Below are 56,042 nucleotides of genomic sequence, written 5' to 3' on the forward strand. Positions count from 1 at the left end.
CCGTGCAGGCCGAGCTCCTTCGCGCGGTGGCGCAGGTCGTCGACAGTCCAGTCGTCGTAGGAGCCGGATTCGCCGCCGCGACGGCCGACGGCGCTGCGTCCCTCCTTGGCAGCCGCGTTCGAGATCCGGGCCGCCTTCTGCTTCGAGTTCCCCTCGTCGCGCAGCTTCTCGTAGAGCTCCGGATCCTTGAGCTCGGGTTGACGGGGCATGTCGTCCTCCTTCGGTCATGATGCGGTCAGTCGTGGCGCCCACGCTACGAACGGGCCCGACGCCGGGACCACGGGGTTGACAAACGGCGCCCGCTCGTTGCCATGCTGCGCGCTCCCCGTCAAGCCACTGGTGCAGCGGTACTCGTGCAGCGACCCTGCCGTCATGGACGAATGCACCGATACAGGCGCCATCGCCGCGGGCCCGCTCGTCATCGTGCTCATGCTCGTGACAGGCCGCCGGCGGCTGATGGACGAGCATCGCAACGGCCCGACTCCCCGCATCCGGGGCTGGGCGACCGCCGCCATCATGTGCGTCGCCGGTGCGTTCGGCATCTGCGCCGTGGTGACGGGATCATGAGTCACTCAGGCACGACCCCGGCCGCGGAGCCATCGCAACAAGACGTCTCGAGGCGGTGGGAGCAGATCCTGCAGGAGCTTCGGGTCACGCAGACCGGCACCCAGATCATCTCCGGGTTCCTGCTCTCCGTCGCCTTTCAGCCGACTTTCGCGAAGCTCCCCGGGCACGCACGTGTCGTCTACCTCGTTCTCGTCGTCCTCGCCTGCCTCGCGACGCTGCTGGGGCTTCTGCCCGTCGTGCAGCATCGCAAGCGCTCGGAGCGCGACCCGGATCGGCGGCTGGTCGCGACCGGTACGCGGATCCTCATCGCCCTGCTGGTGCTCGTCACGCTGCTCGCCGTCGGCGTCGCGGTCTTCGTCTTCGATGTGGTGCTCGGCGCCGGTGCAGCGGTCATCGCGGGCGGCGTCGCCCTGGCGGCCGCCATCGTGATCTGGGCGCTCCCCGTGCATCGGCGCGCCGGAGGTGGTCCGCGCAGGCAGACCAGGGAGGACGAAGGCCGCGACGCCATTGTCAAGGCCCTCGCCGTGACGCCGGCGATCACCGACCCTGGGCCGAGACAGAGAGACGAAGAGATCAGCAGAAGGAGAGACCGATGAGCGAGATCGACGACGAGGGCCTGCTGCCCCCCAACGTGCATCATGCGCGGCCCGAGAAGCCCGAGCAGTCCGACGAGGACGCCGATCGTGAACGCGCCGCAGAGGGTGCCGAGGAGGACGGGATCCGGCGCGAGGCGGATCCGAACGAGGATGCGAGGCGGCACCCTCATGCGGCGAGCGCGAGGCGTCGCGGGCCGGAGGAATCGGACGACCCGTACGCGAAGCCCGGTGAGGATCCGTACGGAAAGGACGCCGCAGCGACGACGGACCGCCCGGAGAGCGACGACGTCCCCGGAAGGGTCGATGGCGAACCGGCCGACTGACGGTTTCGGCGGTTCAGCCTGCCGTCACTGGATCTGACCGCTGTCGTCGATCTGCATCTCGTCGACCTGCGTCGGCTCTGGGATCATCCGGAGTCCTCCGGGAGTGTTCGCCAGCTGGCTGAGCGCTTCGATCCACAGCCTGTTCAACGGCGGGCGGCGGCCGCCGTGGTAGGTGAAGACCATGTTGCACGAGGGGTGGATCCACACCGAGGTGCGACCGTGTCCGATGCTCGGGTCGTCCTTCCAGGTGAAGTAGAACGGCTCTCCGCGGCGGAGCTTGTTGGCGATCACCATCTGCACGTGGGCGAGCGCGCGATCGTCGAGATCCGCGTGCGTCTGGCCCTCGTAACTGAATCTGCCCATCTCTTTCACAGCCTCCTTGCTTCTTTCCGCGCGTTTCCGCTCTGCACATCCCATCATGGCCGGTCCGGCGAGCGGCGGGGAGGCCCTCGACACGCGCCGGCCGAGGATGATACGTCGCCGGCGCCCCGACCGGAACCCCCGCGCGCCCACCGCGCACCGCGCTTACCGTGGCGGCATGCGGAGTCGCACGATCCGCGCCGTGGACGCGGTGGTCTCCGACGTCCGCTGCTGAAGAAGGAGGAGATCATGATTCCCGAGATCCACCTGCTGCCCGAGGTGCACCAGTGGTGGCCTCACCTGTCGGCACGGTCGAAGAAGAGGCTGGAGGAGCAGGACGACGGTGTCGTCCCGGATGACGTCCGCGAGGAGATCGAGCGGATCGTCGGCGAGACCGTGGATCCGTCGGCTCGGCTCAGCGACGGCGACCGCACGTTCATCCGCACGCAGCAGGAGATGGTCGATTAGCGCTCGATGTCGCGTTGCTCCTCGACGTCGCGCTGCTGGGCCATGGCTTCGTGCCGCGCGGCATCACGCGCCTGCGAGGATCGTCGCGGGTAGTCGGGCCGATCGGGCTGCTCCTGCTGATCGGAGAACTCCCCTCCCTCGCGACCGCCGAACGGCCGCCCGTGGTCGGCGAACTCATCGCGCGTGAACACGAGTCGCCACGGGCCGAGGGTGAAACGCGCGCCGGTGCGGAGGACCTCGACGTCCCGGCGTTCCTCCTCGGCCGACTTCTCGACGTTCGCGCTCGTCTCCCCCGGCCCCCGCATCTCCAGCGCGTACTCGTCGTGGGAGTCGTGCCGGATGACGGCGTGCACGGGATCCGTGTCCGGAAGCCGCAGGCCGGCGTGCTGAGCCGAGCCGATGGTGACCCCGTCGTCCGGGATGTCGAACACGAACCTGTTCGTCGCCGAGGCGACCAGCAGTCGGGGGCGTCCGGCGCCCCAGTTCGCGTGGGTCGTGGTCTCGGAGTGTTCTTCCGTCTCGTTCATGACGTCGCTCCTTTCGTGGGTTCCGTCTCGAGGGTGCCGGCGCTCAGAGGTGGCGCCCGCCCGTGACGGGGATGATGCCGCCGGAGACGTAGGACGCGTCTTCGGAGGCGAGGAAGACATACGCACCCGCGAGTTCCGCCGGCTGGCCCGCCCGGCCGAGCGGGGTGTCCTCCCCGAAGGTCGGCAGCTTGTCCGGCCAGCCCGTCGCGGGGATCAGCGGCGTCCAGATCGGTCCCGGCGCCACGCCGTTGACCCTGATCCCGTGCGGCCCCTGCTCCTCGGCGAGCATCTGCACGAAGGCGACCAGTGCCGCCTTCGTCAACGCGTAGTCGAACAGCCCCGGCGACGGGTCGTAGCCCTGGATCGAGGTGGTCGCGATGATCGAAGACCCCGGCCGGAGATGCGGCAGCGCCGCCTGCGCGAGCCAGAACGGCGCGTACAGGTTGGTGTGCATGACCTTGTCGAACTCCTCCGTCGGGATCTCGTCGAGCTCCCCCCTGCTGCGCTGGTATCCGGCATTGAGCACGAGGATGTCGAGGCCGTCGAGGCTCTCCGCGGCATCCGCCACCAGATCCGCGCACACCTGCTCGTCGGTCAGATCCCCGGGAAGGAGCGCCGCCTCTCGGCCGGCCTTGCGGATCCACTCCGCGGTCTCCTCAGCGTCCGCCTGCTCCTCGGGCAGATAGCTGAGCGCGACATCCGCGCCTTCGCGAGCGAACGCGATGGCGACGGCCCGGCCGATCCCGGAATCGCCGCCGGTGATCAGAGCATGCCGGCCGGGCAGACGTCCGGAGCCGCGATAGCTCTCCTCCCCGTGATCGGGGCGGGGTTCCGTCTCCCCCAGCAGACCGGGCTGGTCGTTGCGCGGATCCGGCGGATCCGACAGGGGAGGGTACTTCGTGCGTGGGTCCCTCATGCTGTAGCTCATGTCCGGAACGGTAGACAGAGCGACGGGATACGCGGAGGGGGTTGACGTTCGCGCCTGCGGTGTCTACAGGTCACCCGTCCCCACCCTCCGGACGGATCCTGTACGTCTGCCGGGGGCGCGATGCGCGCCCCGTTGATAGACCTCCGTCGCGCGGGCTGTCAAGAGCAGTGACGTCGACCGAGGCAGGGCTCATCCTCGACCGTGGACGAAGGGGAGTGAGATGTCGATGATGACACCGACGCGCTTCGAGATGCGCCGACTCACGGAGAACGAATGGCTGATCCTGGACGACAGCTTCGACCGCACCGACGCGCGACACACGATCGCCTGTGTCAGCCGCGTCTCGGTCGACCAGGTCGAAGTGGTCTGGCTGCGACCCGTGACCACGAGGACCCGTTACGGCTCCGTCGCCGACGTGCTGGATGCCGTGCGGAGTGCCCCCTCGCAACGGCCGCTCACCGGCGGGCCGGTGTGAGACGGGGCTCCTGCCACCCCGAACCCCTCGCCGTCAAGCCCCTGTGCAGCAGCTCACGTCACTGCCTACGTTGGTTCAGCGGTCGCACCTGCGGCACGCGTGGAAGGAGTCCGTCATGAACATCCTCTTCATCATCATCATCATCGTGGCCATCATCCTGGCCATCACGGGTGGTCTCGTGCAGTCCCTGAACTTCCTGCTCTGGGTCGGTCTGGTACTGCTCGTGCTCGCCGTGATCGCCTGGCTGCTCCGGTCCGTCACAGGCCGCCGGGCACCCTGATCAGTCGAACGCGGAGGCGCGGTAAGCCGCCATGGACGCCACACTCGACAAGAACGCGCTGAAGCACCTGCTCGGCCTGATCGACGAGGATCCGGAGCAGAAGGACTGAAGAGGGGGAGAGCTGCGACACCGGCTCTCCCCCTCTTCAGGCGGGCAGGATGGTTGCATGAGCATCCCCGTCGACAACGTCGCAGTTCCGGATCGGGTGCGCGAACTGGCCGGATCCGCCGCCCTCACCCCGGTATGGGAGAACGGGATCGGCGGGCTCACGTTCCGCACCGACGACGAACGGTTCCTCAAGTGGGGCCCGCGACACCTGGAGGCGTCGATGCGCGCCGAAGCGGAGCGGTTGCGCTGGGCGAGGGCGTGGGCACTCGTGCCGCACGTCCTGGACCAGGGCGAGGACGGCACGCACGAATGGCTCGTGACGTCATCGCTCCCCGGCCGCAGCGCCGTGGATCCGTACTGGATCGAGCGTCCCGAGATCGCCGTTCGCGCGGTCGGATCGGCGCTGCGGCGGCTGCACGACGAGCTGCCCGTCGCCGATTGCCCGTGGAGCTGGAGCATCGTCGACCGCATCGCGAACGCCTCCGAACGCGGAATCCACGTGCCGGAACACCTGCACGAGAGCCCACCGATCGACCGGCTCGTCGTCTGCCACGGCGACGCGTGCGTGCCGAACACCCTGCTCGACGACGCCGGTCGCGGCATCGCGCACGTCGACCTCGGGGCCCTCGGCGCCGCCGACCGCTGGGCCGACATCGCGGTGGCCTCGATGAGCACGGCGTGGAACTACGGCCCGGGATATGAGGATCTGCTCATCGAGGCGTACGGTGTGGATCCGGATCGCGAACGGCTCGCCTACTACCGCGACCTCTGGGACGCGACCTGAGCCATCCGCAGCGAAGGGCCCTGGCAGGAGTCCTGGACGGCGGGGAGTCTGAGAGCACGCACCGACATCGGAGAGGCGATCATGAGCGGGACCAGGATGCGCAGCCGGATGCGCTCCGCCGGCACCCTCGCGGTGCTCGCGATCGCGTTGACGGCCTGCGCGCCGACGACCGCCCCCACCGAGCCCACCGCCGCTGCGGCCCCGACGTCCTCCTCGCCACCCGCGCCGTCCGCTCTCGTCACGGGGCTGGCGGCGCCATGGTCGGTCATTCCGATCGGATCCGGGGCGCTCATCTCGCAGCGGGGCGACGGACGCGTGCTGCAGTGGACCCCGGCCCCGGGCTTGCACGAGGCCGGCACGGTTCCTGACGTGGTCTCCGGCGGCGAGGCGGGCCTGAACGGGCTCGCGATCCACAAGGACGGCAGCACGCGGTGGCTCTACGCGTATCACGCGACAGCCGCGGACAACCGGGTGGTGCGGCTGCGGCTCACCGGAGATGCGGGAGCGCTGCGGTTCGATCCGGCGACGGCGGAAGTCGTGTTCGCCGGCATCCCCCGCGCCGGGAACCACGACGGCGGGCGGATCGCGTTCGGTCCGGACGGGATGCTCTACGTCGGAACGGGTGACGCCGGGCAGCGCGATCGCGCCCGCGACCGGGACTACCTCGGCGGCAAGATCCTGCGACTCACGCCCGACGGCCGGCCGGCACCCGGCAACCCCTTCGGCACCGCGGTGTACAGCCTCGGGCATCGCAACGTGCAGGGACTGGCATGGGACAGCGCGGGCACGCTGTGGGCGAGCGAGTTCGGCCAGGACACCTGGGACGAGCTGAACCGCATCAAGCCCGGCGGTGACTACGGCTGGCCCGACCACGAGGGCGGCGCCGGCGCCGCCGATGCGATCGACCCGGTCGTGACCTGGCGCCCGTCGGAGGCGAGCCCGAGCGGCATCGCGATCGTCGACGATGTCGTCTACGTCGCGGGGCTGCGCGGGGAACGGCTCTGGACGTTCGACACGACATCGCCGGATCCGCAGCCGCAGGCCCTGTACGCCGGCGACTTCGGCCGCCTTCGAGATGTCGTGGCGGCCCCGAACGGCACCCTCTGGGTGCTCACGAACAACACCGACGGACGCGGCTCACCCCGCGACGGCGACGACCGCCTGCTGCAGGTGCCGGCGAAACGGTGACCTGCGGGAGATCACCCCGCGCTGCGCCCCGCGTACTCCGCCTCGGTGACGTGCTCCTTCCAGACCGTTGTCGTGGCGGGATCGTCTCCGGCCTCGAGCATCGCAAGGTGCTCCATGAAGCAGTCCGCCGCGGCGCCATGCCAGTGGTCCTGGTCGGGCGGCGTGTAGAGCGTCTGCCCCGGACGCAGCTCGACGATGTTCCCTTCGCGATCGCCTACGAGGGCGACGCCGCTGGTCACCCGGAGATACTGCCCGCGGGCGTGCGAGTGCCATGCGGTGCGCGCACCCGGGGCGAAGCGCACCAGGGCGACCGTCATGCGCTGGTCTGCTTCGTGGGGCGCGGCGATGCGGTCCAGCCACACGTCGCCGTGGAACTGCTCGGGCGGGTTCTTGACCGTCGCCGCGGCGGGTTCGATGTTCATCTCGGTATCCTTCGCTGTCTCTTTCGAGTCGTCCCCCTGAGCACGACCTATTGMYCGTGCTCAGGGGGACGACTCGGATCTTGTGGCTCTCAGTCGGTTGTCAGCAGCACCTTGGTCGCGCGGCGCTCGTCCATCGCGCGGTAGCCCTCGGCCGCGTCTTCGATCGACAGCGTCAGATCGAAGACCGCGCCGGGGTCGATGCGCCGCTGGAAGATCAGATCGACGAGCTCCGGAAGGAAGCGGCGCACCGGCGCCGGCCCGCCGTGCAGGTGCACGCTGGAGAAGAAGACCTCTGCACCGTCCAGCGCGACGTCGTGGGACACCCCCACGAACCCGATGTGCCCGCCGGGGCGCGTGGCGCGGATCGCCTGCTCCATCGACTCCTGAGTGCCGACGGCCTCGATCGTGGAGTGCGCGCCGAGGCCGCTCGTGAGCTCCTTGATCCGGGCGACGCCCTCGTCGCCGCGCTCTTCGACGATGTCGGTGGCGCCGAAGCGGCGGGCGAGCACCTGCCGGTCGGCGTGGCGGGACATCGCGATGATCCGCTCCGCACCGAGCTGCTTCGCGGCCAGCACGCCGAGCAGGCCGACCGCGCCGTCGCCGACCACGGCGACCGTCTTGCCCGGCCCCGCCTCGGCGGCGACCGCGGCGAACCAGCCTGTGCCGAGCACGTCCGAGGCGGCGAGCAGCGACGGGATGAGGTCGGCGGAGGGCTCCCCGGGCGTCACGACCAGCGTGCCGTCGGCGAGCGGGATGCGGGCGTACTGCGCCTGGGTGCCGACCGAGCCCATCATCACCTGGTGCACGCAGCGGGACTGGTAGCCGGCCGCGCAGATCTCGCAGGTGTTGTCGCTGGCGACGAAGGATCCGACGACGTAGTCACCGCTCCGGATGCGGGTGACTTCTCCGCCGACGGACTCGACGACCCCGATGTACTCGTGGCCCATCCGCTGCCCGCCCGCGCGGATCGGCTCGGCGCCGCGGTACGGCCACAGGTCGGATCCGCAGATGCAGGTCGCGGTGACGCGGATGATCGCGTCGGTCGGCTCGAGGATGACGGGCATCTCGAGCTCTTCGGTCCGGACATCGCCCGGGGCGTGCATGACGACTCCACGCATGATGTTCTCCTTCAGATGGTGGTGATGACCGCGGAGACACCGGTCGTGTCGCCGCGACGGGGACGGAGGGATGCGGCGAGCGCCGCGGAAAGCAGAAGCACGGCGGCGCTGGTCAGGAAGGTGGCGACGTGGCCGAGATGATCGAAGATCACGCCGCCGACAGTGGATCCGAGCGCGATCGACAGCTGGATCACGGCCACCTGGAGCCCACCCCCGGCCTCGGGATCCTCGGTCATGGTGCGCGCGACCCAACTGGCCCAGCCCACGGGAGCCGAGGTGCCGAGCATCCCCCACAGCGCCAGCAGCACGGCCACCGGGGCGAGCCAGGATCCGGTCAGCACAAGCGCGGTCGCGATGAGGGCCATGAGCATCGGGATCACGACGAGTGCGGCGTGCAGCCCGTGCCGGAGCACCCGGTCGATCGCGATGGTGCCGAGCAGACCGCCGATGCCGACCGCGAGCAGGACGATGGCGACCGCGGTCGCGTCGAGGCGGGTGACGCGCTCGAGGAACGGCCGGACGTATGTGAACAGCAGGAACTGCCCGGCGAAGAACGCGCCGCAGGCGGCCATGCCCCGCGCTACGGTACGGGAGCGCAGCGCAGCGAACACGTGCGCGGCGGATCGCGGCGGTGCCGGCATGGAGGGCAGACTGATCCACTGCCAGGTGAGCGCCAGCAGCGAGACCGGGACGAGGCACCAGAACGCCCCCTGCCAGCCGATCGCGGCGCCCAGGAAGCTGCCGATCGGTGCGGCGACGACGGCCGCGAGGGCGTTCCCGCCGTTGAAGATCGCGAGCGCCCGCGGCACGTGGTGGTCGGGCACGAGCCGCATCGCGGCGGAGATCGACATCGACCAGAACCCGCCGATCACGACGCCGATCAGCCCCCGGCCGACCATGTAGACGAGATAGGTGGGCGCTACGGCGATGAGTGCGCTGGACACGGTCATCACGGCGGTGAGCAGGAGGAGCAGCGTCTTGCGGTTCATCCGGCCGGCGACTCGCGAGATCGACAGACTGGTGATCACGGCGAACAGGCCCGAGATCGCGATCCCCTGTCCGGCCGCTCCCTCCGTGACCTGCAGGCCGGCCGCGATCGGGGTGAGCAGGCTCACGGGCATGAACTCAGCCGCGATCAGCGCGAAGACGCAGAGGGTCATCGCGAGGATGCCGCCCCAGTGCGCCGTCCGGGTGTTGTCGGGATTGCTCATGGGTTCTACTGTGCTCCCGTGAGTGCCCGCGCGGGAGTCCCTGTCGAGGGGTGTACCGGCAGGGCATCCCTCACGAACGCCGATCGGCTTACTCTGCTGTGCATGGACAACAGAGCCGAGGTGCGCGAGTTCCTGATGACCCGGCGCGCCCAGGTCTCACCGGAGGCGGCGGGGCTGCCCGCCGGGGCGAACCGCCGTGTCGTGGGTCTGCGCCGCAGTGAGGTGGCCGCGCTCGCCGGGGTCAGCGTGGAGTACTACGCGAAGCTCGAACGCGGTGCGATCGCCGGAGCCTCGGCCGCCGTGCTCGACGCCCTCGCCGACGCGCTGCAACTCGACGACGCGGAACGCGCGCACCTGCTCGATCTCGCCCGCGCCGCCGACGGTATCCCGACGAGCGGCCGCGCACGGCACCGTGGGAGCGGTCGCCCGGTGCCGCTGCGGCCGAGCCTGCAATGGGCGCTGTCCTCGATCACCGACGGGGTGGCGTTCGTCCGCGATCCGCGGCAGAACCTGCTCGCCACCAATGCCCTGGGGCGGGCCTTCTACTCACCCGTGATCGGCGACGGCGGGCGCACGCCGAACCTCGCCCGCTTCCAGTTCCTGGATCCGGCCTCCCGCGACTTCTACCCGGACTGGGATCTGTTCGCCCACATGTGCGTCGGTGTGATGCGCGCGGAGGCCGGACGGGATCCGCACGACACCGCGCTGCAGGAGCTCGTCGGCGAACTGTCCACGCGCAGCGAGGTGTTCCGCCGCCTCTGGGCCGCCCACGACGTGCGCCGCCACGGTGCCGGCACGAAGCGCTTCCACCACCCGATCGTGGGCGAGCTGACTCTCGCCTACGAGGAGCTCGCGATCACGGCGGAGCCGGGCAGTGTGCTTCTCGTCTACACGGCCGAGCCCGCGTCACCGTCCGCCGAACGCCTCGCCCTGCTCGCCTCCTGGGCGGCGACGCACGACGCGGAGCACCCCGCAGCCACTGCCGACGCGGAGGGGTGACCTCGCCCATCCGCGTCGTGCGTGACGGATCACACGCGGCAGAGGATCTCGCCGTGCAGTACCGACAGCCAGCCGTCCTCGCTCGCCGCCCACTCCCGCCAGCCGTCGCTGACGCCGCGCAGATCTTCCGGCGTCGCCGCCGAGGACTCGACGAGCTGGCGTGCGATCGCGGAGTCGAGGATCCGGTCGGCCCACATCCCGCCCCACCAGGCGCGGTCCTCCGGCGTCGCGTAGCACCAGGTGCTCGAGGTGGCCACGACGTCGGTGATCCCCGCGGCGTGCGCCCACGCCAGCAGCCGGCGACCGGCATCCGGCTCTCCCCCGTTCGCCTGCGCCGCGGTCCGGTACAGGTCGAGCCAGGTGTCCAGCGCCGGCACTGCGGGCCACCAGTTGAACCCGCCGTAGTCGCTGTCGCGCACGGCGATGATCCCGCCCGGCTTCGTCACCCGGGCGAGCTCCCGCAGGGCCTGCACCGGATCCGCCACGTGCTGCAGCACCTGGTGCGCGTGCGTCACGTCGAAGCTGTCATCGGGGAAGTCCAGGGCGTGCACGTCGGCGACGCGGAAGTCGATGTTGGTCACACCGCGGTCGGCCGCCGTGGTGCGGCTGAGCTCGAGCTCCTCCGCGCCGATCTCCGTCGCCACGACCTCGGCGACCCGGCCCGCGAGATCCGCGGTGATCGTCCCCGGTCCCGCTCCGACGTCGAGCAGCCGGTCGGTCGGGCGCAGGTGCGGCAGCAGGTATGCCGCCGAATTCTCCGCCGTGCGCCAGCGATGCGATCGCAGCACCGAATCGTGGTGTCCGTGTGTGTAGGCGGCCATCGTGTCTCCTCGCTGTTCCGAGTCGTCCCCCTGAGCACGGTCTGTGGCTCGCCCTCAGGGGGACGACTCATCACCCAGGGTTCCGGTTCGGCGCACGGCGCGGAAGACCGTAGTCTTCCTAGGAGCGCCGCACCCTCGCTGCCCCTTGGGAGCACTCGGCGGCGCCGAGGATCCTGTCTTTCTGAGCTGTGCGGAGGCTGCGGATGTCGAACCCTCTCGGTGACTTCCTCCGTGCCCGGCGCACCGACGCGCGGCTGCAGACCGAGGCGTCGAGGTCGGGGGCGCGGCGTCGCACCTCGGGCCTGCGCCGCGAAGAGGTCGCGACCGCCGCAGGCATCAGCGCCGACTACTACACGCGGCTCGAACAAGGACGCGAGACCCACCCCAGCGACGCCGTGCTGGACGCGCTCGCCCGGGCACTGCGGCTGGACCCGGACGCCGCCGATCACCTGCACCGGCTGCGCGACGCCCACCCCGGCATGCTTCGCCCCGAGACTGTGGAAACGCCCGCCCTCGACGACGCCCTGGTCGCCCGGATGACGATGCTGGTCGACGCCGTGCGCCCCAACCCGGCGTACGTGCTGGACCGGCTCAGCACGGTCGTGGCGGCCAACCCCGAGGGGCTCGCACTCCACGAGGGGCTCGCCGATCTCCCGCCCGCTCAGCGCAACACATGCCGTTCGCTCCTGCTCGACCCGCGCGCGACGTCGACGTTCGTCGAGTGGGAGGAGCTCGCTCGCGGCGCGGTCGCGCACCTGCGCGCCGCGAACGTCGACGACCTGCGGGATCCGCAGCTCGTCGCTCTCGTCGAAGAGCTGAGTGCGCAGAGCCCGCTGTTCCGGACCTGGTGGGGCGGCCATCTCGTGCAGCGCCGGCGGGGGGCCGTCACGCATGTCCGCTCCGCGGACGGCACCGTCGCCGCGCGCCGCTATGAGGTGCTGCATCTGCCCGAGGACGGGATGCGGATGACGCTCTGGCTGCCCGCGCTCTGACGCCATCCGCCGTGCCCCGCTCACCCTGGGGTCGTTGAGCGAGCGAAGCGAGACGAAACGTGGTGCGCTCGCGGATCACGTCCGTCGGCGCACCGCGTTTCGTCTCAGTCGCCTTCGCGTCTTCGCTCAACGACCCCGGAGAACGGGAACCTGATCCGGGGCAGGATCCGAGACGTCCGGATCCGGAGCCTCAGCCGCCGCGGATGACGCCGTATCCGACGCGCGGCGCAGCCGACCCGGCCACCAGATCCGGTCGCCCATAAGGGCGAAGATCGCGGGCACGATCACCGTGCGCACCACGAGCGTGTCCACGATCACGCCGACGCCGACGATCAGGCCGAGCTGGCCGAGGGTCACGAGCGGCAGCACCCCGAGGGCGGCGAACACCGCCGCCAGCACGATGCCCGCACTGGTGATCACGCCGCCGGTGTGCGCGATCGCCTCGACCATGCCCTGACGGGTGCCGCGCTCTGCGGCCTCGGCGCGTGCGCGGTGCACGAGGAAGATCGTGTAATCGATGCCGAGGGCGACCAGGAACAGGAACGCGAGCAGCGGCACCTGCAGATCGAGCGCGTGCTGGCCGAACAGCGCCCGGCTCAGCCACGCGCCGGCGCCGATCGCGGCGAGCGCGCTGGCGAGGTTCACGATCAGCAGCAGCACCGGTGCGACGATCGAACGCAGCAGGATCAGCAGCACGAGGAAGCTGACCAGGACCACGAGGGGCGCGATGAGCAGCAGATCCTGCTGGTTGCCGGCGCGGGCGTCGAGGTCGGTCGCGACCGCCCCGCCGACGAGGGCGTGCGCATCCGGGACGGCGTGCACGGCGTCGCGCAGCGCGGTGATCTGGCTCAGGCTCCGCTCCGTGCTCGGCGCGTACTCGCTGGTCACCATGATCTTCGTGAGGTCGCCGTCCGCCGTGGTGCCGATCGGCTGCACGCGCACGACCCCCTGGACGTCCTTCGCCGCGGCGATGACGTCCTGAGCCTGCGCCGCGTCGGTCACGACGAGGATCGGCTGCGCGTCACCCGCCGGGAAGTGCGCGGAGAACACTTCGAGCCCCGCCGCCGACTCCGACGGCACCCGGAACTTCTCCACCTGGTCGAGCCCGACCGAGGTGCCGAACAGGCCCGCCGCCATCACCACCAGCAGCGCGCCACCCGCGAGCAGCGCGACGACCGGGCGCTTCACGACACCGCCGGCGATTCCGCGCCAGACCCGTCCCTGCCGTCGCTGTTCGCCGGGGCGCGGTATGAACGGCCAGAACACCTTCGGCCCGCACACCGCGAGCAGAGGCGGCAGCAGGAACAGCACCGACCCGAGCGCGATCAGCAGCCCGATCGCCGAGGAGATCCCGAGCCCGTGCGTGCCCGGGATGACCGCCAGCACGAGCGTGAGCAGGGCGAGCACCACCGTGACGTTCGAGGCGACGATCGCGGGCATGGTCTTCCGCCAGGCCGTGCCGAGGGCACGACGATGATCGGGCTCGGCCTGCAGCTCCTCGCGATAGCGCGAGATCAGCAGCAGCGCGTAGTTCGTGCCGGCGCCGAAGACCAGCACGCTGATGATGCCCGCGTCGAACTGCAAGCCCCACGCGGATCCGGCCGCCGCGGTCATCCGGCCCGCGAGTCCGTCCGCGAGCGCCACGACCACCAGCGGGATCAGCCACAGGATCGGCGAACGGTAGGTCACGACGAGCAGGATCGCGACGATGAGGATCGTGACGATCAGCAGAGTGAAGTCCGCGCCCTCGAACGCGGAGGCGATGTCCGCGCCGAACGCGGGACCGCCGGTGACCTGCAGCGTCAGCCCGTCCGGTGCGTGCGCGGCGACGTCGGATCGCAGCGCGGAGATCGCCTTCGCATTCTCGGCGTTCGCCTCCGACGCCGTGATCGGAGTGATGATCACCGCGGCCTTCCTGTCCTCGCTGATCACGGGCCCCGACGGATCCGCCGTCGCGCGGGCACCGAGCACGGGGACCAGATCCTTCAGCGCCGCCAGGTCCGCCTCGGACAGCGCCGCACCGTCACCCCGCGACGCCACGACGAGCACCGACTGCCAGTCCGCGTGGGGGAAGGTCTTCAAGAGCTCGGAGACCCGGGTCGACTCTGATGCAGCCGGAGCCTGTGCATTGCCGCCCGGCGCCTTGGCCGAGCCGAAGGCGCCGAACAGCAGCACCATGAGGAGAAGGACGAGTCCGAGCGAGACCCACGCACCACGGCGCGAAGTCAGGGCATCGGAGAGGCACGAGCGCGCAACGGAATCTGCCATGCCTCCAGTCCACCGGCGCGGACTCCGTACGCCATCGTGCACAAGGTTGATCGAAAGATCGATCAAAGGGACGAGACCGGATCCGCCAGGGTCGTTGCGCGAGGACGGCGAGGATGACCGAGACCGCTGGTCGTTGAGCGAGGACGGCGGAGCCGACCGAGACGAAACGCGGCACTCGTCGAAGCAGGTCCGCAGGAATGCCGCGTTTCGTCTCGCGCCTCGCGGAGACCCACACTGAGCGAGCGAAGCGAGTCGAAGTGTCGGTGCTCGCTCAACGACCCCAGGGTTGACGAACGCGACCTCCCGGAGGAGACCGCGTTCGTGGTGCCGGGCGCTCCGAGCTCTCGGAGCGCCCGGGGCGCAGGGACCGTCAGTACCGCAGGCCGTGCCCGAACCGGAACGTCGGGTTCTCCGTGTCGAATGCCACATCCGTGCGACTGGCGGCGACGGCGGCGTCCGAGCGGGGCAGATCGAAGGGCAGCGCGCCCTGCGGGCCGCGCTCGCCGAACAGCACCCGCAGCACGGCCTCGTCCGAGGCCCCGTAGTCCGCGAGCACCGCGCGCGCACACTCCTCCAGGCCGCCGAGCACGGCCGGACGGTCGAGGTAGATGTCGATCACCGTGGGCACCGACTCGGCGATCGCGGTCAGGCGCGCGTGCTCGTCGGCCGGGAACTCGAGGGATCCGGAGTGGAACAGGTCGCTGAACCCGCCGCGGTCGCGGTCCTCGAAGGGGGCCTTGATGCGCAGGATCGCGACGTCGGCCTCCTCCGGGCTCGCGACGACGGACGCATACGCGGCGAGCGCCTCGGCGGCCACGCCCTCGGCGTAGACCTTCACTCCGCGCGCGAGCGGGAGGATCGGGGATCCGCCGTCGACCGCCGTGTTCGTGAGCAGCGTGAGCGAGTCGCTCTGCGCGTCCAGACCCTCGGCGACGAAGTCGGGCCGGCCGACGATCGAGGCCGCCGTCTCCTCATCGACGAAAGGGTTCTCGAACAGGCCGAGCCGGAACTTCTCGCGCAGCAGTCGCCGCACGGAAACATCCAGACGATCCTCGGAGACCTCGCCGCGCTCGACGAGCCCGAGCAGTTCCTCGGTGCACAGCTCGCCGCCGAACTGGTCGATGCCCGCGTCGAGGGCCTTGACCATGCGCTGCGGCCGGGTGAGGTGCTCGACGCCCCAGGCGCGGGCGGGCATGTCGGCGCCGAACACGACGACGTCGGTGAGCAGGCCCCAGTCGGTGCAGACGATGCCCTCGAAGCCCAGCTCGTCGCGCAGCAGATCGGTGAGCACGCCTTTGTTGAAGCCGAACCCGACCTCTTCCCAGTCGGTGCCGACGGGCTGGCCGTAGTACGGCATCATCTGGGTCGCTCCGGCACCGATCGCCGCGATGAACGGGCGCAGATGGTAGTCCCGCGCGTCGCCCGGGTAGACCTGCTCCTTGCCCCACGCGAAGTGCGGGTCCTCGCCGTCGAGCTGCGGACCGCCGCCCGGGAAGTGCTTGACCATGGTCGCGACCGAGTCCGGGCCGAGCTCGGAGCCCTGGAAGCCGCGGATGTAGCCGACCACGAGGCGCGAGGTGAGATCCGCGTCCTCGCCGAACGTGCCCGCGATCCGCGACCAGCGCGGCTCGGTGGCCAGATCGATCTGCGGATGCAGCGCGACGCGCAGGCCCACCGCGAGGTACTCCTGCCGCGCGATGTCGGCGAAGCGCTCGAGGCGCTCCGGGGAGGCGAGGGCCGCGAAGCCCAGCGTCTCCGGCCACTGCGAGAACGGACCCGCCATGAGCGAGGTGAGCGGGTTGTCGCTGAACGAGTGCCTCGGATCCGTGGAGAGCGTGATCGGGATCCCCAGCGGGGTGTCCAGGGCCATCCGCTGCAGGGCGTTGTGCCAGGCGGCGAACTCGCGGCCGCCGGGAGCGGCGCCGAGCAGGTTGAAGTGGCTCATCCGGCGCTTGCGCACCATGGACGAGATCGAGGGGAGTCCGAAGGTCGGGTTACTCTCGTCGAGCTCGGCGAAGGCCGCCATGGTGTGGAACAGCATGCCCACCTTGTCGGCGAGCTCCATCCGGCCCAGCAGATCCTCGACGCGCTCGTCGATCGGCAGGGAGGCGTCGCGGTAGGGCAGCACGACCTCGTTCACAGTGTCCGTCATCTCATGTTCTCCTCTACTTGACCGACTTGATGAACCAGACGCTGACCGCGCCGAGCACGCTCAGCACGATCGCGATCGGGAAGAGCGCTCCGTACCCGAATGCGAGCACGATCGCGCCGGCGACGCCGGGGGCGAAGGTCTGCGGCAGAGTCGCCGCGATGTTCACGACGCCCAGGTCCTTGGCGAAGTTCTTGGCGGACGGCAGGACCTGGCTCATCAGGGCGGTGTCGACGGCCTGGAACATGCCGAATCCGAAGCCGCTGATCACGGTCATGATCATCCACGACGTGTAGGACGGGGCGATCATCGGGAACACCAGCGCGACCGCCATGAGCAGGGAGGATCCGAAGACGAACGGCTTGCGCCGGCCGACCCGGTCGGAGAGCGGGCCCGACACCACCGTCGCGATGAGGATGCCCACGAGGCTGAGGATGCCGAGCAGCGGGATCACCGAGAAGGGGTCCTTCACGCCGAGGTAGTTCTTCAGGATGAGCAGCTGGAACCCGGTGACGGCGAAGTATCCGGTGTAGAGGAGCAGGCGGCCCGTGAACGCCCAGAAGAAGTCCGGGTGCTTGATCGGGCTGACCCAGAACGTGCGCAGGAACTCGCCGAAGCTGAACTGCTCGTTCTTGAAGTTGAGGCTGGGGTGGTCCGGGTTCGCGACGACGAACCCGAGCAGCACGACGACCGCGAAGACGGCGAAGATGATGTAGCCGAGCGTGATCGAGTGCGCGAGCTGGGATCCGATGATCTGACCGCCGAGCGCGCCGAACATGAGACCGATGCCGGAGAGCGCGGCGAACGTGCCGCGGCGGGCGACCGGGACGCGGTCCGGCAGGATCGCCGAGAGCGGGCCCTGCGCGAAGTTGTAGGCGACCTGGATCAGCGTCCACGCGATGATAATGCCCACGAGGTTGTTCATGAACCCGAGTGCGATGAGCGCGATACCGCCCACGATCGCGCCCGCGATGATCCACGGCGCGCGGCGGCCGAACCTGGAACGGGTGCGGTCGGAGAGCTGTCCGGCGGCCGGCTGAGCGATCATCGCGCCGAGGGCGCCGATCGTCGACACGATCGCGATGTTCGCGACCTGGGTCTTCTCGTCGGGGAACATCGCGATCAGCTGCGCCTGCAGCAGGATCCCCGGCACCGCGCCCCAGATCACGAAGATCGCGAAGTTCGCGGGGATGATCCAGGCGAGCAGCCGTCGCACGCCCTTGATCGGCGCGGGAGGGTCGTCCTCGCCGGACGCGGTCGCCACGAACGTGGTCTCGGTGATGGGCGGGCGCAGCTCTTCGGGCGTGTCGGATGATGTCGACGTCATTGTCAGTCCTTGGGGGCGAGCGGTGGGATCGGGTCGGGCCGACGAAGGCGCTCGACGCGTCCTCGGAGCCGGTTGATCGAAGCTAGCATGAATACCGGCACAAGTGTAGGTTTTTGTTCCGCAGGCATCTCAGGCGCCTTCGGCTGCGGATCCAGCCGCGGATCCGGTGTCAGCGCAACCCCCGCCGATGCCCGCCGACGCATACGATGGGACACCGATGACGACCGAACGCGGATACACCACGGGCCGCGCCCGGCGGGAGCGGATCATCGCGGCCGCGACCGCGCTGTTCGGACGCGTCGGCTTCAACAGCGCCACGATGCTCGAGATCGCGCAGGTCTGCGAGATCTCCCGCGCGGGTCTGGCCCATCACTTCCCCACCAAGGAATCGCTCATGGAGGCGGTGCTGGAGACCAGGGATCTGGAGGATCGCGAACGGTTCCGGCGCAATGGCTCGCAGGGCCAGGACGGCATCGGGATCCTGCGCGGCATGGTGGACCTCGCCCGGCACAACACCGAGGTGGGTGGGATCATCGCCCTGTACGCCGTGCTCTCCGCCGAGGCCGCCGACCCCGCGCACCCCGCGCACGACTATTTCGTGCGGCGCTACCAGCGGATCAGGTCCGGCACGGCCAAGGCCCTGCGCGACGCCCGCGCGGCGGGCCACCTCGCCCCGCACGTCGACGAGGACCGCGCCGCGGCGGAACTCACCGCCCTCATGGACGGCCTGCAGCTGCAGTGGCTGCTCGACCCCGGTTCGGTCGACATGGCCGAGGCCCTGCGCCGCCGCATCGAGGAGCTGCTCGTGGTGCCCCTCGGGGACGAGGCCGGCCCGCGGAGGCCCTGACTCAGGACGGTCCGAGGATCAGGCGCCACGTCCCGCCGGCGACGGCGACCGTGATCGCGATCGCCGGGATGAGGGCGCCCAGCGCGACCAGCACGGTGTCGGCGCGGGTCCACGGCGCCGCACGCGCCCACGTGCGCGGCGGCAGATCGTGCGCGCCGAAGCCCCGCGCCTCCATCGCCGTGGCGAGTGAGGATCCGCGCCGCACCGCCAGCACGAAAAGCGCGAACGCCATGCCGATCCCCCGTCGGATCCGGCCCTGATCCGCGACGCCGCGTGCCCGCCGGGCCAGCGCGAGCGAACGCCAGTCCTCGGCGAGCAGGCCGAGCATGCGCATGCCGGCCAGCGCGCCGATCACGAAGCGGGCCGGCAGCCGCAGGCGTTGCGCGAGGCCGTCCGCCAGGTCCGTCGGATCCACCGTCGCGAACAAGGCCACCGCGGGGAGCCCGATCGCGAGCACCCGCAGGCCCGTCGCCAGGGCGAGTGTGAGCGACCCCTCGGTGACGTGCACCACGAACCAGTCGAACAGCACGGCTCCGCTCGCCTGGCCGTACAGCGCGATGGTCACGGCGCTGAGCGGCGCCGCGATCCAGAGCACCGCGGTGCGCAGCCAGAACTCGCGCGCGCTGAGACCGCACCAGAGCAGCAGCGGGATCGAGAGCACCAGAGCGGTGAGCGCGGAGAGGGCGTCGACCGAGAGGATCAGCGGCAGCGTGATCAGCAGCGCGGCGGCGAGCTTCGCCAGCGCGCTGCGCGGCGCGATCGGTCCGGGGCGGACCGCACGGATGTCGGACAGGGCCAGCGTCATGCGCCGACCTCCAGCCGCCGCGCACCCAGAGCCCGCAGCACGTCCTCGTCGTGCGAGATCGCGATCACCGCGGTGCCCGCGTCGCGCACCTCGGCAATGATCGCGACCAGCTCCGCCCAGGTGCGGGCGTCCTGCCCGAACGTGGGCTCGTCGAGCACCAGCACACGGGGCCTGGTGGCGAGGGCCGCAGCGACCGTCAGCCGGCGCTTCTCACCGCCGGAGAGCGTGTACGGGTTCGCCGCCGCGAGCGCGTCCAGGCGGAGCCTTCCCAGAAGCTCGGTCACGCGGGCCTCGATCTCGGCATCGGGCAGGCGCAGCGCGCGGGGCCCGATCGAGAGCTCGTCGCGCACCGTGCTCGCCAGCAGCTGATGCTCGGGGCTCTGCAGCACGGTGCCGATGCGCGTGAGCAGTTCCCGCGACGACCACGAGAACGGATCCGTCCCCGAGGCGTCCGCGTGCAGGGCCGCAGTGGCGCGCACCCGTCCGCGCTGGGGCGGGATGAGACCGGCGAGGGTGAGCCCGAGCGTGGACTTGCCTGCGCCGTTCGGACCCGTGATCCCGAGCACCTCGCCGGCGCGGACCACGAGGTCGAACGGTCCGGCGACCGGGATCCCCTTCGTGCGGCCGACCACGAGACCGTCGGCGCGGAGCAGTTCCTCGCCGCCGTCGCCGCCCGCGCCGCGCTCGCCGGCCGCGCGACCCGGACCACGGCATGGCAGTCCGGAGACGGGTCCGGTGGGCGCCTCCGGTGACGGCGACGGCGCGCGGACCAGCGCTCTGGCCCGCGCCGCGACGTCGATGCCCGGCACCCACACGCCCATCGCGGCGAGCTCGTCGGCACGCTCCTCCAGCACGGCGCGCGGGTCGCCGTCGGCGATCACGACCGTCGTGTCGTCTGTCGTGCCGAGCACGATCACGCGATCGACGAGGTCGATCCACACGTCGATGCGATGCTCGATCACCACCAGGGTCGCCCCGGTGGCGTCCAGCGCCGAGCCGACCGCGCGACGCACCTCGGCGACGCCGGCGGGATCCAGGTTCGCCGTCGGCTCATCGAGCAGGATCGCCCCCGGACGCATCGCGAGCACGCCGGCGAGCGCGAGCCGCTGCTTCTGCCCGCCGGACAGCGCCGAGGTCGGCCGATCGAGGGGCAGGTCCAGCCCAACGGCGGCGAGGGCTGCGTCCACACGCAGCCAGATCTCCGCCCGCGGAACTCCGAGGTTCTCGCACCCGAAGGCGACGTCGTCGCCCGCGCGAGCCAGGATCGTCTGCGTGTCCGGATCCTGAAGCACCATTCCCACCCTGCCGCGGGCGCGGTCCGCCGGGACCCCGTCGACGAGCAGCGCTCCCTCGGCCTCGCCCTCGTCGGCGCCGCCGAGCACGCCGCCGAGGCCCTGCAGGAGGGTCGACTTGCCCGATCCGGAAGCGCCGAGCAGCAGCACGCGCTCCCCCGGCTCGATCTGGACGGAGGCGTGACGGATCGCCCAGCGACGCCGGGTGGCGTAGCGCCAGCCCCAGCCGTGCGCTTCGAGCCGCGCGGGCGTTCCTGGCCGTGCCGCGCTCACACCCGCGCAGCCGCGGAACGCCCGGAGGCGAAGCGGCTGAGGGCGCCCGTCGCGGCGAGGCCCCGCGTGATGAGCCACCCGCCGAGGCCCGCGACGATCAGGCCCGACACCGTGGCGGAGATCAGCGCGACCGTGATGAACAGGGTCCCGGATCCGGGGTACCACAGGATCAGGTCGTTGATGCCGCAGGCGAGACCGGCGGCGGCTCCCGCGAGCAGCGCGACGGGCAGCCGCCACGAGGCGTACAGGAAGACCAGGAACACGAGTTCGGCGCCGAGGCCCTGCACGAGCCCCGACACGATCGTCAGCGGGCCCCACTGGTTGCCGACGAGCGACTCGATCACCGCGGCGACGAGCTCGGTGTACAGCGCCGCACCGGGCTTGCGGATGATGAGACCGCCGAGCACTCCGGCGAGCAGCCACGGACCTGCGAGCAGCTCCTGCAGGCCGGGAAGCAGCGGGGTGAGCAGGGCGCTCGGCCCCACGTGGACGATGTCCCACAGCAGGAAGACGCCGGCACATGCGACGGCGATCACGCTGGCGACGACGATGTCGACGACGCGCCAGCGCCAGAGTCCCGGACGGCCGGGGCCCCGGCTCTGCGTGCTGTCTGCGTTCGTCTCGGACGCGCGGACGGATGTGTGCATCATGGAAACTCCTCCCTGCGCCGGCATGATCCGGATCAGGTTCGACGGTCGAAGCGCGATTCGCTCCCTCTCAGCCCGGCTCGCCGGACTCCCGTGGTGATCCGCCCATTCTAGCGCCGTGAGGAACCGGCGGCGACCGCCTCGTCGTGGTGCGACGCAGCCCATCCCCTGCGCTGTCGCCGGATGCCCTCGGTTCCCGCGGAGGGTCATCCTGCGGCGGTCTCGAGCGGGCGGATCGCCCTGACCGCGTCGTGATCGCCCCGGCCTCCCGGACCGCCCGAACGCGCAGGATAAACGCGCAGGATACCCGCTGTTGACAGGGGCGCCCGATACGGTAGGGGGGTGAACAATGACGACGGTCCGGGGGCCGCCCAGGTCGATCCGGAGATCGTCGACGCCGACGCACTCGATGCAGAGGGCACCGAAACGGAGATCGACGAGACCGCGGTCGAGCCGGCTGGACTGTTCTCGACGACGCCGGAGCGGAGCGGATCCGCGTCGCTGTTCCCCGCGCAGGACGTCCCTCCCGCCGCACCGCTGTTCCCCGCACCCGAGTCGACCCCCTCCGCATCGCTGTTCGGAGGAGCGACGGATGCGGCCCCATCCAGGTCGGCTGCGACCTCCGAGTCGGCGGTCGCCGAGAAGGATCCGGCCATCGAGATCGCACCGCCCGCCCTGTCGGCACCGACCGCACCGTCGGAGTCGGCGCCCGTCGCGCTGCCGGAGGATCCGATCGTCGAGCCGACGCCCCTCGTCCCCGCCATCGGCGCAGGTCGGACCGCCGTTACCGAACCAGCCTCCGTGCCACAGGCAGCCGCGGGCACTGATGCCGACCGGAGCCCCGTCGCCCCCGTGCGACCGCTGCCCTCCGCAGGGCTCGTCCGCGGCCCCGACCGTACCCCGACCGCCGCTCTCACCTGGGTGGACGTGGCCCGGGTGGGCGCCGGTACGGCCGCCGCGACGGCTCCCTCCCGGTCATTGCTCGACGACGCCCCGCACCGAACCCTCGTCCGGCCCGGCGTGCTGCTGCCGTTCGTCGGAGTGCTCGCCGTGATCGTGGCGTACGGCGCCACGACCGCGCTCTGGCCGCTGAACGCCGTGCAGCCCGTCGCCTCCGCGGTCGAGTTCCAGCCGGCCGCCGCCCCTGCGGCGGCTGCGGCCTGGCCTGCCACGGGCAGCGCCGCCGTGGGCGTCGAGGGCATCGGCACGATCGCCTCGGCCGAGCAGCAGGTGCCGATGGCCAGCATCACGAAGCTGGTGACCGTGCTCGTCTCGCTCGACAAGCTTCCGCTCAAGCCCGGCGAGCAGGGTCCGTCGTTCGCATTCACCCAGGCCGACAGCGACGACTACCTGAGCTACCTGAGGCAGGATCAGTCCGCGCTCGACGTGCCTGTGGACGGATCCCTCACCCAGTACCAGCTCTACGAGGGGATCCTGCTCGGCTCCGCGAACAACTACGCCGACCGGCTCGCCCGCGAGGTCTGGGGTACGGAGGAGAACTACGCCGCCGCCGCCAACCAATGGCTGAGCCAGCACGACCTCGGCGACATCACGGTCGTCACGCCCTCCGGTTTCGACTTCGGCAACGTCGCAACCCCGCGCGCGCTCATCCAGCTCGGCCAGATCGCCGAGAAGAACCCGGTGATCGCCGGGATCGTGAAGCAGAAGAGCGTCGAACTGCCCGGCGCGGGCAGCGTGAAGAACACCAACGGCCTCATCGACGACGCCGGCATCGTCGGCATCAAGACCGGGACGATCGGCGACGGGGACGACACCCGCTACAACCTGCTCTCGGCCAAGGACGTCTCCGACAGCGACATCATCGTGCGAATCTACGTCGCCGCCCTCGGGCAGGACAGCGATCAGGGCCGGGTCGATGCCTCACGAGCCCTGTACGCCGGCATCGAGGCGGCGCTGAAGGACCAGCCGCAGACCGTCGGCAAGGGTGCGACGCTGGGCACCGTCGACACGGCGTGGGGCGAGACCACCCAGGTCGTCGCGGCCGAAGACGGCCGGGTCGTGCTGTGGAACGGCGCCTCGGCCACCTCGACCACCAAGTTCTCGCTCGGTGACCAGTGGAAGGCCGGCGAGAAGGCGGGAACGCTCAGCCTGAAGGGTCCCCTGGATTCCGCCTCGGTGCCGTTGGAACTGCGCACCGCCCTGCACGGCCCCAGCCTCTGGTGGCGCCTCACCCATCCCCTCGAGCTGCTCGGACTCACGAAGTAGGGATCCCGGATCCGACCGGCAACGGTCGTCGGGCGAGTACGACCCTGTCGCAGCCGGTCGGTCCGGGTCGCGTTGGATCCGCTCAGGTCGCACTGGATCCGCTCAGGTCGCACTTTCTGCTCTGAAACCGGCCTTGGCAGAGCAGAAAGTGCGACCTGAACACACGGGGGCACGGCCCCGCCGCTGCGACGGCTGAGACTACGGCCGCGCCCCGCCGCGACCCCGAATCCGCCCTCGACTGCGACTTCGACTGCAACTTCGGCTGCGACTTCGACTGCGACTTCGGCAGCACCCGTCCGGGCCGCTGACCCCGGCCCCGACGCCAACCCCGGTGCACGGCGCACAATGTACGGCGCAATCCGGCAACGCGAAAGCGCCGCCGCCCAGCGAACAGGACGACGGCGCTCTCATCGAGGGGGACGGGTCAGGCTCTGTCGTCGCCGAACTCGATCGACGGGCCGTCCGGCCGCTCGGCCGATTCGATGACCCGCTCGGCCACCGCGACAGGAGCGGTCCCCGCCCCGGCGACGACGGCCCCGCCGGCCTCGGCCCCTTCGACAAGCTCAGGGACCGACGCGACGGATCCGTCCGTCGGCACCGTGACGGTTCCGGTGACGAGAGCCTCGTCCGCATCGGTGTCGCTCGCGGCCTGCTCGAACTGCGACTGGTACAGCCGCCAGTACGCGCCCTCGGCCGCGATGAGCTCCTCGTGCGTGCCCTTCTCCACGATGTCGCCGTGCTCCATCACCAGGATGAGGTCGGCGTCGCGGATCGTGGACAGACGGTGCGCGATCACGAACGACGTGCGCCCATGCCGCAGCGCCGCCATCGCGTGCTGCAGCAGCAGCTCGGTGCGGGTGTCGACGGCCGACGTGGCCTCGTCCAGGATGAGGATCGACGGCTGTGCGACGAACGCGCGCGCGATCGTGATCAGCTGACGCTCACCGGCCGAGACGTTCGAGGCGTCCTCGTCGAGCTTCGTCTCATAACCCTCGGGGAGGGCGTGCACGAAGCGGTCGACATATGTCGCCTTGGCGGCGTCGATGACCTCGTCATCGGTCGCGGTCGAGCGTCCGTAGCGGATGTTCTCCCGGATCGTGCCCGCGAACAGCCACGGATCCTGCAGCACCATGCCGGTGCGGGAGCGCAGGTCGGAACGCTCCATCTGGGCGATGTCCTGCCCATCGAGCAGGATCCGACCGCCGCTCAGCTCGTAGAACCGCATGATGAGGTTCACCAGTGTGGTCTTGCCCGCGCCGGTCGGGCCGACGATCGCGACCGTCTGACCCGGCTCCACCTGGAACGACAGATCCGTGATGAGCGGGCGATCCTCGGTGTACGAGAACGCGACGTGCTCGAACTCGATGACGCCCTTGCCGTCGGTGACGGTCGGTGCGTCCTCGGTGTCGGGATCCTGCTCCTCCGCATCCAGCAGCTCGAACACGCGCTCGGCCGAGGCCGTGCCGGACTGCACGACCGCCGCCATGCCGCCCAGCTCGCTGAGCGGCTGGGTGAACTGCTGCGAGTACTGGATGAACGCCTGCACGTCGCCGAGCCGCAGTTGGCCGCTGGCGACCATGAGGCCGCCGAGCACGGCGAGGCCGACGTAGGTCAGGCTGCCGATGAAGGTCATGGCCGGCATCATCAGCCCGGACAGGAACTGGGCCTTGAACGCGGCCTGGTAGAGCTCCTCGTTCTCGACCTGGAACTTGTCCAGCGCGTCCTTCTCGCGGCCGAACACCTTGACCAGCGCGTGGCCGGAGAAGGCCTCCTCGACGCGCGCGTTCAGACGGCCGACCTTCTTCCACTGGATCCCGAACGCCTTCTGCGAACGCGGTCCGATGACGCCGAAGATCACGGCCATGAGCGGCAGCGCCACGAGGGCGACGAGGGCCAGCTGCCAGGAGATCGAGAACATCATGATCAGGACGCCGACCACGGTGAGCACCGACGTGAGCGCGCCGGACAGCGATTGCTGCATGGTCTGCGTGATGTTGTCGATGTCGTTCGTGACGCGGGAGATCAGCTCTCCGCGCTGCACCTTGTCGAAGTACGACAGCGGCAGGCGGTTGATCTTCGCCTCGACATCCTCACGCAGGCGCCACATCGTGCGCACCATGATGACGTTGATGACGTACCCCTGGATCCAGCTCAGCAGAGCGGATCCGACGTAGATCGCGAGCACCGCGGTGATCACCCAGCGCAACTGCTCGAAGTCGATCCCGTCGCCGACCTTGAACGGCCCGAACGCGGCCACCATGTCCGCGAACTGGTTCTGCTTCGCGGCGCGCAGCTGCTCGACCACCTGCGCCTGGGACATGCCCTCCGGGAAGCCGGGGAAGCCGTTCTGCGGTTTGGCGAGCTGCAGAGAGGTGAAGCCCTCGTAGATGATGTTGGTCGCGTTGCCGAGCACCTTCGGTGCGGCCACGGCGAGCACGACGCCGAGCGCTCCGAAGATCGAGACCAGCACGAACCATACGGCGCTGGGCTTGAGCAGCCCGATCATCCGCTTGAAGCTCGGGCCGAACTGGTTCGCCTTGCCCGGGGCGGGCCCGTCGAACATCCCGCCGCCCTGCTGGCGCGCCTTCTCGGCCTGCTCGGCCTCCAGCTTCTCGGCGTCGGTCATCTCGACGGTCGCCGTCGATCCGCCGGCGTACTTCGCCCGGCGTTGCGCCATGCGCTCGGCGCGTGCGGCCTTCTTGTCCACGCCCTCGGTCCCTGAGCTTGTCGAAGGGCTCATGCGTCCACCCCCAGCTGCGACTCGACGATCTCTCTATAGGTGTCGCTCGTCTCGAGCAGTTGCTCGTGCGTGCCCGCGGCCACCATCGTCCCGCCCTCCAGCACGACGATGCGGTCGGCATCGGTGATGGTCGAGACGCGCTGCGCGACCACGATCTTGGTCACGTGCGGCAGCTCGCGCCACAGCGCCTGGCGCAGCCGGGCGTCGGTGGTCAGGTCGAGCGCCGAGAACGAGTCGTCGAAGACGAGGATCTCGGGCTGGTGGATGATCGCGCGAGCGATCGCGAGCCGCTGGCGCTGACCGCCGGACACGTTCGTTCCGCCCTGGGCGATGGTCGAGTCCAGCCCGTCGGGCATCTCCGAGACGAAGTCCTTCGCCTGCGCGATCTCGAGCGCGGCCCACAGTTCCTCGTCGGTCGCCTCCTCACGCCCGTAGCGCAGGTTGGACGCGATCGTCCCGCTGAACAGGAACGGGCGCTGCGGCACGAGTCCGATGCTCTTCCACAACGCGTCGACATCGGCCTTGCGCACGTCGGTGCCGCCGACGACGGCGGCGCCCCCCGTGACGTCGAACAGTCGAGGGATCAGCGAGATCAGCGTGGTCTTGCCCGCGCCGGTGGATCCGACGATCGCGACGGTCTCACCGGGCTCCGCCGCGAAGCTGATCCCGTGCAGCACCGGCGACTCGGCGCCCGGGTACGTGAAGGAGACGTCGTCGAAGGCAACGGATCCCGGCACCGGGAACGACGTCACGCCGTTCTCCGGTCGCGTCATGCTCTGCTCGGCGTCGAGCACCTCGCCGACGCGCTCTGCGGACACCGCGGCGCGCGGGATCATCATCGCCATGAAGCTGGACATGATGATGCCGAACATGATCTGGCCGACGTACTGCATGAAAGCGAACAACGTGCCGACCTCGACCGTGCCGTTGTTCACCTCGACGCCGCCGAACCAGATCACGCCCACGATCGTCACGTTCATGATCAGCATGAACAGCGGGAAGAGCAGCACGAACAGCGAGCCGACGTTGCGGCCGACGACCATGATGTCGGTGTTGGCGCCGCGGAAGCGCTCCTCCTCGATGCGCTCGCGCACGAACGCGCGCACGACGCGCACGCCGGTGAGCTGCTCACGCATGATCCGGTTGACGTTGTCGAGCTTGCCCTGGTAGCTGCGGAACAGCGGGACCATGCGGCCGATGATGATGCCGGCCACGATCAGCAGGGCGGGCACGGAGATGGCGATGACCCAGCTCAGCTGGAGGCTGGTCTGCAGGGCGTAGATGATGCCGCCGATCGCGAGCAACGGCGCGGTCACGAACATCGTCGAGCCCATCATCGCCAGCATCTGCACCTGCTGCACGTCGTTCGTGTTGCGGGTGATCAGCGATCCGGCGCCGAACTGCGAGACCTCGCGCTCGGAGAAGCCGCTGACGCGGGCGAACACGTCGGCGCGGAGGTCGCGACCCATGCTCATCGCCGCGCGCGCGGCGAAGTAGGTCGCGATCACGGAGGCGATGATCTGCCCGAGCGAGACGGCGAGCATGAACCCGCCGTGCGACCAGATGTAGGCGGTGTCGGCGTTGGCGACGCCCTTGTCGATGATGTCGGCGTTGAGGCGCGGCAGGGACAGCGAGGCATACGCACTCGCGAACTGGAACACCAGCACACCGAGCAGCAGCCACTTGTAGCGCTTGAGATAGCGGAAGAGGATCTTTCCGAGCACGGGCGGACTTTCCTTGTGGGAGCGGACTTCCCCAGGGGAAGCGGAATGAGTCGAGAAACGACCACGAAACACCCTGCCACGCGGCACGGACATTCACATCCCCCTTGAGGAGGATCGACTCAGATCTTCGCTGAGGGCGAAACGAATCCCTGCTCGCGTGGAGATTTCCGGATCCGGTTAAGAAACCCGGGCGCCCGGAGAAGCGCGCGTCAGCTCCAGAGCGGGACCGGGGGAACGTAGCCCCGCGCCTCGGCACCGGCATCGGGGGCGAGGTCGGTGAGGGTCTGCGGATCCCAGTGCGGATTGCGGTCCTTGTCGACCAGCTGAGCGCGGATCCCCTCGACGAGGTCGGGGTGGTGGTGCACGAACCACAGCACCCGTCGGTACTCCCCCGCCAGCGCGTCGCGCACGGAGTCCATCACGCGGGCCTCGCGCACGGCGTCCAGCGTCACGACGAGCGCGGTCGGCGCGAGGGACTCGAGCAGGTCTGCGGTGTCGGCGGGGGTGGGGCCTTCGCCCGGGACGGCCGTGTCGACCTGCCCGGCATCCGCGAGCGCCCGGAGGCGCCTGATGATCTCCGGCACCGTGTCGGCGGAGAACGCCTCGTCGATCCATGCCTGCTGCGCGGACAGCGGTGACGGATCCGGCGTCTCGTCGAACAGCATCACGATCTCGCTCGGCCCGGTCGGATCCGCCCGGTGTGCGAGCGCGTCGCGCAGCGCGTCCAGCCGCTCGGACGGGACCCAGAAGTCGGCGAACCCCGCGTAGAGCGCATCGGAGCCGTTCATCGTCCCCGCCGTGAGGGCCAGGAACTCGCCGAGCCGGCCAGGGGCGCGGCCGAGCAGCCAGGTGCCGCCGACGTCGGGCGTGAAGCCGATCTTCACCTCGGGCATCGCGAGCTGCGAGCGCTCGGTGACCACGCGGATCGCCGCATGCCCTGCGACGCCGATGCCGCCGCCCATCGTGATGCCGTCGGCGATCGCAACGACGGGCTTCGGGTATTCGGCGATCGCGGCGTTCATCGCGTACTCCTCGCGGAAGAACTCCACCGTGTCCGCGCTGCGTCCCGCGGTGATCTGGCGGTGCAGCTCGCGCACATCGCCGCCCGCGCACAGGCCACGCTCCCCTGCTCCGTCGATGTAGACGATCTCGATGTCGCTGTCGTCGCGCCAGGCATCGAGCGCTGCGTGCACCGCGCGGATCATCCCGACGTTGAGGGCGTTGAGCGCGCGCGGCCGGTTCAGCGTGATCCAGCCCAGCGCTCCCTCTGTGCGCACGAGCACCTCGGCGTCTGCGGCGGCGGATCCCTGGGCGTCTTCGACGGTGCTCACGGATGCCACGTTACCGCGCACGGCGCTCCGTCCGAGGTGCCGACGACCGGGTGGAGGGAGCACGAGCGTGCCTCCGCATCGCGGGCGCGGCGGCCCCCGCATTGGGCGGAATGCCCCGGATCAACCTGCGTTTTCCCTCCCCATCCGGCAGGATAGAGGGGTACTGCTGTATCTATGAGAGGCCGCGGATGACCGACGGACAAGTGCTCGAGTTCTCGCATGCGACGAAGCGCTTCGGCGTTCTCACCGCTGTCGACGACCTCTCCGCCCGTATCGAGCCCGGCGCGGTGACCGCGTTCCTCGGGCCCAACGGCGCCGGCAAGACGACCTCACTGCGGATGATGATCGGGCAGATCCGTCCGACCACGGGCACCGCCACCATCGGCGGCGTCGCCCATTCCGAGCTGCGCCACCCGCTGCGCACGATCGGATCTGTGCTCGAGGAGGCGGTCTACCGCCCCCGCCGCACCGCGCCGCGCCAGCTGACGATTGCGGCGAAGGCGAACGGCATCCCCCTCTCCCGCGTGCAGGAAGTGCTCGAGCTGGTGGGCCTGCAGAACGAGACCGAGACCCGGATCGGCGCCTATTCGCTCGGCATGCGTCAGCGGCTCAGCGTGGCCGGGGCCCTTCTCGGCGACCCCGGCGCCCTCGTACTCGACGAGCCCGCGAACGGCCTGGATCCCGAGGGCATCCGCTGGATGCGCCTGCTCATGCGCCAGCTCGCCGACGAGGGCCGGACGGTTCTCGTCTCCTCGCACGTGCTGAGCGAGATCGAGCAGATCGCCGACAACGTGCTGGTGCTGTCCAAGGGCCGCCTGGTCTACGCCGACAGCATCGGCAAGCTCTCGGACCCGACCACGGGATCCGTCGTCGTCGACGCCGACGACCGTGCGGCGCTCGCCGCCTCCCTGCAGAACGCCGGGCTGAGTTTCGACGTGCTGCGTTCGGGCCTGACCGTGCACAACACCGACGCCGCCGCCGTCGGCGCGGTCGCCGCGTCCGCCGGCCTCGCGCTCACCACGCTGCTGCAGCGCGGACCGAGCCTCGAGGAGGTCTTCCTCGACCTCGTGCACGGCCGTCGCGACTCCGCAACCGGCGCGATGCCGGTCGTCGGCGCACCGGAGGCGGCGACCGAGGCGCCCGTCACGGCCGATTCCGGTTCCACGGCGGATGCCTCCGACGAGAGCGCCGAAGAGCCGGCGACTGCCGACGGCATCCCGTCCGCAGGACTGTTCGGCGCGGCCGCGGCCGTGCCGGTCGTGGCCGCTGCGAGCGCCGGTGTCGCCGGCCTGTTCGACGCCGCGGGCGCGGCCGCCCCGGCGGAAGGCGCTGCCGCGGTTCCGACCACGCGCCGCGAGGCTGCCGAATTCGCCGCGGCGCAGTCGGCAGCCGACGAGAACGAGAACGCTGGAGGATCCGAGGACGAAGGATCCGAGGACGAGGGATCCGAGACGGCCGGCACGGACACCGAGGGCGCCGAGTCCGAGAGCGCCGAGACTGCGATCGACGGCGGCGAGGGTGTGCCCGAGGACGAGGCTCCCGCGACCGACGAGAACGATGCGGAGAGCGCGGACGAGGCTTCCGACTCCGACTCCGAGGAGAACGGGTCCCCGGAGGACGGTTCCGACGAAGGCGCTTCCGACGAAGGCGCTTCCACCCAGGACGGATCGGACCAGGACGGATCGGACCAGGCCGGATCGGACCAGGGCGAGGAGGAGGCCGACGCCTCCGGCACCGACGCCTCCGGCGAGAACGGATCCGCCGAGGGCGACACCGACACGGATGTCCAGGCGGACGAGGGCGAGCAGGACCAGTCCGAGTCGGAGTCGACCGAGGATGCGGAAGCGGAGACCGGCGTCGAGGACCAGGCAGAGCGCACCGACGAGGATTCCGCGTCGTCCGAGGACGCCCACGACGACACCGCCATCGCGGCGGGCGTCGCGCTGACCGCCCCGATCGACGCCGACTACACGCCGGGCGACGCGGCCCAGGACAGCGCGGACGAGGCGCGGCAGGACGAGGACTCCGACGAGCACGAAGCCCCTCTCACCCACGCCGCCGACGCCGGCGAGGAAGGATCCGCAGCACTCGGATCCTTCGAGACCGCCGCGCTGACCATCCCGGACGCCGCGCCGGTGTCCTTCGACGACCTGATCACCGGCGTGCCGTCGGCCCCGCAGACCTCCGACGTCGAGACCGCCGAGGGCGAGGACCACTCCGAGAGCCAGGAGCCGGACGCGGACGACCGCGACGACCGCATCGACGACGCCCCCACGGCGGCGACGACCGTGATCACGACACCCTCCGCCGACGACGAGTTCGCCACGCCGGAGCCCAGCACGGAGACCACCGAGATCGCCGGGATCGAGATCTTCGCGGCGCTCGCCGAGGGGCGCACACAGGAGATCCAGGTCATCCTCGACGAGTCGCCCGACGATGACGACGACCTCGAGGACGTGACGCAGGGCGAGATCGACCAGCACGAGGATCCGCGCGCCGCGGCCGTCAGCGCGTCCCTCGCCGCCGCGGCCCGCGCGTTCTTCACGGACGACGCTCCCTCCTACACGCCCGGTCCGGCCGGCGACGAGGAGTCCGCTGAGCAGTCCGCTGCGCACGACGAGTCGGCGCCGCAGGACGACCAGCAGCGCGACGGGTCACAGCACGAGCAGAGCCAGGACGAGCAGAACCACGACGAGCAGAACCACGATGGGGAGCGCCACGACGGCGACCACCACGGGCACTGACCGGGGCCGAAGCAGGAACGGAGCGGCGATCGTCTGAGAAGACGGTCGCCGCTCCGTCGTTCCCCCAACCTGCGAGTCGGGTGGATCAGGCGGGGCGGATCGCAGGCTTGCGCTTGCGCCTGGGCTTGCCCGCGGGCTCCACGACCGGGATCGCCCCGGTCGCGGCGATGTCGGTGACCTCCGCGAGCTCGGAGGTCGCATCGAGCCGCAGCGCCTGCGCGAGCGCCAGACCGTGCCGGGTCGTGAGGACGAGCCGCTGGAACTCGGCGCCCTCGAGGTCGATCACGACGCTGGGCTTGTGCCGCCGGATGAGCACGAAGTCATCGCCGTTCGCCGACTTCCAGGTGCCGGCGGCGAGCACGAGCGGCACATGCGTGCCGGGGCTGCCGACGCCGCGCAACCATGTCCAGGCGTCATCCGTGAGCTGCACCTTGACGATCGACTCGCGGGCGATGTGCAGGTTGTCGCGGCGGAACGAGACGGCGCGCTCGAGCGGAGAGAGCTCCACCTCGAGGCGGGTCCGATCCAGCAGCAGCGTCACCATTCCCCCAGTCTGCCAGCGCCGACCCGGATCCGCCCGCGAGGCACCTCACAGGACGGCAACGATCCCACTGGCGGTGATCCACAATCCGCGGTCCGGCGATGACGGCGCTCTCGTCCACTCGGTCCTGCTCACTGGTCGCGAATTGCGGCTTTCGCTCGCTCAAAGTCGCAATTCGCGACCAGTGAGCGGAGATGCCGGACGGGATCCGCGTCCGTGGGGTCAGGCCGTGGCCCGGGCCGCGGCCTGAGCGGCCGCGGGAAGCGCCGCCTCGATCGCTGCGAGTTCCGCCTCGCCGTGCGCGGCCGTGAGGAACCAGGCCTCGAACACGCTCGGCGGCAGCGCCACGCCCTGCTCGCGCATGGCGTGGAAGAACGGCGCGTACCGGAAGACCTGCTGCGCCTGCGCTTCGGTGTAGTCGCGCGGGGCCTCGGCCGCGAAGGCCACGCCGAACAGGTTGCCTGCGCGCGGCACGGCGTGCTCCACGCCCGCGTCGGTGAGCGCGCTGTCGAGCGCGGCGGACAGCCGGGCTGCGGCGGCGTCGATCCGCGCGTACACGTCCGGGGTCGCGAGGCGCAGGGTGGCCAGGCCCGCGGCGACCGAGAGCGGGTTCCCGCTCAGCGTGCCCGCCTGATACACCGGCCCGGTCGGCGCCAGCCGGTCCATGACCTCGGCACGCCCGCCGAGCGCCGCGAGCGGCATGCCCCCGCCCACGACCTTGCCGAAAGTGATGATGTCGGGCAGGTACTCCTCGCCCGCCGCCTGCTGCAGGCCCCAGAAGCCGGCCGCGTGCACGCGGAAGCCGGTGAGCACCTCGTCCAGGATCATGAGAGCGCCGTGCGCATGCGCGGTCTCGGCGATGAGCCGGTTGAATCCGGCCTGCGGCGCCACCACGCCCATGTTCGCCGCGGAGGCCTCCACGATCACAGCCGCGATCCGGTCGCCGTGCTCGGCGAACACGGCGGCGAGCGCCTCCGGGGAGTTGTAGTCGATGACGAGCGTCTGCGCGGCGATCGGGGCGGGGACACCCGCGGATCCGGGCAGGGCGAGGGTCGCGACACCGGATCCAGCCGCGGCCAGCAGCCCGTCCGAGTGCCCGTGGTAGTGCCCGGCGAACTTGACGAGCAGATCGCGGCCGGTCACGCCGCGGGCCAGCCGGATCGCGGTCATGGTCGCCTCGGTGCCCGTGGAGACCAGCCGCACCCGCTCGACGGGGCGCACGTCGCCGTGCCGCACGCGGTCGGCGATGAGCGCGGCGAGCTCGACCTCGCCCTCGGTCGGGGCGCCGAACGACAGCCCGCGGGTGGCCGACTCCTGCACGGCCGCGACGATCTCGGGGTGCGCGTGCCCCAGCAGCGCCGGGCCCCAGGACGCGACGAGGTCGAGGTAGGTCGTGCCGGCCGCGTCAGTGACCGTCGCGCCGGACGCGCTCGCCAGGAACCGCGGCGTGCCGCCGACCGACCCGTAGGCGCGCACCGGGGAGTTCACCCCTCCGGGGATCACGGCACGGGCGGCATCGAACAGGACGTCATTGCGGTCGGTCATGGATCCATTCTCCCGGAGGATCCTGTGCCCGGATGTCGGCGGGTCCTCCTCGTTTCAAAGCGCGCAAATGGCTCTATCCGAAGCCGAAATGGAGCCATTTGCGCGCTTCGAAAGCACCTGGGCCCGGTTCAGCCGCGGGCGAGCCAGCGGGCGGCCTCGGTCGCCCAGTAGGTCAGCACGACGTCGGCGCCGGCACGGCGGATGGACAGCAGCGACTCCAGGATCGTGCGCTCGCGATCGAGCCAGCCGTTCTGCGCCGCGGCCTCGATCATCGCGTACTCGCCCGAAACCTGGTACGCCCACACCGGCACGCGCACGGCGTCGCGCACCTCGCGCAGCACGTCGAGGAACGCCATCGCGGGCTTCACCATGACGATGTCCGCACCCTCGGCCTCGTCCAGCAGCGCCTCGCGCACGCCCTCGCGGCGGTTGCCCGGATCCAGCTGATACGTGCGGCGGTCGCCCTGCAGCTGGGAGTCGACGGCCTCGCGGAACGGTCCGTAGAACGCGCTCGCGTACTTCGCCGCGTAGCCGAGCAGCAGCACGTTCTGGAAGCCCTCGGCGTCCAGAACGTGGCGCACCGCGGCGGTCTGTCCGTCCATCATGCCGCTCAGCCCGAGCAGCTGCGATCCGGCGCGGGCCTGGGCGAGCGCCATCGCCACGTACCGCTCCAGCGTCGCGTCGTTGTCGACGGAGCCGTCGGCGGCGAGCACGCCGCAGTGACCGTGGTCGGTGAACTCGTCCAGGCACAGGTCGGTCTGCACGACGAGGGCGTCGCCGACCTCCGCCGCCAGCGCGGCGGTGGCGACATTGAGGATCCCGTCCGGATCATCGGCACCGGATCCTGTGGCGTCGCGCACGGCGGGCACGCCGAACAGCATGATCCCGGTCACGCCCGCCTCGGCCGCCTCGACGGCGGCGCGACGGAGGGAGTCGAGCGAGTGCTGCACGACGCCGGGCATGGATCCGATCGGGGACGGATCCGTCAGTCCCTCGCGCACGAAGGCCGGGAGCACCAGGTGCCGAGGAAGCAGATCCGTCTCGCGCGCCAGGGAGCGCACCGGGGCGGACTGCCGCAGCCGGCGTGGGCGGACATCGGGGAAGCCGGCCGATGCGCCCAGCCCGGCGGCGGCGGCATCAGAGCGAAGTCCGCCGGTCACGGGGCGAACTCGTCGGCCGCGTGCGGGAGGGTGAACTGGGCGACCGCGTCGATGAGCGCGTCGACCGTCTGCGTGTCGGCGACCACCGTGATCGGCAGGCCCGCCCTCTTGGCGTCCTTCGCGGTACGGGGCCCGATCGCGGCGAGCAACGTGGAATCCGGGATGTCCGGGAACTGCTCGCGCACCTGCTCGGCGACGGATCCGCTCGTGACCAGGATCGCGTTGATCCGGCCGTTCTGCACGTCGCGCATGATGCGCTCCGTGACCGGAACGCCGACGGTGCGGTAGGCGACGACGCTGGACACGTGATGGCCCGCCTTGATCAGCGATTTGGTGAGCAGGGGCTTGGCGATCTCACTGCGCAGCGTCAGGATCCGCTTCGGTTCCGGCTCGAGCGCGATGAGCTGGGCCGCCATTCCCTCGGCGGAGTTGTCGTCCTCCGGCACGAGGTCGACGTGATAGCCGACGGCGGCGAGCGCCGTGGCCGTGGTCTCACCCACGGCGGCGATCTTCGTGGAGACGGGGATCTCGGCGCGGTGCGCGAAGAGCACGTCGACCGTGGTCGCGCTCGTGATGGTGAGCCAGTCGAACTCGCCGTTCGCGAGCTTCGCGAGCGCGTCATCGAGAGCGGCCTGGTCGTTCGTCGGCGCGAAGTTGATCAGGGGCGCCACGACGGGGACCGCTCCCTGCGCGCGCAGAGTGGCGGCGACGCCGTCGCCCCAGGGGCCTCCGCGCGGCACGAGCACACGCCAACCCGTCAACGGCTTGGCCTCTTGCTTCGATTCAGTCATCATCATCGGATTCAGGGGCGCGGAATGAGGTCAGCCGCCCCACGTTCGAGCAGCCGACGGGCAACAGACAACCCGATCGCGCGCGATGCGCTGATCGGGTCCGCACCATCGGCAGAGTCCGCACCGTTGCCACTGCCGTTGGGACGAATATACTCCTCGCCCGGTGCCGCAGCCTTCACGGAGTCTGGATGCAGCGGCTCCGTGACGTCGATCCCGATCCGCCAGCCGTCGTGCGGCGCGTAGACCACGGCTCGCACGCGCAGGTCGCCGTCCACGATCTCCGCGTGCGCGGCCATCGGCGCCTGGCAGCCGGAATCCAGCCCCTCCAGCACTGCTCGTTCCGCGGTGACGGCGATGCGGGTGGCCTCGTCGTCAAGGGCGGCGAGCGCGGCCAGAAGCTCTGCCGGAGCGTCGACGGTGGTCTCCACGGCGAGCGCTCCCTGGCCGGGCGCCGTCGGCCACTCGGCGAGACCGAGCGGCTCGGCCTTCAGCTCGCCGAGGGGATCCCCGTCGAGCCTGCTGAGTCCCGCGGAGGCGAGGATCACGGCGTCGAGCTCGCCCGACGCCACGCGCTGCAGCCGGGAGTCGACGTTGCCGCGCAGATCGGCCGTGTGCAGGCGCGGGTTGCGCACGTGCACCTGCGCGATTCGGCGCGGAGATCCGGTGCCGATCGTGGATCCGCCCTTCAGCTCGTGAAGGGGCGTGCCGTCGCGGGTGACGGCCACGTCGCGGGCGTCGGCGCGAGCCGGGATCGCGGCGATGACGAGTCCGTCCGGCACCTGCGTGGGCAGGTCCTTCAGGGAGTGCACGAGGATGTCGCACTCGCCGCGCAGCAGCGCATCGCGCAGGGCCGTGGCGAACACGCCCTGCCCGCCGATCTCGCTGAGGGACGCCCGGTTGGTGTCGCCCTCGCTCGTGATCGGGACGAGTTCGACCCGACGGCCCGAGACCGCCTCGAGCGCCTTGGCGACGTGCCCCGACTGGGCCTGCGCGAGGGCGCTGCGGCGCGTGCCGAGGCGGATGACGCCCGCGCTCCCTGAACCCGTCGAAGGGGTCACTGCAGCACCTCGGGGATCTCCTCGAGGCGCAGGCGGCGCCCGGTGTAGAAGGGCACCTCCTCCTTCACGTAGCGGCGCGCATCGGTGTAGCGCAGGTCGCGCATGAGGTCGACGAGCTCCGTCGGGTCGTCGGCCTCGAGCGGCAGCAGCCACTCGTAGTCGCCGAGCGCGAAGGCCGCGACAGTGTTGGCGATGACCCTGCGGAAGGCCGCGCCCTTGCGCCCGTGCTCGGCGAGCATGCGGCGGCGCTCGTCCTCCTCGATCAGGTACCACTCGGGCGTGCGCACGAACGGGTACAGGCAGAGCCAGTCCTTCGGCTCGACGCCACGGAGGAAGCCGGGAACGTGCGCGCGGTTGAACTCGGCGTCGCGGTGCACGCCCATCACGTTCCACGTCGGCAGCAGGGTGCGCAGCAGTTCGGTGCGCCGGAGGCGCCGGAGGGCCTTCTGCAGTTCCTCGGGGTTCGGTCCGTGCAGCCACACCATGAGGTCGGCGTCGGCCTTCAGGCCGGAGACGTCGTAGAAGCCGCGGACGGAGATCCCGCCGTCCTCGATGTGCCGGACGATGTCCTCCAGCTCGGTGGCGTCGGACTCGACCACGGGAGCGGAGGGGTCGCGGCGCCACACGGCCCACAGGGTGAAACCCTGGGGCGAGGCGTCGGAGTCGGCGGCGAGCACGGGCGTTTCTGCAGCTTCAGCCATGGATCCAGTCTGCCCCCTCCAGCTATGTGGCGGAGAATCCGAGTCGTCCCCCTGAGGGCGACCTATAGACCGCGCTCAGGGGGACGACTCGGAGAAAGTCAGCGTGCGATGCTGCGGGCGACGGCCCAGACGATGCCGCCGACGACCGCAGCCACGCCGACAGCCGCGGCCATGGCGCCGACCGGGTTGCGCCGCGCGAACGCGCGCAGCTTCACCTTGCCCTCGACGGTCGCCTTCTCGAGACGACGGGGCACGTTGCCCTTCTCCTCGATCGCGAGCAGCGCCGCCTTCAGCTCGGCACGGGCCGAGGCGACGGGATCGACGATCCCTGCGGGCACGGCCGTGCGCGGGATGTTCACCGGGTCAACGGCCATTGCCGGCCTCCTTCACGATGCGGACGTCGGTGGCGACGGCCTGTGCGGGATTCTCCCGGCGCAGGACCTTGCGGAACTTCACGATTCCGAGCAGCGCGAACACGACCACGGCGAGCAGCAGGATCCCGAACGTGATGATCGCGGAGAGCCAGACCGGGAACCACGATGAGAGGCCGGCGATCGCGAACACGAGGATGACCGGCACGGTCCAGAACAGGAAGAACAGTGCGACCAGGAACCAGACACTGCCGATCCCTGCGTCCTTGGCGGTGCGGGAGATCCAGGTCTTGGCCGCGTCGATCTCGGCCTTGACGAGATTGCTGACGAGGTCGGGAAGGTCGCCGAGCAGCGTCAGCAGGCTGTCGTCGGCGCGATCCCGGAAGTTGCCGGCCATGTCAGGCGTCCGTGGTCGGCTTCTTCGGCGCAGCCTTCGCGCCCGAAGACGTGCGGGGCTTCGTCTTGCTCTCCGCCGCGGCGGCGCTCTGTTCCGCAGCTGCCACGGTCTCCTCCGCCGCCTGCTTGACCTCCGCAGCGACGGTCTTGCCGCTCGCGATGGTCGAGTCCACGCGCTGACCCGGCGTTCCGTCGGACGTGGCGGCCTTGACGATCTTCACGGCGCCGGTCCACAGAGCCTGCGGCACGGCGGCCGCCTGCGTCTTCGCGAAGTCCTGCACCTTGTGCACCTGCGCCTGCACGGGGTCGAGGTGCCAGACCTTGAGCCACTGCTTCTTGATCTGCTCGTAGCGCTCGCGCCCCGCGCGAGTGCCCAGCACGTATCCGACGCCGAGTCCGACGACAAGTCCGATCTTCCCCTTCATGGGGTCTCCTCACGATTGCGGTCTCTGCGGATCTCCAGCGTAACCCTGTATTCCGTTTTCGGCATCTATCGGGCGGAGGGGGTTGACTTCGCTCGGTCCACGTGCGGCGTCCTCCCGCAGCCGACCTGCGGACCACGGCCGCTTCCGCCGGGGTCAGCCCCAGAGGAGGGCGTGACGGATCCGCTCCGCCTCCTCCTTCGCGTGCGGGACGACCTGCGCGAGACCGGTGCCGCTGAGCCACGCCCCGGTCGCGCCGACGCCCGGCACCGCGGAGATCACGGCCGCCGCCTCGGTGCGGCGCTCGGCCGCTCCCCGCACGGCCGAGGGCTGCGCCTGCACGAAACGCGCGCGGTGGCTGCCCCGCAGCTGCGCGGCGCTCAGCTCGACGCCGAGCAGGGCCGAGGCCTCGGCGAGCGCGAGGGACGCGGCGGCCTCGTCGTCGAGGGCGGCGGTCGCCGGCTCTTCGCCCGCGGAGCCGAACGACACCCGGACGACCTGCCTGTTGCCGGCCCGCTCGCGCAACCAGGCCCACTTCGCGGTGCTGTGCGTCAGGGCCTTCGCTGTATGCGACCCGGGAACGGTGAGCACTCCGGATCCGCGCGGGGCGACGGCGAGTTCGGGGGCGTCGAGGACCAGCGTGACGATCTCGATGCGCGGGCATGCTCCGCCAGCGACCGCGGCCAGCTCCGGCACGTGTGGCGCGAGAAGCCGGCGTGCCGTGGGCTCGTCGGCGGCGACGATCACCGCGTCGAAGCGGGCAAGGCCGTCGGCGGGCTCGGTGCCGAGGCCGTCCGCGACGACACCGTCCTGCTCCTGCTCCTGCTCCTGCTCGGCGAGGCGCACGGTCCAGCCGAGGTCATCACGCTCGAGCGCCTCGACCTGAGCGCCCGTGCGCACCTCGGATCCGAGCAGTTCGATACGCGCGATCAGCGCGTCCACGAAGCCCGACATGCCGCCTGTGAGACCCTGCACCGCCGCACCGGGTGCCTTGCCCGATCCGCCGGTGATCTCAGCGACCGCGCCGGAGAGCGAGCCGGCGCGGGTGAGGGCCGCGTTCAGAGACGGGGCTGCCACGTCGACGTCGATGTCGTCGGGGTGCGCGGAGTACACGCCGGTGCTGACCGGGGCCACGAGGCGGTCGAGCACCCTGGCGCCCATGCGCTTGCGCACGAGACGACCCAGACTGTGGTCGTGGCCGATCGTGAGCGGCGGCAGCAGACGGTCGAGCCAGGCTCGCCAGGTGCCGCTCCACCCGATCACCCGGCGCACGTCCTCGGCGAAGGGATTCGCGGGGATCCCGAGCAGCCCGCCTCGGGGCAGCGGCGCGGCGCCGCCGGGGATGCCCGCGACCCAGGCGCCGCCGGGCTCCGGCGACACCACCCGATCGTCGAGTCCGAATTCGGCGAGCAGTGCACGCACGTGACCGCCGCGCACGGCGAAGCTCTCGGCGCCGGCGTCGAACACGATCCCGTCGGCCTCGCCGGCCCGCACGGCGCCGCCGGCCCGATCCTGCGCTTCGAACACCGTCGCGTGCGCGCCGATCGCGGCGATCGACTCCGCCGCGACAAGGCCCGCCACTCCGCCGCCGATCACGGCGACCCGCAGGCGCGCGGCCTTCTCGGCGAGCTCAGGAGCGTGCGGTTCGACGGCGGGCGAAGACCCCGGATCCGGTGCGGTCATCGCCCGGCGACCGCCGACTCGACCCGCACCTCGTGCACCAGCTCGACGATCCGGGTGAGCACGGAGGGATCCGTCTCGGGCGGCACCCCGTGGCCGAGGTTCAGGATGTGCGCGCGGGCGGCGGTGCCGCGGCGCAGCACGTCGCGGACGTGCGCCTTGAGCACGGGCCAGGGCGCGGTGAGCAGCGCCGGGTCGATGTTGCCCTGCACGGTCACGTCGTCGCCGAGCACGGCCACGGCCTCGTCCAGCGGCAGGCGCCAGTCGACCCCGACCGCGTCGGCGCGGCCGTCCAGGCGCATGTCGGCGAGGAACGGCCCCGTGCCGACGCCGAAGTGGATGACCGGAGCGTCGATGCCGTCGACCGCGGCGGCCGAGTGCGGCGCGACGAAAGCGCGGTAGTCGGCGGGGCTGAGGGAGCCTGCCCAGGAATCGAAGAGCTGCACGGCGCTCGCTCCGGCCGCGTGCTGCGCGTCGAGGAAGGTCCGCGAGATCTGTGCGAGCCAGCCCGCGAGCCGGTTCCACGAGTCAGGATCCGTGTGCATCATCGCCCGTGCGCGCAGGTGCTCCTTCGACGGCCCGCCCTCGACGAGGTAGGCGGCGAGGGTGAAGGGCGCTCCGGCGAACCCGATCAGCGGCGTGGTGTCGCCGAGTTCGGCCACCACGAGCCGCACCGCCTCGGCGATCTGCGTCGTGTCGAGCGACGCGGGGTCGATCGCCGTGATCCGGTCGACGTCAGCCGCGGTGCGCACCGGCGCCGCGAAAACCGGCCCGCGGCCCGGCTCGATCTCGACCTCGACGCCGGCGAGCCGCAGGGGCACCACGATGTCGCTGAAGAAGATGCCCGCGTCCACGTTGTGCCGGCGCACCGGCTGCAGCGTGATCTCCGCTGCGAGGTCCGGCGTGAGGCAGGCGTCGAGCATCCGGGTGCCGACCCGCAGATCGCGGTACTCGGGCAGCGAACGGCCTGCCTGGCGCATGAACCACACCGGGGTGGTCTCGGGACGGTCTCCGGCGAGGGCGCGCAGCAGGGGTGCGTCGTTGAGGGGCATGGATCCATTCTCCCCCGCCGCTGCTTTGCGGCTCATGAGGATCCGGACGTCGCCCGCACGGATTCCGGCCTCGCGGCGAACGCGACGGCGGTCGGCGGGTGGCGGGTGGCGGGCGCACTGGCGAACGCGGCGGCGGTCGGCGGACGCACTGACGTCATCACCGCGCTTGGCGCGCCGCAGGGCCAGGCAGCAGAATGCTGGACAGGGATCCGCCGTCCCCGGTCGCGATGCCGCGCACCGCGCACCACGCGAAAGAGCAGGCCATTGGACGCAGCGACCCCGCCCGTGACATCGGCTCCCGGCGGCCACGGCTTCCCCGGCCTCCGCTTCGGCGCCCCCGGCCCGCGCTCGGGCGATCACGGCTTCCCCGCTCCGCGCTTCGGCAGCGGATCAGGCCTGGCGACAGCGCCCAGCTCGGCGGCCGGCCCCGCCACGCGCCCTCCGATGTCCCGCCTCCGGCGTGGCTGGCTGTGGGCCGTCGCCGTCGTCGTGGCGATCGCAGTCACCGTCGGGGGTGCAACGGTCACCGGAGTCGCCGTCCTCGCAGCGATCCCGCAGGAGTCCCCATACGGTTCGGCCGCCACCGGGGACAGTTCGTCGACGAGCGCCGACGCCTGGGACGACAACGTGACGATGCGGCTGAGCGCCGCGATGCAGGAGAACGACCGCGCGGCGTTCGTCGCGGCGGGCGACGGGCTCGTCGCGAAGCATCTGGCGGCGATCTGGGATGAGACCAAGAAGCTGGGCTGGACCATCGGGGTGGCCGAGGCGACGGACGCGACCGGATCCGTGCAGCTCGCGTTCAACATGCAGCTCGGCGGCTTCCACGCGATCGCCGCCGACAACGGCACCGGCTTCGGCGGGGAGCTGCTCGCGACCTTCGTGTACGACGCGACGATCAGGGGGACGGGGTCGGACTCGAAGCTGACGGCGCTGCGCGCGGTGTCGGAAATGCCCTGGGACCGAGAGGAGCAGATCGCGGTCGCGCGCGGAGAGCGGGTCGCTCTGTTCGCAGACGCCGACGAGGCCGCCCTCGCGACGGACCGCATCCCCGAGGCCGAGGCCGCGGCAGAGGACGTGCTCGCCCGTCCCGAGTGGGCCGGGTCCACGGCGCGGCTCGACGGCTTCGTGAGCTATGTGACCGAGAACGACGACGACTTCCGTGCGGCGTACGGTCCGAACATCGCCGACGGCGTCGCGGGGTTCTGCCGGTTCGACTACCGGCCGAGCCGATGGACGGCAGAAGACGTACCCGGCCTCGCCAGCGGCCCCTACCCCGGCGGCGGGCTCGCGGCCGTCGGCCCGGACGGTCTGCTCGACGAGGACGGGTACGTCTTCGCGCACGAGTTCGCGCACTACATGCAGAACACCTATGCGCCGGCCCCCTACGCCGCTGACGGCACAAAGGCCGACGATCGCGCCTTCTCCGAGGGCTATGCAGAGGCCGTCGCGGCCGAGTACGCCGACGCCTCCGACGAGTTGTTCACGACCCGCGAGGTGCGGCGGACGGTGCTCGATGGAGACGTAGCGGCCGCAGTCTCCGCCGCGGCGTTCGACGACTCCGCCCGAGTGGACACGGCCTACCTCACGGCCGGGTCGTACTTCTACTTCCTCGACCAGCAGCACGCCGACTACCGCGCCCTGCTGACGACGGACGGCACGACTCCGTTCGTCAAGGAGATCGACACGGTCATGCCGCCGGGGCTCCGCATCGAGGACTGGCGGGCCTGGATGGCCGAACAGTAGCGGCGATCGCGGCCACAGCCGGATCCGCGTCCGCCGGGTTCGGGATCCGCATGTCGCCCTGCGGCGCCTTCCAGGATCTGCAAAGCACCGGGAGCGTAAACTCTCAGGGTGCTGCTCTGCGTCACGGCCAATCACAAGACGGCCCCCTTCGACCTCCTCGAACGACTCAGTCGCACCCCGGATGACCTGGCTGGATCCCTCTCCGAAGGATCCAAGGGCGCCGTCGTGCTCGCGACCTGCAACCGCTTCGAGGCCTATGTCGACGTCGACGGCACGGCGGACGAGACCGACGTCGCGCGGATCCTGAGCACCGTCTCGGAGCGCAGCGGGATCCCCGCCGACACGCTCACCGCGTCATCGTCGGTGCATTCCGGCGCTCGCGTCGTGGAGCACCTCTTCTCCGTCGCCTCGGGGCTGGAGTCCGTGGTCTCGGGCGAGGGCGAGATCGCCGGCCAGGTGCGCCGTGCGCTGACCTCGGCGCGCAAGCACGGCACCACGTCCCCCGAGCTGGAGCGGCTGTTCCAGCGCGCCAGCGAGGCGCAGCGCAAGGTCAAGAACGACACCGCCCTGGGACGCGCCGGCCGCTCGCTCGTGCGCCTCGCCCTCGAGCTGGCCGACAGCCGCATCGCCGACTGGAGCGCCGCCCGCGTGCTGCTCGTGGGCACCGGGGCGTACGCCGCCGTGACCCTGGCGACGCTGCGCGAACGCGGCGCTCAGGACATCAGCGTGCACTCGCCGTCCGGCCGCGGGGCCGCGTTCGCCGTGAAGCACAGCATCCGCGCCCTGCCCAAGGCCGAGTACGCCCGCGCCGCCGCGCACGCCACGATCGTGATCACCTGCACCAGCGCCGAGCTTCCGGTGCTGGATGCCGCGATCCTGCGCGCGGGGCGGGGTCCGGCGCTGACGGTGCTGCCCTCGCCCGACGAGGCCACGGTCGACTGCCCGATCCCGGGACACGGGCCCTCGGCCGGTTCCGCACCGACGCAGCTGATCGTCGATCTGGGCATGCCGCGCAACGTCGCTCCCGACGTCGCCGACGTCGAGGGCGTCGCGCTGCTGGACCTCGAGACCATCCGCCTGCACGCACCGCTCGAGGAGTTGCAGGCCACCGACGCCGCGCGCTCGATCGTGCGCGCGGCCGCGGCGACGTTCCACGAGGTGGGCGCCCGCGAGAGCGTCACCCCGGCCGTCGTGGCCCTGCGCGGACACATCTTCGAGCTGCTCGAGGCGGAGATCGAGCGCGCCCGGCGTCGCGGCGACGACGGCGGCCAGGTCGAGCAGGCCATGCGCCACCTCGCCGGGGTGCTGCTGCACACCCCCACCAGCCGCGCGCACGAGCTCGCCGCACAGGGACGCGGATCCGAGTTCATCGCCGCGGTCGAGACGCTGTACGGGCTGAGCGCCGAGGTTGAGGCGCGGCAGGACGACGCCGCCACTGCCTGAACCGACCGAGATGTTGTCTCTCGTGACCGCCGGGCCTGGGGGCGAACACCCGACCGCGGCGATCGCCCCGGTCGTCAAAGAAGGAATCCGTTGCTCCCGGCCCCTTCGGAGCGGCGTGTTCCTTCTGCGACGCGACGTAGGCCCACGACGAAACGGGCCGGCGTGGCTAGCCTGAGACGGTGAGCAACGTGACAGACGAGGGTCCCTTCTTCCACGGCACCAAGGCGGATCTGCAGCCCGGCGAGCTCCTCACGGCGGGGTTCCGGTCGAACTACCGGCCCGAGATCGTGATGAACCACATCTACTTCACCGTGCTGCGCGACGGGGCAGGCCTCGCCGCAGAGCTCGCCGCCGGCGACGGCGCACCCCGGGTGTACCAGGTCGAGCCGACCGGGGAGTTCGAGGACGACCCGAACGTCACCGACAAGAAGTTCCCAGGCAACCCGACGCGCTCCTACCGCAGCACGGATCCGCTCCGCGTGGTCGCCGAGGTCGACGACTGGACCCGCCTGACGCCCGAGGCGCTGCAGGACTGGCGCGACCGCCTGGCATCGCTTCTCGCCGACGAGCGCGGCGAGATCATCAACTAGCCGAAACGATCAGCACACGCGACAGGCGCTCTCCGTCGGAGCGTCGCGATGACGGGTGCTCAGAGACCGGCGGCTTTCAGGGCGGCCGCGACGTGCAGCGCCGTCGTCGGGAACACCGGCACCGGTGCGTCCTCCTGCCTGATGAGGAGCTCGATCTCGGTGCAGCCGAGGACGATGCCCTCGGCCCCCGCGGCGACCAGCTTCGCGATGACGTCGCGATACTTCTGCCGTGACTCCTCGGTGACGATGCCTTGCACGAGTTCGTCGTAGATGACGCCGTGCACGATCGCCCGATCCTCCGTGTCCGGGATCAACGTGGTGATCCCGTGCACGGCGAGGCGGTCGCGATAGAAGGCCTGCTCCATCGTGAAGGCGGTTCCGAGCAAGCCGACCGTCCGCAACTGCGCGTCGCGGATCGCTTCCGCCGTCGTGTCCGCGATGTGCAGGAAAGGAACGCTGATCGCGTCGGTGATCCGATCGGCGACCAGGTGCATCGTGTTCGTGCACAGGACGACGAGCCCCGCACCGGCGGCCTCGAGACCTTTCGCATGGGCGGCCAGAACGTCGCCCGCCGCCTCCCAGTCTCCGGTTGCCTGCATCGCTTCGATCTCTGCGAAGTCGAGCGAGTCGAGCAGGATGGGAGCGGAGTGGAAGCCGCCGAGCTCTGCGCGGACCTTTTCATTGGCGAGCCGATACCAGTCCAGCGATGATTCCCAGCTCATGCCTCCGAGGACGCCGATCGTCTGCATGCCTTCACGCTACTGCCGGATCCGAGGACGCGTCGCCACCCGCTCAGTCCACGGATCCGGCGCCGAAGTGCGCGGCGAGCGCGGCGAGCAGCTGGGTCCAGCCGGGCTCGAGCCCCGCGACCGCGGCGACCGCACCGGGCTGGACTGCGGTCGCCTCGATGTGCAGCTCAACCGTCGTCGCGGCGTCATCGCCGCTGAAGGAGACCGTGTGCACGGCGTCGAACATCGGCGCACCCGTCTCGTCGACCGGCGCGAGCGCGAAAACGAGCGATCGTCCCGGATCGGTCTCGAGCACGCTTCCTTCCGAGCGATAGATCGCGCCTCCCGGCTCGCCGAGCGTGAAGCGGATCGGCGCACCCGGTTCCGGAGCGATCGCGAGCTCACGGACGTCGAAAAGCGGCGGCGCCCACCACCGTGCGGCGATCTGCGGGTCGGTCCAAGCGCGCCACACCGCGTCGACAGGCCCATGAATCGCGGCGCGCAACGTCACGCTCCGGTCCTGTCCAGGATCCGCCTGCGTCTGCACGATCGCCTGATCGTAAGCCTGCAGCGCGTCATCGTCGGGGCCGGTCTGCGCCCATCCCCCGAGATGTGCGGCGAGCATCGCGAAGGAGCTCCGGTTCAGGCTCGCCACCCGGCGGCGGCCGAGTCGGTGGATCGTGATCAGGCCGGCCGCCTCGAGCGCCTGGAGGTGCTTCGTGGTCTGCGGCTGGAGCGCGCCGATGGCCTCGGCCACGCCGCCGACCGTGGCGGGGCTCGCGGCGAGGACTTCCAGGATGCGGTACCGGGTCGGCTCGCCCATCGCGGCGAAGGCGCGCTGGGGATCGGACCCGCCGCCAGGACCGCGATCGGGAGCTGCGTGCGGGGTGAGCGGCGTGGCCGACCCCGCGGATCCGGCGGTCATACCGCGGCGACGAGCGCGGCGAGGTTGTCCAGCTCGTTCGCCCGACCGGCGAGCAGGCGCTGCGTCCACACCTCGTCGTGCAAGGGCTCCACGTGCATGACGATGCGGGTACCGCCGTCCTCTGCCGGGTGCAGCTCGACCTCGGTGAGCTGCTCGTACTCGTCCTGGCCGGGCACGAAGTCGATGATCGAGGCGTAGGCGAGCCGCGTCGGCTCCTCGATCTCGGTGAAGCGCTTGCGCGACGCCGTGGACAGCGGCATCCCGTTCTGCTCCATGAAGGCCACCTGCTCCGGCGCGACGGCCGTCATCGTGTACTCGAGCGCGCCGCCGGGGCGCAGGTCGAGGGCGGTCACGTCGGTGCGGAAGCCGTCCGGCGCCCACCAGCGCGAGATCCCCTCGGGGGTGGTCCAGAGCTCCCAGACACGCTGCGGAGAGGCGGAGACGCTGCGTTCGATGATCTCGTTCATGGATCCATGATGCATTCGTCTAGACGAATATGTCAATCACTTTCTCAGGAGAATCCTCGGGCGATGCGAGACTGGATCCATGGCCCTTCACATCACCGGAGACACCGCCGCCGACGCTCTGCTGTCGGACAACCCTCTCGCGCTGCTCGTGGGCATGCTGCTTGATCAGCAGGTCGCCATGGAGACCGCGTTCGCCGGACCGCTCAAGATCGAGCAGCGCACCGGCGCGACCGACGCGGCGACGATCGCCGGCTACGACCCTGACGAGTTCCTCGCCGCGTTCAAGCAGACGCCGTCGGTGCACCGTTTCCCGGGGTCCATGGCCGCGCGCGTGCAGACGCTGTGCCAGGTGCTCGTCGATGACTGGGGCGGGGAAGCCGCGAACCTGTGGACCGCGCCCGACGCGGCAGGGAACGCTCCCGACGGGGCCGAGGTGCTGCGCCGTCTGAAGACGCTGCCGGGGTTCGGCGAGCAGAAGGCCAAGATCTTCCTCGCCCTGCTCGGCAAGCAGTACGGCTACACCGGCGCCGGCTGGCGCGAGGCGTCCGCGCCGTACGGCGAGGACGGATCCTTCCGCTCGGTCGCCGACATCGTCTCGCCCGAGTCGCTCACGAAGGTGCGCGAGCACAAGCGCGCGATGAAGGCCGCCGCCAAGGGCTGACCGGGATCCGACCCCTCCAGGTCGTTGAGCGAGGACGAGCGGAGCGAGGCCGAGACGAAACGTCGCCACCTCGCGAGATCACCGCGTTTCGTCTCGCTTCGGCTGCGCCGATGCTCGCTCAACGACCGGGGGCTCTCCGATCGCGGCGTCAAGCGTCGCGAACCCTTCCAGCGACAGGGCGGATCCGGCATTCCACGCCCGCTCCGCCATCGCACGCAGCGGGCCGCGGATCCCTTCGGCGACCTCGGCAGGCGTCTGCGCATCCGGCCGATCCGACCACACGGCGAACAGGGTGCCGAGCAGCAGCGCGGGATACGGACGCGTCAGCTCCTGCCGCACGGTGCTCTGCCCCTCGGACCCCCACAGGGCCGGGAACAATCCGGGATGCCAGTCCGCCTGCCAGATCCGCGCCGCCGTCGGGTAGCGGTAGCCCGCGTTCTCGCCGAGCACGTAGTAGAGCAGCGCATCGTTGACATTGACCAGCCGATGCTCGGCGGCGACCGCATCGGCGACCGGGCGCATGTGCGCGTTCCAGTTCGTCCACCACGTCAGCACGACCTCGGCATCCAGCCATTCCGCGGTGCTGCGCAGCAGGCCGTCGTTCCACGCGCGCGCCCCGAAGCCGCGCTCCCGCAGATGCGCGGCGACGCGGTTGACGAACGCCGTGAGCAGGTCGAATCCGGTGCCGTCCGCGCCGTAGCGTTCGACGGCCGCCGCGGCGAGCGCGGGGTACTCGGCGATGCGATCGAAGTCGACGAACTCGTCGCCGCCGAGGTTCCAGCGCGTGCTGTGCGGGAACACCGGGGTCATATCGTCGATCAGGGCGAGCGCGAAGCGGACCGGATCCTCACGCGTGATGTCGAGGGCGTGATCGGTGTCGAGCCCTGCCGCCTCCGGCAGCCGCAGCTCGGGGTGCGCGCAGAGCGCATGCCGCAGATGACCCGGCATGTCGAGCGACGGGACCAGGTCGATGTGCAGGTCGCGGGCGGTCGCGACGATCTCCGCGGCCTCGGCCCGGGTGATCCGGTCGGCGGAGACGATCTCGGGAAAGGCCTTCGACTCCAGCCGGAAGCCCTCGTTCTCGGAGAAGTGCCATTGGAAGACGTTGACGCCGATGTCCGCCGCGGCGTGCAGCTGTTCGATGATCCACGCGGCCGGATAGTGCTTGCGCCCCGCATCCAGGTGCAGCCCGCGCTCGGCGACGGCCGGCATGGAGATCACGACCCCGCGCGGCACCGCGCCCTGAGCGCGGAGGTTGTGCAGCAGTTGCCGGGTCGCGCGGAACACGCCCACCGGCGACGCGGCGGTGATGGTCACGTCATCGGCGATGTGGATCCGGAACGACTCGTCGGAGAGGGCGTCGCGTTTCGCCTCACGCCGGTTGCGCCGGTCTTCGCTCGACGATTCCGGGGGTGCGCCGGTCGATGGCGTGAGCTCGACCCGGGAACCCCGGCGCTCCGCCGCCAGCGGCGTGAGCGTGAGTCGCAGCGCGGGATCGGCGGCGGTATTCGCTGGTGCGATGTCCACGGCCGCCAGCTCGGCCTCGATCCGCGCGGCCTCGCGACGAAGGGCCGTCGTGGCCGCCACGACCCGCACCCGCTTCGGCGCCCAACCCCCGCCGGTGGGGCGGAACGACGTCGGCTGCGGGATCGCCCGCCAGCCCACGTCGTTCCGCTCCAGATGGGTCACGAGCAGGCAGGCACTGCGTACGGCAGTTCGATCGTGCTGGTGCGCCCGTCCGCGGCGGTCACGCGCAGGCGTGCCAGTCCGTCCGCGGTCATGCCCGCGCCGAAGCGCTGAACGACCGTGCGACTCGCGCCCGGTGCGATGTCCGCGAAGGCGCGGGATCCGGCCTGCGACTGCGCCTCGACCCCGAGCGCGGCAGAGTCGTCGTTGCGTGCGGTGAGCGTGAGCTTGACCTGGCCGCCCGCGCACGTCGCCGTGGCGGCCCCCTTCACGTCGAACCAGGGCGCGCGGTACGCCGTCGCGTGCCCCGTGAGCGGCTGGGTGATCCCGGAGAGGAACGCGGAGTGATCGCCGGCCGTGAGGTTGTAGGTCACGAAGACGCCGAAGCCCTCGTCGACGGTGCGCTGCGCGTACTGCGCCGCCAGACCCTGCTGAGAGGGCTGAGTGAGGTCGATCGCAGCCGCACCGGCACGGTCGGAACCGATACCGGGGATCTGCGGCGGCTCCCACGCGCCGTAGTACGGGTTCCAGGCGTAGTCGAGCAGCGATCCCGCCTGCACGCCGTCGTAGACCGTGCGCTCGGCCGATGGTCCGATGTTGTACAGCGTGAGGAGCTTGTCCGGGCCGAGCTTGGCGCGCAGCGCCGTGACGAGCTGCACGAACGACGCGTCGTTCGGCTGGCCGGTGCCGTTCTTGCCGTACTCGGCCCACTCGTCGTCGAAGTCGACGCCGTCGAGGCCGTACTGCTGCACGACCTGCGCCACCTGGTCCGCGAACGCGCTCGCCGCCTCCTGCGACGGGAAGTTGGCGAACCCGGCACCGCCGTGGTTGCCGAGGATCGACAGCAGCACCTTCGTGCCGCGCTGCTGCAGCGGGCGGATCTGATGCTCAGCGTCCTGCAGTGTCTCGGTCACGCGGTCGTTCAGGGACAGATATGCCTCACCCTTCGCCACGTCGTAGTTGATGTTCGCGGCGAAGATCATCGCCATGTCGAACGCGGGACGCTGGGTGCCTTCGAGGGTGTAGTCGGCGACGTTCGCCATGTCGTTGCTGTTCACCTCGACGTACACGACGCGCTTCGGATCCGCGTCGGCGGGGGCGGCGGGAATCGGCTTGCCGGCGTGCGCGGTGACCGCGGCCGCCGGTATGGCGGCCAGCACGGCAGCGGCCAGCACGGCACCGACGGCGGTGCCCGCGGCGGCGCGCCGGAGGGATCGGGGAATGCTCATGGTCTTTCTCCGTCTCTGCTTCGTTGCATGTGGTGGGAGGATCCGGCCCGGCATGGATCAGCGCGCCGGTTGCGGATCCTCCCGGACGTCGACCGCGGGATCCCCGAGGTCGAACAGTTCGATCTGCCGCAGCGCCACCGGCGACACCGCGCGCACGCGCAGCATCACGGTGGCCACGGAGGCGGCGAACGTGAACGGCACGGTGCGGTCGGCGGGCAACTCCTCGCGGTGCGTGGTCGCGACCGGGATCCAGGTCTCGCCGTCGGCGCTGCGTTCCCAGACCAGCGCGTCGGCGGGCGTCGTCGTGACAGCGGTGAGGGTGACGTCGGTGACCGTGGTCGGCGCGGCGAAGCGCCAGCCGACGGCCTCGCCCGCCGCGAGGGGGACGGCCGCGTCGGCGCCGTCCGCGAAGAGCGCCGCAGCGTCGTCCGGCCCGAACGGGGCGCCCGGCGATCCGGCGCGTTCGGCGCCGGGGACTTCGACGGGTCCGGTGAGATCCGCGCGCCACCCGGGAGCGCCGAGAACCGCATGGTTCGCAGCATTCCGAGAGGCGGCAACGCCGGAGCGGGCCCCCGCGTCCGCGCTCGAGCCGCGCGGCTGCCACAACGGCGAGCCCGCGGCACGGGCCGGATCGGCGGTCAGCACGACGTCGAGCACCGCGTCCGCGCGCCGGTCCAGCACCCGGACGTCGAGCAGCGGCCGCTCCAGCAGGGTGCCGTCGAGACGCACCTCGACGAGCAGCGCCGCATCGGGGCTCTCCCGTCGCGCGCGGATCCGTAGCGTCCGCCCGTCTGCGCGTCGCACCGTCACGTCGTCGAGCAGTGGTGCGCCGATCCGCAGAACTCCTGCGCCGAGCTCGAGCGGGTACAGGCCGAGCGCGGCCCACAGCCACCACGCGCTCAACTCGCCGTTGTCCTCGTCGCCGGGGAAGCCCTGCGCGATCATCGCGCCGGTGAAGAGCCGCCGCGCGAGAGCGTGCGCGGTTGCGCCGGCGCGCCAGGGCTCGTCGCCGAACACGTGCATCCACGGGATGTGGTGCGCCGGCTGGTTGGAGATCGCGCACATCCCCGAGCGCAGCGCCCTGGCCTCGCGCTGCTCGTGGATCACCGTGCCGTATGTTCCGCCGGATGCCGGATCCGCTGTTTCGGGCTCGGCGAGCAGCCGGTCCAGGTGCGCGCGCAGGCCGGCCGGTCCGCCGTGCAGCGCGGCGAGTCCCGCGCCGTCGTGCACCGGGCTGACGGACATGCCCCAGGCATTCGTCTCCACGTAGTCGCCGCCCCACACCCGCGGGTCGAACGGTCCGGCGGAGAAGGATCCGGATCCGTCCCGTCCGCGGAAGAACCCGGATGCGGGGTCGAACAGCGCGCGGTACGACAGCGCGCGGTTGCGGAACGAGCGGGCGAAGGCACGCCACCGCGCCCGTGCGGACGGATCGGCGTCGGGATCCGCGGCGAGCGCCTCGGCCAGGCGTGCGACACCGGCATCGCTGATCGCGTTCTCGATGCTCCAGCTCATGCCCTCGTGCACAGACGAAGGGATCCACCCGAGGAAGCGGCCCGCACCGATCCCCTTGCGTCCGCAGCGCGGATCCGCGGAGGGCTCGGACGCGTTGCGCCAGGCGCTCTCGAACGCGTCGGCGGCGGCGAACGGCAGGCCTCGGCGCGCGGCGTCGGCGAAGATCTGATCGCTGGACGTGCCCACCATGCAGTCGACGTAGCCGGGAGCGCTCCACCGCGCCATCCAGCCGCCGTCCCGCCACTGCCGCAGCAGCCCGTCGAGCATCGCACCGGTGCCGGCCGGATCCAGCATGCCCAGCATCGGCCACGCGGTGCGATAGGTGTCCCAGTACCCGTTCGTGACGAAGGCCGCGCCGTCGCGCACGACCGCGCCGGTCTCGTCCTCTCCGTGCGGCGCCGCGGGCGCGGTCGCATCGGCGTAGCGCGGCACGGGGCGCTCGGCGGTGCCGGTGTTCTCGTCCATCCGGCACGGGTACAGGTGCAGGCGATACAGGGCCGAGGCGATCCGCGCGGCGTCCTCCTCGTGCGCGAGGGCACGGCCCGCGTGCGCGTCGGCCGGCAGGGGCGGGATCCGCACAGCGCCGAGCAGCTCGTCCCAGCGCGCCTGCAGCGCGTCGCGCAGAGCGTCGAACGAGACCGTGTCCGGCAGCTCGAGCGCGAGGGTGCGCTCGGCCTGCGCGATCGACAGGTACGAGAGGCCGATGCGCACCTCGATTGCACCACGGCCGGCGACGTAGCCGGCGACCCGCTCGTGACCCGCGTCGGCGAGAGGGCCGGATGCGACGGATCGGCGCGCGCGGGGCCCCGCGTCCGGGCCGGATCCTTCCGCGTCGGACCGCGGGACGACCCTTCCGGCGAAGTATGTGCGGGGCGGGTTCCCCCAACCCGCCTCCCCCTCGGGAACCCACCCGGTGAACGCGGTCCCGTCGGCGGAGAAGGTGAGGCGCCCCTCCGCCCCGATCTGGTCGAGCACGAACCCGACGACGCTGTCGGGATCCTCGGCGGCCACCCGGAACGCGCCGCCGTGGTCCGTCGCTGTGACCTCCAGCCGTATCCGGTCCGCGAGCTCGGCGGTGTAGACGTGCGGCCGCGCCCGCTCGGTGCCCGGCACGATCCCGCGCCGCCGGGCCGCGCGGTCGGAGTGCGGCTCGCCGGTGAACGGCATGAGCTGCAGAATCCCGTGGTCTCCGATCCAGGGGCTCGGCTGATGCGAGAACTGCACGGCCTCGAGCCGGCGGACCCCGACACCCGCCTCGTCCGGATCGTCGTGAAGGGACGGCCGGTACGGCCACCGGGCGTCGCCCGCGTCGGTGGCCGGCGTGAGGAAGCAGAATCCGTGCGGGGCCGCCGTGATCGGGATCGTATTGCCGCGGGAGAACCGCGGCCCGGCGTGGCTGCCGCGGCGGGTGTCGACGCGCTCCGCGGGCGAAGGATCTGCGCCGGGGCGTGCGGGCGCCTCCTCGATGCGCACCTCGACGAATCCGGTGACCTCGCCCCCGGCGCCGTCCGCCGCGGGCGCCGGGGCGCCGGGCACCGGGGCACCGGGCGCTGCGGCGTCCGGTTCCGCGAGGCTCGGCGCGCCCAGCACGACCTCCACCTGTCCGCCCCTGCCGACGTACGCGCCGAGCGCGACCGAGTCGGCGTTCCACTGCTCGGGCATCGCCCAGGCGGCGTCGAACTGCGCCTGCGCGCCGAGGGCGAAGCCGTACCGGTCGCGCACCTCCGCGTCGTCGCTCAGCCGGGTCCCGTCGTCGAACACCACGTCGACGGTCACGGCGAGCGCCGCATGCGGGGCGACGGCCGCTGCGGGCCCGTCGGCGTAGAACGCCCAGTGCAGCACCGCTCCCGGACCGAGCGCGATGCTGTCGTTCCGCGGCAACGGGATCCGCTGCACGCCCTGGCCGGGTGCGAGCCGGAAGGCGAGCACCTCGCCGCCCAGCACACCCGTGCGCGGGCGGGAGGACGGCGGATCCGCCGGCCCCTCGGCCGGCCGAAGCGCCTCCCCCGCCCGCGGCGCGGTGCCCGTCATCCCTTGACCGCCCCCTCCTGGACGCCGGAGAAGAAGAACCTCTGCGTCACGGAGAACAGGATGATGATCGGAACCAGCGCAATGATCGTTCCTGCCGCGATGAGGCGCGGATCCGGAGAGAAATTGCTGTTCAGATACGCCATTCCCACCGTCAGCGTGTAGTTGTTCGGATCCGTGATCACCATGAGCGGCCAGAGATAGTCGTCCCAGGCGCCGATGAATGTGAAGATCGCGACCACGCTGACCATACCCCGCACGTTCGGCCACACGATGTGCCGGATCCTCTGCCAGGTGGTCGCACCGTCGACGGTCGCGGCATCCAGCACCTCTGCCGGGATCATCCGGCATGCGGTTGCGACCAGGAGCACGTTCATCGCCCCGATCGCACCGGGCAGGATCACTCCCCAGAGCGTGTTGGCGAGCCCCAGCCCGTTGATGGTGAGCAGGTTGGATGTGACGGTGACCTCGCCGGGCAGCAGCATCGTGGAGAACAGGATGCCGAGGGCGATCCCTTTTCCGCGGAACTTCATGCACGCCAGCGCGTAGCCGCCGAAGACCGCGAACACGACGTTGGAGATCACCTGCACCACGGCGACGAACAGGGAGTGCCACGCGTACTGGTACACCGGGATGAAGTCGGTGACCTTGGTGTAGTTCTCCAGTGTCGGCTGCGTCGGGATGAGGTTCGGCGGGAACGTGTAGAGATTCTCGCCGGCCCCTTTGAACGACGTGGACAGCTGCCACAGGAACGGGCCGATCACGAG

Annotated in this window: 52 protein-coding genes and 1 riboswitch (2 of these 53 cut by a window edge); of the genes, 17 read left to right on the forward strand and 35 right to left on the reverse strand. The window is 71.0% G+C overall.

Translation table 11 applies throughout. From position 1 onward, the window contains the following. Positions 1 to 209: the 5' portion of a DUF7218 family protein gene (locus AC1DCT_RS08960; RefSeq protein WP_440734275.1), read on the reverse strand. Its footprint begins 52 nt before the window's first position; only the first 209 of its 261 coding nucleotides appear in the window; the start codon lies at positions 207 to 209; the stop codon falls past the left edge of the window. Positions 210 to 372: 163 nt separating this feature from the next. On the opposite strand from AC1DCT_RS08960, the gene AC1DCT_RS08965 reads away from it, so the two are divergent. Genes AC1DCT_RS08965 through AC1DCT_RS08975 form a run of 3 tightly spaced genes read left to right on the forward strand, consistent with a single transcriptional unit; the run spans position 373 to position 1,486 of the window. Then, positions 373 to 567, forward strand: coding sequence for a hypothetical protein (locus AC1DCT_RS08965; protein ID WP_440734276.1), 195 nt, complete (start codon positions 373 to 375; stop codon positions 565 to 567). Beyond that, complete coding sequence (locus tag AC1DCT_RS08970) at positions 564 to 1,163, forward strand: DUF6328 family protein (protein WP_477230271.1); 600 nt, start codon at positions 564 to 566, stop codon at positions 1,161 to 1,163. Before AC1DCT_RS08965 ends, AC1DCT_RS08970 begins: the two co-directional genes overlap by 4 nt. Continuing rightward, positions 1,160 to 1,486: a hypothetical protein gene (locus AC1DCT_RS08975; RefSeq protein ID WP_477230270.1), complete on the forward strand. Its 327-nt coding sequence runs from the start codon at positions 1,160 to 1,162 to the stop codon at positions 1,484 to 1,486. Before AC1DCT_RS08970 ends, AC1DCT_RS08975 begins: the two co-directional genes overlap by 4 nt. A gap of 24 nt (positions 1,487 to 1,510) precedes the next feature. Here the strand turns inward: AC1DCT_RS08975 and AC1DCT_RS08980 are convergent, their stop codons facing one another. After that, complete coding sequence (locus AC1DCT_RS08980) at positions 1,511 to 1,849, reverse strand: DUF7882 family protein (RefSeq protein WP_477230269.1); 339 nt, start codon at positions 1,847 to 1,849, stop codon at positions 1,511 to 1,513. A 246-nt stretch (positions 1,850 to 2,095) separates the two neighbouring features. Between AC1DCT_RS08980 and AC1DCT_RS08985 the strand changes: the two genes are divergently transcribed. After that, positions 2,096 to 2,314 (forward strand): hypothetical protein, encoded by a 219-nt coding sequence (locus AC1DCT_RS08985; protein ID WP_440734279.1) that lies wholly within the window; start codon positions 2,096 to 2,098, stop codon positions 2,312 to 2,314. Here AC1DCT_RS08985 and AC1DCT_RS08990 read toward each other — a convergent pair. Together AC1DCT_RS08990 and AC1DCT_RS08995 are read right to left on the reverse strand one after the other, a co-directional pair. Next, positions 2,311 to 2,841 (reverse strand): FHA domain-containing protein, encoded by a 531-nt coding sequence (locus AC1DCT_RS08990; RefSeq protein WP_441978067.1) that lies wholly within the window; start codon positions 2,839 to 2,841, stop codon positions 2,311 to 2,313. The two genes, AC1DCT_RS08985 and AC1DCT_RS08990, sit on opposite strands and share 4 nt — an antisense overlap. Positions 2,842 to 2,884: 43 nt before the next feature. Then, positions 2,885 to 3,769, reverse strand: a complete 885-nt coding sequence (locus AC1DCT_RS08995) for an SDR family oxidoreductase (protein ID WP_440734281.1) — start codon at positions 3,767 to 3,769, stop codon at positions 2,885 to 2,887. Positions 3,770 to 3,989: 220 nt separating this feature from the next. Between AC1DCT_RS08995 and AC1DCT_RS09000 the strand changes: the two genes are divergently transcribed. The 4 genes from AC1DCT_RS09000 to AC1DCT_RS09015 all read left to right on the forward strand — a co-directional run bounded on the left by AC1DCT_RS09000 (position 3,990) and on the right by AC1DCT_RS09015 (position 6,604). Next, a complete protein-coding gene (locus AC1DCT_RS09000; protein WP_440734282.1) occupies positions 3,990 to 4,244 on the forward strand; it encodes a hypothetical protein in 255 nt (84 codons plus the stop codon). Positions 4,245 to 4,359: 115 nt separating this feature from the next. Beyond that, the gene (locus AC1DCT_RS09005; protein ID WP_477428657.1) at positions 4,360 to 4,524 is read left to right on the forward strand and encodes a hypothetical protein; all 165 of its coding nucleotides are present in this window, start codon (positions 4,360 to 4,362) and stop codon (positions 4,522 to 4,524) included. Between the two features lie 166 nt (positions 4,525 to 4,690). Beyond that, positions 4,691 to 5,416 (forward strand): phosphotransferase, encoded by a 726-nt coding sequence (locus tag AC1DCT_RS09010; protein ID WP_477428659.1) that lies wholly within the window; start codon positions 4,691 to 4,693, stop codon positions 5,414 to 5,416. Between the two features lie 81 nt (positions 5,417 to 5,497). Next, complete coding sequence (locus AC1DCT_RS09015; RefSeq protein WP_477428661.1) at positions 5,498 to 6,604, forward strand: PQQ-dependent sugar dehydrogenase; 1,107 nt, start codon at positions 5,498 to 5,500, stop codon at positions 6,602 to 6,604. An 11-nt stretch (positions 6,605 to 6,615) separates the two neighbouring features. Here the strand turns inward: AC1DCT_RS09015 and AC1DCT_RS09020 are convergent, their stop codons facing one another. From AC1DCT_RS09020 to AC1DCT_RS09030, 3 genes are all read right to left on the reverse strand, one after another. After that, positions 6,616 to 7,026: a (R)-mandelonitrile lyase gene (locus AC1DCT_RS09020; protein WP_440734285.1), complete on the reverse strand. Its 411-nt coding sequence runs from the start codon at positions 7,024 to 7,026 to the stop codon at positions 6,616 to 6,618. Positions 7,027 to 7,115: 89 nt separating this feature from the next. Continuing rightward, positions 7,116 to 8,144 carry a zinc-dependent alcohol dehydrogenase family protein gene (locus tag AC1DCT_RS09025; protein WP_477428663.1) on the reverse strand — a complete coding sequence of 343 codons (1,029 nt, stop codon included), beginning with the start codon at positions 8,142 to 8,144 and terminating at the stop codon, positions 7,116 to 7,118. An 11-nt stretch (positions 8,145 to 8,155) separates the two neighbouring features. After that, positions 8,156 to 9,355 (reverse strand): MFS transporter, encoded by a 1,200-nt coding sequence (locus tag AC1DCT_RS09030; RefSeq protein WP_477428665.1) that lies wholly within the window; start codon positions 9,353 to 9,355, stop codon positions 8,156 to 8,158. Positions 9,356 to 9,457: 102 nt separating this feature from the next. Between AC1DCT_RS09030 and AC1DCT_RS09035 the strand changes: the two genes are divergently transcribed. Next, positions 9,458 to 10,354 (forward strand): MmyB family transcriptional regulator, encoded by an 897-nt coding sequence (locus AC1DCT_RS09035; RefSeq protein ID WP_477428667.1) that lies wholly within the window; start codon positions 9,458 to 9,460, stop codon positions 10,352 to 10,354. Positions 10,355 to 10,383: 29 nt separating this feature from the next. Here the strand turns inward: AC1DCT_RS09035 and AC1DCT_RS09040 are convergent, their stop codons facing one another. Beyond that, complete coding sequence (locus AC1DCT_RS09040) at positions 10,384 to 11,175, reverse strand: class I SAM-dependent methyltransferase (protein WP_441978062.1); 792 nt, start codon at positions 11,173 to 11,175, stop codon at positions 10,384 to 10,386. Positions 11,176 to 11,378: 203 nt separating this feature from the next. Between AC1DCT_RS09040 and AC1DCT_RS09045 the strand changes: the two genes are divergently transcribed. Beyond that, positions 11,379 to 12,167: a helix-turn-helix transcriptional regulator gene (locus AC1DCT_RS09045; RefSeq protein WP_441978061.1), complete on the forward strand. Its 789-nt coding sequence runs from the start codon at positions 11,379 to 11,381 to the stop codon at positions 12,165 to 12,167. Between the two features lie 126 nt (positions 12,168 to 12,293). Here the strand turns inward: AC1DCT_RS09045 and AC1DCT_RS09050 are convergent, their stop codons facing one another. From AC1DCT_RS09050 to AC1DCT_RS09060, 3 genes are all read right to left on the reverse strand, one after another. Next, a complete protein-coding gene (locus tag AC1DCT_RS09050; RefSeq protein WP_477428669.1) occupies positions 12,294 to 14,435 on the reverse strand; it encodes an MMPL family transporter in 2,142 nt (713 codons plus the stop codon). 370 nt (positions 14,436 to 14,805) lie between these two features. Continuing rightward, positions 14,806 to 16,587, reverse strand: a complete 1,782-nt coding sequence (locus AC1DCT_RS09055) for a glycoside hydrolase family 3 protein (RefSeq protein WP_477428671.1) — start codon at positions 16,585 to 16,587, stop codon at positions 14,806 to 14,808. A 13-nt stretch (positions 16,588 to 16,600) separates the two neighbouring features. Continuing rightward, positions 16,601 to 17,911 (reverse strand): MFS transporter, encoded by a 1,311-nt coding sequence (locus AC1DCT_RS09060; RefSeq protein WP_441978058.1) that lies wholly within the window; start codon positions 17,909 to 17,911, stop codon positions 16,601 to 16,603. A gap of 217 nt (positions 17,912 to 18,128) precedes the next feature. On the opposite strand from AC1DCT_RS09060, the gene AC1DCT_RS09065 reads away from it, so the two are divergent. Further along, positions 18,129 to 18,758 (forward strand): TetR/AcrR family transcriptional regulator, encoded by a 630-nt coding sequence (locus AC1DCT_RS09065; RefSeq protein ID WP_440734294.1) that lies wholly within the window; start codon positions 18,129 to 18,131, stop codon positions 18,756 to 18,758. A gap of 1 nt (position 18,759) precedes the next feature. On the opposite strand, the gene AC1DCT_RS09070 is transcribed toward AC1DCT_RS09065, so the two are convergent. The 3 genes from AC1DCT_RS09070 to AC1DCT_RS09080 all read right to left on the reverse strand — a co-directional run bounded on the left by AC1DCT_RS09070 (position 18,760) and on the right by AC1DCT_RS09080 (position 21,775). Continuing rightward, positions 18,760 to 19,563 carry an energy-coupling factor transporter transmembrane component T family protein gene (locus AC1DCT_RS09070; protein WP_477428673.1) on the reverse strand — a complete coding sequence of 268 codons (804 nt, stop codon included), beginning with the start codon at positions 19,561 to 19,563 and terminating at the stop codon, positions 18,760 to 18,762. Continuing rightward, positions 19,560 to 21,128 carry an ABC transporter ATP-binding protein gene (locus tag AC1DCT_RS09075; RefSeq protein WP_477428675.1) on the reverse strand — a complete coding sequence of 523 codons (1,569 nt, stop codon included), beginning with the start codon at positions 21,126 to 21,128 and terminating at the stop codon, positions 19,560 to 19,562. The genes AC1DCT_RS09070 and AC1DCT_RS09075 overlap by 4 nt, the downstream gene beginning before the upstream one ends. Continuing rightward, positions 21,125 to 21,775 (reverse strand): ECF transporter S component, encoded by a 651-nt coding sequence (locus tag AC1DCT_RS09080; protein ID WP_477429642.1) that lies wholly within the window; start codon positions 21,773 to 21,775, stop codon positions 21,125 to 21,127. The genes AC1DCT_RS09075 and AC1DCT_RS09080 overlap by 4 nt, the downstream gene beginning before the upstream one ends. Further along, a riboswitch (TPP riboswitch) is annotated at positions 21,771 to 21,880 on the reverse strand. It overlaps the preceding gene by 5 nt. A gap of 237 nt (positions 21,881 to 22,117) precedes the next feature. Between AC1DCT_RS09080 and AC1DCT_RS09085 the strand changes: the two genes are divergently transcribed. Then, a complete protein-coding gene (locus AC1DCT_RS09085) occupies positions 22,118 to 24,001 on the forward strand; it encodes a D-alanyl-D-alanine carboxypeptidase family protein (protein WP_477428677.1) in 1,884 nt (627 codons plus the stop codon). Positions 24,002 to 24,425: 424 nt separating this feature from the next. Here the strand turns inward: AC1DCT_RS09085 and AC1DCT_RS09090 are convergent, their stop codons facing one another. The 3 genes from AC1DCT_RS09090 to AC1DCT_RS09100 all read right to left on the reverse strand — a co-directional run bounded on the left by AC1DCT_RS09090 (position 24,426) and on the right by AC1DCT_RS09100 (position 29,796). Continuing rightward, positions 24,426 to 26,627, reverse strand: a complete 2,202-nt coding sequence (locus AC1DCT_RS09090; RefSeq protein WP_477429644.1) for an ABC transporter ATP-binding protein — start codon at positions 26,625 to 26,627, stop codon at positions 24,426 to 24,428. A 110-nt stretch (positions 26,628 to 26,737) separates the two neighbouring features. Further along, on the reverse strand, positions 26,738 to 28,465 hold the full coding sequence (locus AC1DCT_RS09095) for an ABC transporter ATP-binding protein (RefSeq protein WP_477428679.1): 1,728 nt from the start codon (positions 28,463 to 28,465) through the stop codon (positions 26,738 to 26,740). Between the two features lie 209 nt (positions 28,466 to 28,674). After that, the gene (locus AC1DCT_RS09100) at positions 28,675 to 29,796 is read right to left on the reverse strand and encodes an enoyl-CoA hydratase/isomerase family protein (protein WP_477428680.1); all 1,122 of its coding nucleotides are present in this window, start codon (positions 29,794 to 29,796) and stop codon (positions 28,675 to 28,677) included. Positions 29,797 to 29,984: 188 nt separating this feature from the next. On the opposite strand from AC1DCT_RS09100, the gene AC1DCT_RS09105 reads away from it, so the two are divergent. After that, a complete protein-coding gene (locus tag AC1DCT_RS09105) occupies positions 29,985 to 32,540 on the forward strand; it encodes an ATP-binding cassette domain-containing protein (RefSeq protein ID WP_477428682.1) in 2,556 nt (851 codons plus the stop codon). A gap of 85 nt (positions 32,541 to 32,625) precedes the next feature. On the opposite strand, the gene AC1DCT_RS09110 is transcribed toward AC1DCT_RS09105, so the two are convergent. From AC1DCT_RS09110 to hemE, 11 genes are all read right to left on the reverse strand, one after another. Then, positions 32,626 to 33,084, reverse strand: coding sequence for a hypothetical protein (locus AC1DCT_RS09110; RefSeq protein ID WP_440734301.1), 459 nt, complete (start codon positions 33,082 to 33,084; stop codon positions 32,626 to 32,628). 219 nt (positions 33,085 to 33,303) lie between these two features. Then, positions 33,304 to 34,626: a glutamate-1-semialdehyde 2,1-aminomutase gene (gene hemL / locus AC1DCT_RS09115; RefSeq protein WP_477230255.1), complete on the reverse strand. Its 1,323-nt coding sequence runs from the start codon at positions 34,624 to 34,626 to the stop codon at positions 33,304 to 33,306. Positions 34,627 to 34,754: 128 nt separating this feature from the next. Next, complete coding sequence (gene hemB / locus AC1DCT_RS09120) at positions 34,755 to 35,747, reverse strand: porphobilinogen synthase (protein WP_477429646.1); 993 nt, start codon at positions 35,745 to 35,747, stop codon at positions 34,755 to 34,757. A 35-nt stretch (positions 35,748 to 35,782) separates the two neighbouring features. Next, on the reverse strand, positions 35,783 to 36,577 hold the full coding sequence (locus tag AC1DCT_RS09125) for a uroporphyrinogen-III synthase (protein ID WP_440734303.1): 795 nt from the start codon (positions 36,575 to 36,577) through the stop codon (positions 35,783 to 35,785). Positions 36,578 to 36,588: 11 nt separating this feature from the next. After that, positions 36,589 to 37,635, reverse strand: a complete 1,047-nt coding sequence (hemC, locus tag AC1DCT_RS09130) for a hydroxymethylbilane synthase (protein WP_440734304.1) — start codon at positions 37,633 to 37,635, stop codon at positions 36,589 to 36,591. Beyond that, positions 37,632 to 38,336: a hydrogen peroxide-dependent heme synthase gene (gene hemQ / locus AC1DCT_RS09135; protein ID WP_477428684.1), complete on the reverse strand. Its 705-nt coding sequence runs from the start codon at positions 38,334 to 38,336 to the stop codon at positions 37,632 to 37,634. The genes hemC and hemQ overlap by 4 nt, the downstream gene beginning before the upstream one ends. Before the next feature lie 98 nt (positions 38,337 to 38,434). Beyond that, entirely contained in the window at positions 38,435 to 38,710 is a 276-nt protein-coding gene (locus AC1DCT_RS09140; protein ID WP_440734306.1) for a hypothetical protein, read from the reverse strand. Further along, positions 38,700 to 39,104: a phage holin family protein gene (locus AC1DCT_RS09145; RefSeq protein WP_440734307.1), complete on the reverse strand. Its 405-nt coding sequence runs from the start codon at positions 39,102 to 39,104 to the stop codon at positions 38,700 to 38,702. Before AC1DCT_RS09145 ends, AC1DCT_RS09140 begins: the two co-directional genes overlap by 11 nt. A 1-nt stretch (position 39,105) precedes the next feature. Beyond that, complete coding sequence (locus AC1DCT_RS09150) at positions 39,106 to 39,528, reverse strand: hypothetical protein (protein ID WP_440734308.1); 423 nt, start codon at positions 39,526 to 39,528, stop codon at positions 39,106 to 39,108. Positions 39,529 to 39,681: 153 nt separating this feature from the next. Next, the gene (locus AC1DCT_RS09155; RefSeq protein WP_477428687.1) at positions 39,682 to 41,208 is read right to left on the reverse strand and encodes a protoporphyrinogen/coproporphyrinogen oxidase; all 1,527 of its coding nucleotides are present in this window, start codon (positions 41,206 to 41,208) and stop codon (positions 39,682 to 39,684) included. Continuing rightward, on the reverse strand, positions 41,205 to 42,257 hold the full coding sequence (hemE, locus tag AC1DCT_RS09160) for a uroporphyrinogen decarboxylase (RefSeq protein WP_477428689.1): 1,053 nt from the start codon (positions 42,255 to 42,257) through the stop codon (positions 41,205 to 41,207). The genes AC1DCT_RS09155 and hemE overlap by 4 nt, the downstream gene beginning before the upstream one ends. 285 nt (positions 42,258 to 42,542) lie before the next feature. On the opposite strand from hemE, the gene AC1DCT_RS09165 reads away from it, so the two are divergent. The 3 genes from AC1DCT_RS09165 (at position 42,543) to arr (ending at position 46,036) form a co-directional block, all read left to right on the forward strand. Further along, positions 42,543 to 44,003, forward strand: coding sequence for a hypothetical protein (locus AC1DCT_RS09165; protein WP_477428691.1), 1,461 nt, complete (start codon positions 42,543 to 42,545; stop codon positions 44,001 to 44,003). Positions 44,004 to 44,111: 108 nt separating this feature from the next. Then, the gene (locus tag AC1DCT_RS09170) at positions 44,112 to 45,446 is read left to right on the forward strand and encodes a glutamyl-tRNA reductase (RefSeq protein ID WP_477230248.1); all 1,335 of its coding nucleotides are present in this window, start codon (positions 44,112 to 44,114) and stop codon (positions 45,444 to 45,446) included. Positions 45,447 to 45,625: 179 nt separating this feature from the next. Beyond that, positions 45,626 to 46,036 carry an NAD(+)--rifampin ADP-ribosyltransferase gene (arr, locus tag AC1DCT_RS09175; protein ID WP_477428693.1) on the forward strand — a complete coding sequence of 137 codons (411 nt, stop codon included), beginning with the start codon at positions 45,626 to 45,628 and terminating at the stop codon, positions 46,034 to 46,036. 59 nt (positions 46,037 to 46,095) lie between these two features. Here the strand turns inward: arr and AC1DCT_RS09180 are convergent, their stop codons facing one another. The 3 genes from AC1DCT_RS09180 to AC1DCT_RS09190 are packed head-to-tail and all read right to left on the reverse strand — an operon-like array spanning position 46,096 to position 48,156. Further along, positions 46,096 to 46,785, reverse strand: a complete 690-nt coding sequence (locus tag AC1DCT_RS09180) for an aspartate/glutamate racemase family protein (protein WP_477428695.1) — start codon at positions 46,783 to 46,785, stop codon at positions 46,096 to 46,098. A 43-nt stretch (positions 46,786 to 46,828) separates the two neighbouring features. Beyond that, a complete protein-coding gene (locus AC1DCT_RS09185; RefSeq protein WP_477428697.1) occupies positions 46,829 to 47,689 on the reverse strand; it encodes a metalloregulator ArsR/SmtB family transcription factor in 861 nt (286 codons plus the stop codon). Next, positions 47,686 to 48,156, reverse strand: coding sequence for an SRPBCC family protein (locus AC1DCT_RS09190; RefSeq protein ID WP_477428699.1), 471 nt, complete (start codon positions 48,154 to 48,156; stop codon positions 47,686 to 47,688). Before AC1DCT_RS09190 ends, AC1DCT_RS09185 begins: the two co-directional genes overlap by 4 nt. A gap of 79 nt (positions 48,157 to 48,235) precedes the next feature. Between AC1DCT_RS09190 and AC1DCT_RS09195 the strand changes: the two genes are divergently transcribed. Beyond that, positions 48,236 to 48,817, forward strand: coding sequence for an HhH-GPD-type base excision DNA repair protein (locus AC1DCT_RS09195; protein ID WP_477428701.1), 582 nt, complete (start codon positions 48,236 to 48,238; stop codon positions 48,815 to 48,817). Positions 48,818 to 48,895: 78 nt separating this feature from the next. Here the strand turns inward: AC1DCT_RS09195 and AC1DCT_RS09200 are convergent, their stop codons facing one another. The 4 genes in view from AC1DCT_RS09200 to AC1DCT_RS09215 are tightly spaced (at most 57 nt apart) and all read right to left on the reverse strand, a layout consistent with a single transcriptional unit that may run on beyond the window. Next, complete coding sequence (locus AC1DCT_RS09200) at positions 48,896 to 50,506, reverse strand: family 20 glycosylhydrolase (RefSeq protein WP_477428702.1); 1,611 nt, start codon at positions 50,504 to 50,506, stop codon at positions 48,896 to 48,898. Next, positions 50,503 to 51,732, reverse strand: a complete 1,230-nt coding sequence (locus AC1DCT_RS09205; RefSeq protein WP_477428704.1) for an endo-beta-N-acetylglucosaminidase H — start codon at positions 51,730 to 51,732, stop codon at positions 50,503 to 50,505. Before AC1DCT_RS09205 ends, AC1DCT_RS09200 begins: the two co-directional genes overlap by 4 nt. 57 nt (positions 51,733 to 51,789) lie before the next feature. Further along, on the reverse strand, positions 51,790 to 55,278 hold the full coding sequence (locus AC1DCT_RS09210) for a GH92 family glycosyl hydrolase (protein ID WP_477428706.1): 3,489 nt from the start codon (positions 55,276 to 55,278) through the stop codon (positions 51,790 to 51,792). Further along, on the reverse strand, positions 55,275 to 56,042 hold the 3' portion of the coding sequence (locus AC1DCT_RS09215) for a carbohydrate ABC transporter permease (protein ID WP_477428708.1). It continues 147 nt past the right edge of the window; the window shows 768 of its 915 coding nt (coding positions 148-915); the start codon falls outside the window, past its right edge; the stop codon is at positions 55,275 to 55,277. Before AC1DCT_RS09215 ends, AC1DCT_RS09210 begins: the two co-directional genes overlap by 4 nt.

Source organism: Microbacterium sp. 10L49 (genome assembly GCF_056395125.1).

Coding starts and splice junctions, on each gene's coding strand:
- AC1DCT_RS08980 (WP_477230269.1), bottom strand. CDS start 1,849: ATGGGCAGATTCAGTTACGAGGGCCAGACGCACGCGGATCTCGACGAT.
- AC1DCT_RS09060 (WP_441978058.1), bottom strand. CDS start 17,911: ATGACGTCGACATCATCCGACACGCCCGAAGAGCTGCGCCCGCCCATC.
- AC1DCT_RS09025 (WP_477428663.1), bottom strand. CDS start 8,144: ATGCGTGGAGTCGTCATGCACGCCCCGGGCGATGTCCGGACCGAAGAG.
- AC1DCT_RS09145 (WP_440734307.1), bottom strand. CDS start 39,104: ATGGCCGGCAACTTCCGGGATCGCGCCGACGACAGCCTGCTGACGCTG.
- AC1DCT_RS08975 (WP_477230270.1), top strand. CDS start 1,160: ATGAGCGAGATCGACGACGAGGGCCTGCTGCCCCCCAACGTGCATCAT.
- AC1DCT_RS08990 (WP_441978067.1), bottom strand. CDS start 2,841: ATGAACGAGACGGAAGAACACTCCGAGACCACGACCCACGCGAACTGG.
- hemQ (WP_477428684.1), bottom strand. CDS start 38,336: ATGGCTGAAGCTGCAGAAACGCCCGTGCTCGCCGCCGACTCCGACGCC.
- AC1DCT_RS09110 (WP_440734301.1), bottom strand. CDS start 33,084: ATGGTGACGCTGCTGCTGGATCGGACCCGCCTCGAGGTGGAGCTCTCT.
- AC1DCT_RS09070 (WP_477428673.1), bottom strand. CDS start 19,563: ATGACGCTGGCCCTGTCCGACATCCGTGCGGTCCGCCCCGGACCGATC.
- AC1DCT_RS09125 (WP_440734303.1), bottom strand. CDS start 36,577: ATGACTGAATCGAAGCAAGAGGCCAAGCCGTTGACGGGTTGGCGTGTG.
- AC1DCT_RS09185 (WP_477428697.1), bottom strand. CDS start 47,689: ATGACCGCCGGATCCGCGGGGTCGGCCACGCCGCTCACCCCGCACGCA.
- AC1DCT_RS08995 (WP_440734281.1), bottom strand. CDS start 3,769: ATGAGCTACAGCATGAGGGACCCACGCACGAAGTACCCTCCCCTGTCG.
- AC1DCT_RS08970 (WP_477230271.1), top strand. CDS start 564: ATGAGTCACTCAGGCACGACCCCGGCCGCGGAGCCATCGCAACAAGAC.
- AC1DCT_RS09155 (WP_477428687.1), bottom strand. CDS start 41,208: ATGACCGCACCGGATCCGGGGTCTTCGCCCGCCGTCGAACCGCACGCT.
- AC1DCT_RS09000 (WP_440734282.1), top strand. CDS start 3,990: ATGTCGATGATGACACCGACGCGCTTCGAGATGCGCCGACTCACGGAG.
- AC1DCT_RS08985 (WP_440734279.1), top strand. CDS start 2,096: ATGATTCCCGAGATCCACCTGCTGCCCGAGGTGCACCAGTGGTGGCCT.
- AC1DCT_RS09210 (WP_477428706.1), bottom strand. CDS start 55,278: ATGACGGGCACCGCGCCGCGGGCGGGGGAGGCGCTTCGGCCGGCCGAG.
- AC1DCT_RS08965 (WP_440734276.1), top strand. CDS start 373: ATGGACGAATGCACCGATACAGGCGCCATCGCCGCGGGCCCGCTCGTC.
- AC1DCT_RS09015 (WP_477428661.1), top strand. CDS start 5,498: ATGAGCGGGACCAGGATGCGCAGCCGGATGCGCTCCGCCGGCACCCTC.
- AC1DCT_RS09205 (WP_477428704.1), bottom strand. CDS start 51,732: ATGAGCATTCCCCGATCCCTCCGGCGCGCCGCCGCGGGCACCGCCGTC.
- AC1DCT_RS09190 (WP_477428699.1), bottom strand. CDS start 48,156: ATGAACGAGATCATCGAACGCAGCGTCTCCGCCTCTCCGCAGCGTGTC.
- AC1DCT_RS09035 (WP_477428667.1), top strand. CDS start 9,458: ATGGACAACAGAGCCGAGGTGCGCGAGTTCCTGATGACCCGGCGCGCC.
- hemE (WP_477428689.1), bottom strand. CDS start 42,257: ATGCCCCTCAACGACGCACCCCTGCTGCGCGCCCTCGCCGGAGACCGT.
- AC1DCT_RS09030 (WP_477428665.1), bottom strand. CDS start 9,355: ATGAGCAATCCCGACAACACCCGGACGGCGCACTGGGGCGGCATCCTC.
- AC1DCT_RS09010 (WP_477428659.1), top strand. CDS start 4,691: ATGAGCATCCCCGTCGACAACGTCGCAGTTCCGGATCGGGTGCGCGAA.
- AC1DCT_RS09050 (WP_477428669.1), bottom strand. CDS start 14,435: ATGGCAGATTCCGTTGCGCGCTCGTGCCTCTCCGATGCCCTGACTTCG.
- AC1DCT_RS09040 (WP_441978062.1), bottom strand. CDS start 11,175: ATGGCCGCCTACACACACGGACACCACGATTCGGTGCTGCGATCGCAT.
- AC1DCT_RS09055 (WP_477428671.1), bottom strand. CDS start 16,587: ATGACGGACACTGTGAACGAGGTCGTGCTGCCCTACCGCGACGCCTCC.
- AC1DCT_RS09045 (WP_441978061.1), top strand. CDS start 11,379: ATGTCGAACCCTCTCGGTGACTTCCTCCGTGCCCGGCGCACCGACGCG.
- AC1DCT_RS09065 (WP_440734294.1), top strand. CDS start 18,129: ATGACGACCGAACGCGGATACACCACGGGCCGCGCCCGGCGGGAGCGG.
- AC1DCT_RS09150 (WP_440734308.1), bottom strand. CDS start 39,528: ATGAAGGGGAAGATCGGACTTGTCGTCGGACTCGGCGTCGGATACGTG.
- AC1DCT_RS09090 (WP_477429644.1), bottom strand. CDS start 26,627: ATGACCGACGCCGAGAAGCTGGAGGCCGAGCAGGCCGAGAAGGCGCGC.
- hemL (WP_477230255.1), bottom strand. CDS start 34,626: ATGACCGACCGCAATGACGTCCTGTTCGATGCCGCCCGTGCCGTGATC.
- AC1DCT_RS09080 (WP_477429642.1), bottom strand. CDS start 21,775: ATGCACACATCCGTCCGCGCGTCCGAGACGAACGCAGACAGCACGCAG.
- AC1DCT_RS09140 (WP_440734306.1), bottom strand. CDS start 38,710: ATGGCCGTTGACCCGGTGAACATCCCGCGCACGGCCGTGCCCGCAGGG.
- AC1DCT_RS09105 (WP_477428682.1), top strand. CDS start 29,985: ATGACCGACGGACAAGTGCTCGAGTTCTCGCATGCGACGAAGCGCTTC.
- AC1DCT_RS09020 (WP_440734285.1), bottom strand. CDS start 7,026: ATGAACATCGAACCCGCCGCGGCGACGGTCAAGAACCCGCCCGAGCAG.
- AC1DCT_RS09180 (WP_477428695.1), bottom strand. CDS start 46,785: ATGCAGACGATCGGCGTCCTCGGAGGCATGAGCTGGGAATCATCGCTG.
- AC1DCT_RS09005 (WP_477428657.1), top strand. CDS start 4,360: ATGAACATCCTCTTCATCATCATCATCATCGTGGCCATCATCCTGGCC.
- AC1DCT_RS09195 (WP_477428701.1), top strand. CDS start 48,236: ATGGCCCTTCACATCACCGGAGACACCGCCGCCGACGCTCTGCTGTCG.